The 57671-nt window shown below is 62.2% G+C and carries 44 protein-coding genes (2 of these 44 only partly in view); 23 read left to right on the top strand and 21 right to left on the bottom strand.

The genetic code is table 11. The features are described from left to right. On the top strand, nucleotides 1–1935 hold the 3' portion of the coding sequence (locus ACILSQ_RS08945) for a PSD1 and planctomycete cytochrome C domain-containing protein (protein WP_395743259.1). The gene continues 1140 nt to the left of window position 1, outside the view; the window shows 1935 of its 3075 coding nt (coding positions 1141–3075); the start codon falls outside the window, past its left edge; the stop codon is at nucleotides 1933–1935. Nucleotides 1936–2429: 494 nt separating this feature from the next. On the opposite strand, the gene ACILSQ_RS08940 is transcribed toward ACILSQ_RS08945, so the two are convergent. Next, a complete protein-coding gene (locus ACILSQ_RS08940; protein WP_395743258.1) occupies nucleotides 2430–2789 on the bottom strand; it encodes a cupin domain-containing protein in 360 nt (119 codons plus the stop codon). A 162-nt stretch (nucleotides 2790–2951) separates the two neighbouring features. Here ACILSQ_RS08940 and ACILSQ_RS08935 point away from each other — a divergent pair, with 162 nt between their 5' ends. Genes ACILSQ_RS08935 through ACILSQ_RS08925 form a run of 3 tightly spaced genes read left to right on the top strand, consistent with a single transcriptional unit; the run spans nucleotide 2952 to nucleotide 7866 of the window. Next, nucleotides 2952–5666: a hypothetical protein gene (locus ACILSQ_RS08935; RefSeq protein ID WP_395743257.1), complete on the top strand. Its 2715-nt coding sequence runs from the start codon at nucleotides 2952–2954 to the stop codon at nucleotides 5664–5666. Between the two features lie 24 nt (nucleotides 5667–5690). Next, nucleotides 5691–7373, top strand: a complete 1683-nt coding sequence (locus ACILSQ_RS08930; RefSeq protein ID WP_395743256.1) for a tetratricopeptide repeat protein — start codon at nucleotides 5691–5693, stop codon at nucleotides 7371–7373. A 43-nt stretch (nucleotides 7374–7416) separates the two neighbouring features. Next, a complete protein-coding gene (locus ACILSQ_RS08925; RefSeq protein WP_395743255.1) occupies nucleotides 7417–7866 on the top strand; it encodes a hypothetical protein in 450 nt (149 codons plus the stop codon). Between the two features lie 10 nt (nucleotides 7867–7876). Here ACILSQ_RS08925 and ACILSQ_RS08920 read toward each other — a convergent pair whose 3' ends face one another. The 6 genes from ACILSQ_RS08920 to ACILSQ_RS08895 all read right to left on the bottom strand — a co-directional run bounded on the left by ACILSQ_RS08920 (nucleotide 7877) and on the right by ACILSQ_RS08895 (nucleotide 15649). Next, nucleotides 7877–10030: a RecQ family ATP-dependent DNA helicase gene (locus ACILSQ_RS08920; RefSeq protein WP_395743254.1), complete on the bottom strand. Its 2154-nt coding sequence runs from the start codon at nucleotides 10028–10030 to the stop codon at nucleotides 7877–7879. A 587-nt stretch (nucleotides 10031–10617) separates the two neighbouring features. Next, complete coding sequence (locus tag ACILSQ_RS08915) at nucleotides 10618–11682, bottom strand: sugar phosphate isomerase/epimerase family protein (protein WP_395743253.1); 1065 nt, start codon at nucleotides 11680–11682, stop codon at nucleotides 10618–10620. Between the two features lie 381 nt (nucleotides 11683–12063). After that, entirely contained in the window at nucleotides 12064–12387 is a 324-nt protein-coding gene (locus tag ACILSQ_RS08910; RefSeq protein ID WP_395743252.1) for a hypothetical protein, read from the bottom strand. Nucleotides 12388–12402: 15 nt separating this feature from the next. Further along, nucleotides 12403–13377 carry a hypothetical protein gene (locus tag ACILSQ_RS08905; RefSeq protein ID WP_395743251.1) on the bottom strand — a complete coding sequence of 325 codons (975 nt, stop codon included), beginning with the start codon at nucleotides 13375–13377 and terminating at the stop codon, nucleotides 12403–12405. A 61-nt stretch (nucleotides 13378–13438) separates the two neighbouring features. After that, the gene (locus ACILSQ_RS08900; protein WP_395743250.1) at nucleotides 13439–14155 is read right to left on the bottom strand and encodes a glycosyltransferase family 2 protein; all 717 of its coding nucleotides are present in this window, start codon (nucleotides 14153–14155) and stop codon (nucleotides 13439–13441) included. 21 nt (nucleotides 14156–14176) lie between these two features. Next, nucleotides 14177–15649, bottom strand: coding sequence for a glycosyltransferase family 39 protein (locus ACILSQ_RS08895; RefSeq protein WP_395743249.1), 1473 nt, complete (start codon nucleotides 15647–15649; stop codon nucleotides 14177–14179). Between the two features lie 71 nt (nucleotides 15650–15720). Between ACILSQ_RS08895 and ACILSQ_RS08890 the strand changes: the two genes are divergently transcribed. The 4 genes from ACILSQ_RS08890 (at nucleotide 15721) to ACILSQ_RS08875 (ending at nucleotide 19672) form a co-directional block, all read left to right on the top strand. Continuing rightward, complete coding sequence (locus tag ACILSQ_RS08890; protein WP_395743248.1) at nucleotides 15721–16416, top strand: outer membrane lipoprotein-sorting protein; 696 nt, start codon at nucleotides 15721–15723, stop codon at nucleotides 16414–16416. Nucleotides 16417–16463: 47 nt separating this feature from the next. Continuing rightward, complete coding sequence (locus ACILSQ_RS08885) at nucleotides 16464–17156, top strand: outer membrane lipoprotein-sorting protein (RefSeq protein ID WP_395743247.1); 693 nt, start codon at nucleotides 16464–16466, stop codon at nucleotides 17154–17156. Nucleotides 17157–17164: 8 nt separating this feature from the next. Next, nucleotides 17165–18379 carry a class I SAM-dependent RNA methyltransferase gene (locus ACILSQ_RS08880; RefSeq protein WP_395743246.1) on the top strand — a complete coding sequence of 405 codons (1215 nt, stop codon included), beginning with the start codon at nucleotides 17165–17167 and terminating at the stop codon, nucleotides 18377–18379. Nucleotides 18380–18577: 198 nt separating this feature from the next. Next, nucleotides 18578–19672, top strand: a complete 1095-nt coding sequence (locus ACILSQ_RS08875; RefSeq protein WP_395743245.1) for an iron-containing alcohol dehydrogenase — start codon at nucleotides 18578–18580, stop codon at nucleotides 19670–19672. A 277-nt stretch (nucleotides 19673–19949) separates the two neighbouring features. Here ACILSQ_RS08875 and lysS read toward each other — a convergent pair whose 3' ends face one another. Continuing rightward, nucleotides 19950–21434: a lysine--tRNA ligase gene (gene lysS / locus ACILSQ_RS08870; protein ID WP_395743244.1), complete on the bottom strand. Its 1485-nt coding sequence runs from the start codon at nucleotides 21432–21434 to the stop codon at nucleotides 19950–19952. A gap of 116 nt (nucleotides 21435–21550) precedes the next feature. Between lysS and ACILSQ_RS08865 the strand changes: the two genes are divergently transcribed. Further along, nucleotides 21551–22396: a hypothetical protein gene (locus ACILSQ_RS08865; protein ID WP_395743243.1), complete on the top strand. Its 846-nt coding sequence runs from the start codon at nucleotides 21551–21553 to the stop codon at nucleotides 22394–22396. A gap of 478 nt (nucleotides 22397–22874) precedes the next feature. Here the strand turns inward: ACILSQ_RS08865 and ACILSQ_RS08860 are convergent, their stop codons facing one another. After that, entirely contained in the window at nucleotides 22875–23780 is a 906-nt protein-coding gene (locus tag ACILSQ_RS08860) for a PIG-L deacetylase family protein (RefSeq protein ID WP_395743242.1), read from the bottom strand. An 80-nt stretch (nucleotides 23781–23860) separates the two neighbouring features. Continuing rightward, nucleotides 23861–25333: an MFS transporter gene (locus ACILSQ_RS08855; RefSeq protein ID WP_395743241.1), complete on the bottom strand. Its 1473-nt coding sequence runs from the start codon at nucleotides 25331–25333 to the stop codon at nucleotides 23861–23863. A gap of 147 nt (nucleotides 25334–25480) precedes the next feature. Between ACILSQ_RS08855 and ACILSQ_RS08850 the strand changes: the two genes are divergently transcribed. Genes ACILSQ_RS08850 through ACILSQ_RS08835 form a run of 4 tightly spaced genes read left to right on the top strand, consistent with a single transcriptional unit; the run spans nucleotide 25481 to nucleotide 30164 of the window. Further along, entirely contained in the window at nucleotides 25481–25885 is a 405-nt protein-coding gene (locus ACILSQ_RS08850) for a BlaI/MecI/CopY family transcriptional regulator (RefSeq protein ID WP_395743240.1), read from the top strand. Continuing rightward, nucleotides 25882–28512, top strand: a complete 2631-nt coding sequence (locus ACILSQ_RS08845; RefSeq protein ID WP_395743239.1) for a M56 family metallopeptidase — start codon at nucleotides 25882–25884, stop codon at nucleotides 28510–28512. The genes ACILSQ_RS08850 and ACILSQ_RS08845 overlap by 4 nt, the downstream gene beginning before the upstream one ends. A gap of 46 nt (nucleotides 28513–28558) precedes the next feature. Continuing rightward, nucleotides 28559–29584, top strand: coding sequence for a methyltransferase (locus tag ACILSQ_RS08840; protein ID WP_395743238.1), 1026 nt, complete (start codon nucleotides 28559–28561; stop codon nucleotides 29582–29584). Nucleotides 29585–29636: 52 nt separating this feature from the next. Then, nucleotides 29637–30164, top strand: a complete 528-nt coding sequence (locus ACILSQ_RS08835) for a cation transporter (protein ID WP_395743237.1) — start codon at nucleotides 29637–29639, stop codon at nucleotides 30162–30164. Nucleotides 30165–30224: 60 nt separating this feature from the next. On the opposite strand, the gene ACILSQ_RS08830 is transcribed toward ACILSQ_RS08835, so the two are convergent. Beyond that, on the bottom strand, nucleotides 30225–30599 hold the full coding sequence (locus ACILSQ_RS08830; RefSeq protein WP_395743236.1) for a hypothetical protein: 375 nt from the start codon (nucleotides 30597–30599) through the stop codon (nucleotides 30225–30227). An 11-nt stretch (nucleotides 30600–30610) separates the two neighbouring features. Then, entirely contained in the window at nucleotides 30611–31441 is an 831-nt protein-coding gene (locus tag ACILSQ_RS08825; protein ID WP_395743235.1) for a class I fructose-bisphosphate aldolase, read from the bottom strand. Nucleotides 31442–31522: 81 nt separating this feature from the next. Here ACILSQ_RS08825 and ACILSQ_RS08820 point away from each other — a divergent pair, with 81 nt between their 5' ends. From ACILSQ_RS08820 to ACILSQ_RS08805, 4 genes are all read left to right on the top strand, one after another. Continuing rightward, nucleotides 31523–31660 (top strand): IS4 family transposase, encoded by a 138-nt coding sequence (locus ACILSQ_RS08820; RefSeq protein ID WP_395743587.1) that lies wholly within the window; start codon nucleotides 31523–31525, stop codon nucleotides 31658–31660. Between the two features lie 91 nt (nucleotides 31661–31751). After that, entirely contained in the window at nucleotides 31752–33014 is a 1263-nt protein-coding gene (locus ACILSQ_RS08815; RefSeq protein WP_395743234.1) for a serpin family protein, read from the top strand. 55 nt (nucleotides 33015–33069) lie between these two features. Continuing rightward, complete coding sequence (locus tag ACILSQ_RS08810; RefSeq protein ID WP_395743233.1) at nucleotides 33070–33612, top strand: Uma2 family endonuclease; 543 nt, start codon at nucleotides 33070–33072, stop codon at nucleotides 33610–33612. 218 nt (nucleotides 33613–33830) lie between these two features. Continuing rightward, on the top strand, nucleotides 33831–34625 hold the full coding sequence (locus ACILSQ_RS08805) for a hypothetical protein (protein ID WP_395743232.1): 795 nt from the start codon (nucleotides 33831–33833) through the stop codon (nucleotides 34623–34625). Between the two features lie 674 nt (nucleotides 34626–35299). On the opposite strand, the gene ACILSQ_RS08800 is transcribed toward ACILSQ_RS08805, so the two are convergent. Next, nucleotides 35300–36124, bottom strand: coding sequence for an alpha/beta hydrolase family protein (locus ACILSQ_RS08800; RefSeq protein ID WP_395743231.1), 825 nt, complete (start codon nucleotides 36122–36124; stop codon nucleotides 35300–35302). A gap of 86 nt (nucleotides 36125–36210) precedes the next feature. Between ACILSQ_RS08800 and ACILSQ_RS08795 the strand changes: the two genes are divergently transcribed. Then, nucleotides 36211–37929: a sulfatase-like hydrolase/transferase gene (locus ACILSQ_RS08795; RefSeq protein WP_395743230.1), complete on the top strand. Its 1719-nt coding sequence runs from the start codon at nucleotides 36211–36213 to the stop codon at nucleotides 37927–37929. A gap of 14 nt (nucleotides 37930–37943) precedes the next feature. Here the strand turns inward: ACILSQ_RS08795 and ACILSQ_RS08790 are convergent, their stop codons facing one another. After that, on the bottom strand, nucleotides 37944–38522 hold the full coding sequence (locus ACILSQ_RS08790) for a class I SAM-dependent methyltransferase (RefSeq protein ID WP_395743229.1): 579 nt from the start codon (nucleotides 38520–38522) through the stop codon (nucleotides 37944–37946). Between the two features lie 72 nt (nucleotides 38523–38594). Beyond that, complete coding sequence (locus ACILSQ_RS08785; protein ID WP_395743228.1) at nucleotides 38595–39509, bottom strand: tetratricopeptide repeat protein; 915 nt, start codon at nucleotides 39507–39509, stop codon at nucleotides 38595–38597. Nucleotides 39510–39682: 173 nt separating this feature from the next. Between ACILSQ_RS08785 and ACILSQ_RS08780 the strand changes: the two genes are divergently transcribed. After that, a complete protein-coding gene (locus ACILSQ_RS08780; RefSeq protein WP_395743227.1) occupies nucleotides 39683–40012 on the top strand; it encodes a hypothetical protein in 330 nt (109 codons plus the stop codon). Nucleotides 40013–40117: 105 nt separating this feature from the next. Then, nucleotides 40118–41737 (top strand): sodium:solute symporter, encoded by a 1620-nt coding sequence (locus ACILSQ_RS08775; RefSeq protein ID WP_395743226.1) that lies wholly within the window; start codon nucleotides 40118–40120, stop codon nucleotides 41735–41737. Between the two features lie 447 nt (nucleotides 41738–42184). Here ACILSQ_RS08775 and ilvC read toward each other — a convergent pair whose 3' ends face one another. Continuing rightward, complete coding sequence (ilvC, locus tag ACILSQ_RS08770; protein WP_395743225.1) at nucleotides 42185–43216, bottom strand: ketol-acid reductoisomerase; 1032 nt, start codon at nucleotides 43214–43216, stop codon at nucleotides 42185–42187. Between the two features lie 124 nt (nucleotides 43217–43340). On the opposite strand from ilvC, the gene ACILSQ_RS08765 reads away from it, so the two are divergent. Continuing rightward, a complete protein-coding gene (locus ACILSQ_RS08765) occupies nucleotides 43341–44243 on the top strand; it encodes an FKBP-type peptidyl-prolyl cis-trans isomerase (RefSeq protein WP_395743224.1) in 903 nt (300 codons plus the stop codon). Nucleotides 44244–44921: 678 nt separating this feature from the next. Here ACILSQ_RS08765 and ACILSQ_RS08760 read toward each other — a convergent pair. Next, entirely contained in the window at nucleotides 44922–46040 is a 1119-nt protein-coding gene (locus tag ACILSQ_RS08760; RefSeq protein WP_395743223.1) for a sialidase family protein, read from the bottom strand. A gap of 521 nt (nucleotides 46041–46561) precedes the next feature. Here ACILSQ_RS08760 and ACILSQ_RS08755 point away from each other — a divergent pair. Further along, on the top strand, nucleotides 46562–47680 hold the full coding sequence (locus ACILSQ_RS08755) for an acyltransferase family protein (protein WP_395743222.1): 1119 nt from the start codon (nucleotides 46562–46564) through the stop codon (nucleotides 47678–47680). A gap of 955 nt (nucleotides 47681–48635) precedes the next feature. Here ACILSQ_RS08755 and ACILSQ_RS08750 read toward each other — a convergent pair. The 4 genes from ACILSQ_RS08750 to secG all read right to left on the bottom strand — a co-directional run bounded on the left by ACILSQ_RS08750 (nucleotide 48636) and on the right by secG (nucleotide 56118). Further along, on the bottom strand, nucleotides 48636–48956 hold the full coding sequence (locus ACILSQ_RS08750; RefSeq protein ID WP_395743221.1) for a hypothetical protein: 321 nt from the start codon (nucleotides 48954–48956) through the stop codon (nucleotides 48636–48638). 591 nt (nucleotides 48957–49547) lie between these two features. Further along, nucleotides 49548–50057 (bottom strand): hypothetical protein, encoded by a 510-nt coding sequence (locus ACILSQ_RS08745; protein ID WP_395743220.1) that lies wholly within the window; start codon nucleotides 50055–50057, stop codon nucleotides 49548–49550. A 6-nt stretch (nucleotides 50058–50063) separates the two neighbouring features. After that, nucleotides 50064–55244 carry a PVC-type heme-binding CxxCH protein gene (locus ACILSQ_RS08740; protein ID WP_395743219.1) on the bottom strand — a complete coding sequence of 1727 codons (5181 nt, stop codon included), beginning with the start codon at nucleotides 55242–55244 and terminating at the stop codon, nucleotides 50064–50066. 154 nt (nucleotides 55245–55398) lie between these two features. After that, nucleotides 55399–56118, bottom strand: coding sequence for a preprotein translocase subunit SecG (gene secG / locus ACILSQ_RS08735; RefSeq protein ID WP_395743218.1), 720 nt, complete (start codon nucleotides 56116–56118; stop codon nucleotides 55399–55401). 168 nt (nucleotides 56119–56286) lie between these two features. On the opposite strand from secG, the gene ACILSQ_RS08730 reads away from it, so the two are divergent. Then, nucleotides 56287–57671: the 5' portion of a VIT domain-containing protein gene (locus ACILSQ_RS08730; protein ID WP_395743217.1), read on the top strand. It continues 757 nt past the right edge of the window; only the first 1385 of its 2142 coding nucleotides appear in the window; its start codon is at nucleotides 56287–56289; the stop codon falls past the right edge of the window.

The raw sequence follows: 57671 nt of genomic DNA, 5'->3' as shown, positions 1-57671 counted from the left end.
CAAAACATCGCCGCCGCTCAGTCTAAAATCCGCGCCGCCATCCAGACCCTGAACTACGTCGATCCTGCCACACAGACCCCGGCGCCGCCCGTGCAGACCAGCGAACTCGTCTGGTTTGAAGACGCCTTCCCCGTGAAGGCGGACTTCTCCGGCGAGCCTACACAAATCATCACCAAGGACAAAGGCCCCGTCTTCAGCGGCAGTGCCGCCCTCAAGCGCACAGCCACCGGCGTCGCGCAGGACTTCTTCGCCAATGGCACCAAGTATGACATCCCGCCAAACGGCAAGATCAGCGTGCAGTGCTACATCGATCCCGCCAACCCGCCCAAGGCCATCATGCTCCAGTTCCACACCGCCGGCTGGAATCACCGCGCTGTCTGGGGTCAGGAAGGCGCCATCCCCTTCGGCCAGGTGCGCACGCCTGAAAAAGTGCAGATGGGCGAACTGCCCAAGGCCGGCGAATGGGTGAAGCTCGAAGTCCCCGCGGAGCGCCTCGGCCTCAAGCCCGGCATCAAGGTCAGCGGCTACGCCTTCACGCAGTTCGGCGGCACCGTCTATTGGGACCGCCTGGCCATGACCTCACGCGTGGATCCCGCCAAAGATGCGCAGTGGTCCTGGAGCCAGTGGATCACCAAAAACCAGGGCAAGCGCGTGGCCGAACTGCCCAACGACCTCCAAACCCTCGTGCGTGGCAAGAAGCCCGCCGAGTGGCCCGAGAAGGACGCCAAGCGTCTCAAGGACTGGTGGTTCGAAAACGAGTACCAGGGTGCGCGCTCCCTCGTCGAAGGCGCCCGTGCCGAGAAGCTCGCCCTGGAGTCCAAAAGGAAGACGCTGGACGACGTCATCCCCGCCACCTTCATCATGGCTGACCTCCCTGAGAAACGCGAAAGCTTCGTCATGGACCGCGGCCAGTACGACAAGCCCAAGGACAAAGTCACCCGCAACACCCCCGCCATCTTTCCACCCCTCCCCCCGCAGGCCGACTACACGCGCCTCGATCTCGCCAAATGGCTCGTCAGCCCGCAGCATCCGCTCACCGCGCGCGTGCAGGTCAACCGCCTCTGGCAGCAGTTCTTCGGCATCGGTTTGGTAAAAACCAGCAACGACTTCGGTTCTCAAGGCGAACCTCCAAGCCACCCCGAACTCCTCGACTGGCTCGCCGTCACCTTCCGCGAAAACGGCTGGGACATGAAGGCCTTCGTCACCATGCTCGTCACCTCCCACACCTACCGGCAGAACGCGCAGTGCTCCGACCTGGTGATGCAGAAAGATCCGGAGAACCGCCTGCTGGCACGCGGCCCGCGCTTCCGCCTCGATGCCGAAGCCGTGCGCGATCAGGCCCTCTTCGTCTCCGGCCTGCTCAGTCCCAAAATCGGTGGCAAAGGCGTGAAGCCCTACCAGCCCGAGAACATCTGGGAGCCCGTCGGCTTCGGCGGCAGCAACACCCGCAACTACATCCAGGACCACGGCGAATCCCTCTACCGCCGCAGCCTCTACACCTTCTGGAAGCGCACCGCCCCGCCCCCCAACATGACCTCCTTTGATGCGCCCAACCGCGAGAGCTACTGTCTGCGCCGCGAGCGCAGCAACACCCCGCTGCAGGCGCTCACCCTCATGAACGACATCCAGTTCTTCGAGGCCGCGCGCAACTTCGCCCAGCACGTCATGCAGTCCCAAAGCGGCACCGACGCCCGCATCACCGCCCTCTTCCGCACCGCCGCCGGCCGCTACCCCAGCGCCCAGGAGGCCGAGATCATCCGCCAGTCCTTCGAGAAAGAACTCGCCTCCTACACCGCCAAACCCGAAGAGGCCAAAAAAGCCATCACCTACGGCGAATCCAAGCCCGACGAAAAACTCCCCCCCGCCGAACTCGCCGCCTGGACCATGATTGCCAATCTCGTCCTCAACCTCGACGAAGTCGTCACCAAGGGCTGACCAACGCTCGCAGAGAGCACGCCATCTTCCGCCCGGTCTCGCCACTTCAAAAATCAACAATCGATTGCTCATCAACGCGTTCTCCGAAGCTCGCAGAGCGAAGGATGAATCGTCAATCGCGCGCACCCACAGTGCTCTTGTCCCATAGCACAGCAGACCAATCCTTCGCCGCTCATTACCACGATCCGTTAAATACGGGTCCATTCTCCTCGCGCACCAGCCCCAACGGGGCGACGGATTTAGCCCAGGGCGCCGCGAGGAACGAGCAAGCCCTGGGTCACCCGCACACAACCCGGGGCAGCAAAGCCAGCGCTCCGTTACATCACGCCGGGTTCCAGCAGCGTTTGCAACGCGTCCCGCCACGCTTCTGCGCCGCAAGCATCCATCGCCCTCATCTCAGTTTTCTCTGCCTCCAAACAAATTCAGCCGCCCTTAACAGAGGGCCAGCCACTCGGACCGGTTTTCACCTGTCTATGGTATAACCCGGCCACCCCTCACTCAAACTCCGTCTCCCGGTCCGCCGAAGAAAAGCAGATCACCATCTCCGCATCCACGCCGTCCAGCGCCCGCGCATTGTGCCACTGCCCCGCAGGAATCGAGATCGTATCCCCCGCCTTCAGCACAAATTTCTGATCGCCCAGACTGTGCTCCAGCCTGCCTTTGAGCAGGTGCAAAATTTCATCGCAGTTCGGGTGCCGGTGCCGCGGGTTCGTCTGGTCTGCGGGAATGATCACATGCCCAAAGGTCATCGTGCCAGAGTTCCCCAGTTCCCGCGATGCCAGCCAGGTGAGTTTGCCCCAGGGCTGATCGATCAAAAGGCCTTCGGCAAACGTGCGTACGGGAGAGCTTTCCATGATACCTGTCATGATTCCCACGACACGCAGTTTGGCGACTGATTTTTGAGTTCTGTCAGCGAGGTAAGTTGTTTGTAAGCCAGCGCCTCGCGCATTGCTTCCAGCGGGTGAAACTCTATCGTGACAGTGTTCGCAGTTTTGAAAGCCAAACGCCCTCCTGTCATGCCCTCTGCATCACCCATTTCCCGGCCCCGGCACACGCGCTTCTCCTCCGGCCTGCTTTCAAAACTCGGCATCGTGAGCCTCTTCGGACTTCTGGGCCTCACAGGCATGGCGGCGGAGCTGCCCGCGTATCGCACTTTGTTTGTCGATCAATCCTTGCGGCCGGATCCCCGTTCCCTCGCCGCCTTCGACCTTTCCATTTTAAACCCCAAGGCGGAGCTCGACATGGAGCCCGGCCATGCGCAGGGAAATCATTACTACGCCCTGCTCGACATCGCCCACCTCCGCACCGGCTCCCGCGCCGCCATGCTCGGCGCCACCCGCCAGGTCTCCTCCAAACCTTCCGCCTCGGACCCGCAGGTTCGCATTGTTGATCCCACGCATCCCCAATGGGCCTCGTGGGTGATCGAAGCCCTCGCCGACCCCGCGGCAAAAAAAGGTTTCGATGGCTTCGTCCTCAGCCTCGGCGCTGAAAAAGCCGCCCCGGCTTCCAGCGCCGCCGTTCTCTCCCTCGCCGCCAGCCTGCGCCAGCGCTACCCGGACAAGCCTCTCCTTCTCGATCTCCGCCTGGGCCTCGGCGTCGAAGCCATTCACGTCGCCAGCGGTTTCCTCGCCCTCGGTGTTTACACCCGTGAGGGCAGAAACGGCGTGGTGGACTGGACTTCCATCGCTGAGGCGCAGCGCCTCACGCGCCTCATCCGCACGGTTCAGATGCAGGGCATGCGCGTCTTTGCCGTGGACTACGCCATGCCGGAAGACCGCACTGCCTGCCGCGAGGCCGCACAACGCCTCAGCAGCACGGGGGCCATCCCCTTCGTCACCACCCCGGCGCTCGATGGAGTGAATCTCGGCCCGCTGGAGGAGCTCTCCCGCCGTGTGCTCGTGCTCCATGGCTGGGATGAAAAACACGTAGGCCAGAAATCCTCCCCCACGGCCCAGACCGCCACCTCCCGCCTGCTGCGTCAGCCGCTGGAATGGCTGGGCTGCCAGCTCGAATTCCGCACGGCCAGCGGCGCGGACTTCCTGCCCGAAAACCATGATTTCGCCGCCGTCATTCTCGACTCCAGCCTCATCCTCAGCGCCGGGCAGCAGCGTGCACTGGCCTCCTGGCTCCCGTCTCTTCGCGCCCGCCACATTCCTCTGCTGCTCACCGGCATGCCCTGGACGGACGACCACGCCCGCTATCTGGCCATGCAGCATCTCGGTCTTGGCGGCGCGGCGCGGCCCGCGCCACGTCTCGTCCAGACGAACGTCGCCGCCATGGACTCCGCCCTCCTGCGCGCAAACACCAGGGTCGCCGCACGCTCGCTCGGCTTTCTCGATCTCGAGGCACCCGCGGACGCTCACATCGTGCTCGCCCTGCATGGTCAGGATGCCATGGGCTCCGCGCACCACTTTGACCAGGCCTTCCTCACCACCTGGGGCGGTGCTCTTCTGGACCCGGCCGCCGACTCCGCTGCCACTCAGCTCAATCTGCCCGCCTTTCTCGCCCGCTGGCTCGGCACGGAGCACGACTTCCCCGTGCCAGACACCACAACCCGCGAAGGCCGCCGCGTTTTCTACAGCCACATTGACAGCACCGGCTTCTCCGCTCCCTCCACCCTTCCCGGCTTCCCCCTGTGCTCTGAAGTCATGCGCGACCGCATCCTGAGCCGCACTGTACTGCCCGTCACCGTTTCCGTTTGCGAGGCCGACCTCCGCGCCTGGCTCCCGGGACAGCAGGCGCATGAAGCGGAGCGCCTGGAGCACATCGCCCGCAGCATTTTCGAAATGCCTCAGGTTCAGGCGGCTTCGAATTCCTTCTCACGTCCGTCTCACTGGACCGCCGGCGCCGACATCACCAGCAAGCTCAATGACCGCGCTCAGACCACCCGCCGCGACATGGAGCGCGAGATTGCCGGCTCCATGAGCTACATTCACCGCCAGTTGCTGCCCCTGGGCAAGGAGGTGAGTCTCATGCTCTGGCCGGAGAATGCCACACCCACCGCAGAGGCCCTGCGCTACTGCCGCTCCGTGAATGTGGAAAATCTCCCCGCCACATCCGCTGCTTCGCCCATGGCCGCTCCGGCAGCGGAGGCTTCCGCCCGCACAGAGCCTCTCGCCCTTCGCTGCAGCTTTGCAGAGGTCCGCACAGAGTCAGGCATCGCCTCCTTGGAAAAAAACTTCGCCGCCTGCACTGCGCAGCCCCTGCATGCCATGACTGCCGCCGCCTACGCCGCCAGCGTGCGCGATGCCCGCCACACCCGCGTGCTCCGTGTCGCCGCGGATCATTGGATCATCCTGAATGCCGGTGACTGCCGCACCCTCCGCCTGCCGGCCACCGCCGGCCTGCCTGACATGGCCCGCTGTCAGGGCGTCTCAGGCTACAATGTGCATCAGGGTCAGCTCTACATTCACACCATGGGCGTCGTGCGCACCGAACTCGTCCTCACCAAGGACAAGCCGGCGCAGCACATCCACCTCGCGGAGTGCAGCACCGGTGTGGAGTTCATGGAGCTCTCCTCGCGTCGCGCCACCTTCCAGGTTCGCGCTCTCCGCCCCGTGGACGTCGTGCTCGGCGGTTTCGAGCCCCGCGGCCAGTGCGCCTATCTCGAAAACGGCCGCCCTTACACCGTGAACGCAGATGCCCACGGCGTCGTGCGCCTCGAAGTCGCCTGCCGTTCCACCGTCTCCCTCCAGTCCCTGCCGCCCGCCACCCAGGCCGCCATGCGCTGATCCTCCTTTTTCTTCCCGCGCCTCATGTCTCGCAGTTCCCGCCAGGTTTTCCTGCTCGTCTTTTCCTACGCCACGCTCGCCGCGGCCTGGGGCTGGCGCCTGCATGCGAACGATGGCTCTCCCCACAAGACTTCGCTTCTCGACACCACCCGCACCGCCCTCGCCACCAGCCTCGCCCAGGCTCCGAAGCATCTGCAGCAGGCCGCCATCTTCCAGCTCGCGATGTTGCCAGACCCTGAGCTCCAGGCCCTCGACGTCTGGCAAAAGGCAGTGCCTGAGCAGCGCCTGCGCCAGCTCACCGTGCAGCAGGGCCCGCTTCACACGCCCTGTCCGTTGAACACCGCGCTTCTCTTTGTGGAGCTCACGCGCCCCGGTGCCCCGATGATCGATGACAGCCGCCTCCTCGTTTCCGCCGCAGGCGACCGCCTCGAAGAATCCCACAAGATCGAAGCACTCGAACTCCTCGCTTCCCAGGCCCTCAAAACTCAGGAGCTCAATCTCGCCGTCGAAATCCATGAACGCGCCTGCGAATTCCCCGCCGCCACCTGGCAGAACGTTCTGAATCTCACCGAGGCCGCCCGCACCGCCCGGCGTCCCGCCGCGGCCCTGCACGTCGTCAATAAATGGCTCGGCGCTTCACCACCGCGCCTTGATGCCGCTCAGCACGAAGCCGCGCTCGATCTCCAGACCACACTCCTCCTGGAAGGCGCCCGCCACGCCGAAGCCAGCCGCGTGGCCCTTGATGCACTGCGTGCCCTGAAACCCGCAGACCCCATTCCTGAACGCCTCATGCAGCGCGCCCTCCTCGCCACGCGCGCCGCAGGTGAATCCGCAGAGCTGCTTCCCTGGATCGAGCGCAGGCTGCGTTCCTGCGCAGATCACCAGCGCTCGTTGCACAGCCTCGCTTCAGAAAAGCCCGTCGAGCCCGCCTACCGCCGCTGGCTGGATGAAGGCGCCTGCATTGCCGATCTAAATCATCAGACCAGCATCGCCTGCGAGCTCTTCTTCCGTCTCGCGGCCATCGGCGAAACCCGCGTCCTCGCGCGTCTGCACGCTCTCGCCACACAGATTGGTCGTGGCAGGGAGCTCACCGATTTGCTCGCCCGCCTGCAGGATCGCCACTCCCCCGTCCAGCTCGCGCAGGCCCTGGCAGATGGAGACGCCCCCGCCGCCGCACGCCCTCTCCTCACCCCGCACCTCCAGGCATCTCCCGATGACCGCTCAGCCTGGTATTTGCTCACGCAGATCGACATCGCCCTGCGCGGATCCCCTTCCGCCCCCATGCTCTGGGAAGGCTTCCTCAAACGCTTCCCCGGCGACCTTCCTGCCTCGCAAAACCTCGTGCGTATGCAGATCGCCGCCGCCCAGTATCCCCAGGCCCTGCGCACCCTGCAGTCCATCCCCGCCGGACAGCTCGATGAATCCACGCTGCGCCAGATCGCCTCTCTCGCCCTCCAGCTTGATGACATTTCCGCCGCCCATCGTGCTCTGCAGCTCATCGTCGAATCTTCACCGCAGCCCTCCGTGCGCGATGTTCTCGCCCTCACCGGCATGACCTCTCAGCATCCTGACTCCGTCACCGCCGAAGCCACCCAATACAACGCCCTCGCCAAACTCCCTGCCGGCACCGCCTTTCACAAGACCCTCACCGCCACCCCCGGTTCAGGCGAAGCCGCCCCCTTCAGCACGGCTTCGCAGGCGAGGTGAAGACCGCAGTTGATTCACTCCGTGGCGGCATCACCTTCACCCCATGAATCTCCGCCACACCGCTCTGCTTCTTCTTTTCCTCTTCACCGCCGCCGGCTGCGACACCCTGCCGCGCGATGAGCACAGCCGCCGTCAGGTTTACGAACAACGTCTGCACAGCCTCGAATTCCCCGTCAGCCGCGCACGCCTCTACCGGACGCTCCATCCTGACTCCGCCGCTTCACCCACCGGCAGGACAGGCTCCGGCTTTCTCACCGGCAGCGAGTACTATCGCCTGGACGATGTCTTCGTCGTGGAAATGTCCGTCGTGTACAAGGCCGTCACCCGCATCGACGACTACCTCAACCCCGCACAGACCATCGGCGGCCAGGTCCGCTCCATCCTGGATGCCTCCCAGAGCATCGAAAACTTCATGGACCGCGGCACTCCCGAGCATCCCTCGGACATCATTCAAAAAGCCCGCATCGTGAGACGTCCCGCCATGCGCTACTGACCCTGCGCCCTCACCCGTGCTTCTTGATGATCTGAATAAAATCCGGCAGATACTCCTTCGCCTTCTTTTCCCCCACACCTCGGATCTTCAGCCCAGCCTCGATCGTCTTGGGCTTCAGCCTTGTCATGAACTCCAGCGTCTGATTGCTGAAGATAATGTAAGGCGGCACGCCCTCAGACTCCGCCAGCGTGCTGCGGTGGCGCTTCAGTTTTTCAAACAGTGCGTCGTCAAATCCCAGCTCGCGCGCGGCCAGTTCCTCGTTCATCGCCGTCTTGCCCTTCGGCTTCGCCGCCGGCGCATGCATGGAAGGCCAGCGCATCCGCACATTCAGGCCCTTCTTCATCACCTCCGCGCCGCGTGAGGTCAGCGTCACCTTCGGAAACTCTCCCGTGCTCGTTTCGATGAGCCCCAGCTTTTCGATCTCCGCGAACAGCGGATGCAGCGCCTGCGTGCCCACAGACTTGAGCAAACCATACGTCGTAAGCTGGTCATGCCCCGCGTCCACGATCTCCTTGGACTTGCTGCCCACCAGCATCTGAATGATGCGCCCTTTGCCAAAGCGCCCCTCCCACGTGCCGTCCGCATGCTTCGTGGACATGCGCGCGATGCCGCTCAGCGCCTGCCGCAGCATCGTCACCTCCTCCGCCGTCCCCTCGCGCGGCGGCTGCACGCCCTCCGCACGGCACACATCGCAGCTCCCGCAGGGCGTGCTTTCACTCTCACCAAAGTATCGCAGAATCTGCTCCTGCCGGCACGCCTTGTCATCGTAGCAGAGATCCACCATCGCCTTCAGCTTCGCGCGGTCCCTTCGGTCTTTCTCCCGCAGCGCCTCCACATCAAACTGCAGATCCCGCGTCAGCACATTCGGCTGCAGCAGCCTTGTCCCGCGGATGCGCTTCCCCGGAATGTCAAAACGCTCAATGTAGTCGTTCCGCACCAGCTGGCTCAGCGCGGAGCCGATCGCCATGCTGTTCTTGGCCCCCGTGCGCTCCGTGATCTCATCAATCGATGCCTGCACCTCGTGATTGGCGTCCGCCGCGTTCAGCAGCGTCTGGTACACACCGCGGATCACATCCACGCTCGGGTTGTTCCCGTCGATGAAAAATTCCTGCGTCTTGGTGTCCGCAAAATTAAAAAACAGATCGCACTGCGAAGGCTCCCCGTCACGCCCCGCACGCCCCGCTTCCTGATAATAAGCCTCCACGCTGCCCGGCACGTCAAAATGCACCACAAACCTTACGTCCGAGCGGTCAATCCCCATGCCAAACGCATTGGTCGCCACCGCCACATCCGCCTTCTTCGTGATGAACTTCGTCTGCCGCGACTCCCGCTCCTTGTCGTCCAGCCCGCCGTGGTACTCGATCACCTTCAGCTTCCACGACCGCAGTTCCTCCCCCACCTCCTCCACGCGCTTCCGTGTCGAGCAATAGACAATCCCCGTCTTGAACTGCGCGATGATTTTCTTCAGCCGCTCATACTTCTCCGCGTTCGATTTCGTCTGCGCGATGTTCAGGCTCAAATTCGGCCGCTCAAAACCACGGATCGTCACAAACGGATCCCGCAGCGCCAGCGTCTGCAAAATATCCCCGCGCACCTCCGGCGTCGCGGTGGCCGTCAGCGCCACCACCTGCGGCCGGTCCAGTTGCGCCAGCGCCTCGCCCAGCCGCATGTAGTCCGGCCGGAAATCATGCCCCCACTGCGAAAGGCAGTGCGCCTCATCCACCGCAAACAGCGCTATCTGCACCTGCCGCAGCGCATTCGTAAACGCCCGGCTGCGGAACCGCTCCGGCGCCACATACACCAGCTTGTACTCTCCCCGCCGCAGCGCCTGGATGCGCTCCTGCTGCTCCCCCAGCGAAAGCGAGCTGTTGATCAGCGTCGCGGGAATTCCCCGCCGTTCCAGTGCATCCACCTGGTCCTTCATCAGCGCGATCAGCGGGCTCACCACCACCGTGACTCCATCCATCACCATCGCCGGAAGCTGGTAGCACAGCGACTTCCCACCGCCCGTCGGCATGATCACCATCGTGTCACGCCCGCTCAGGATGCTCGCCATCACCGTTTCCTGCCCGTCCAGAAACTCACGGAACCCAAAATACTTCTGCAACGCCATCTTGGCGTCGTGAATCGGTGTGGAGGCGGCGGTTGGAAGAAGATCAGACACGGACGCCCCATCATGGATGCTGCCAGGATTGCCCGCAAGAACCCGCAAAAAATTAACAAAGATGCCAGTTTAGAATGGCACTCCGTCAAAGCACTCTGCGGTCATTCCTCCTTCTTAGCACCAAAGGTGCGGCCTATCGCAGCCCAGGGCAAGCGCGCGTCCTCCGTAGCTCGTAGAGCGAAGGAGGAAGCCTCAGCGAGCGCCGCCCTGGATTTGCCGAATGACACTCTGCCAAGACACCACTGCCTCCATTCCGCCTCTTCTTAGCACCAAAGGTGCGGCCTATCGCAGCCCAGGGCCAGCGCGCGTCCTCCGTAGCTCGTAGAGCGAAGGAGGAAGCCTCAGCGAGCGCCGCCCTGGGTTTGCCGAATGACACTCTGCCAAGACACCACTTCGTCCATTCCGCCTCCTTCTTAGCACCAAAGGTGCGGCCTATCGCAGCCCAGGGCAAAGCGAGCCTCAGCGAGCGCCGCCCTGGGTTTGCCACCAGTACTCCGGAAAGCAAACCCGGCACTCCGCCCCAGTCTGCCGGGCGCCAGCAGCGTCTTCATTTCCCTCCGCCACACGCCTGTCGCATGTCGCGCGCTTCAATGCTCGTCCTTCTTCTTCGCATCCTTCGCTTTCAGCGAAGGCGTGAAGCCATAATTCTCCCCCGCCTGCCGCAGGCATTTCACGATGTTCGTCTCCTCAAACTCCAGCGCCGCCTCCAGGTTCAGCCCGCTGGTCTTCGGCAGCTTCTCCGCCTTCCGCTCCCGCACCATCGTCAGCGTGCGCGCCAGTTCCGTGCCGCGCTTCTCCGGAAACGTCGCCCAGTAGCCCGGCTTCAGGCAGGGAATGTCCAGCGGATCACGCGTGATCATCTCCAGCAGGTAGTTCACCTCCGGATGGTACTTCTCAAACAGCGCAAACATGCGCGGCAGATCCAGAATCCCCTCCCCGAGCGGCACTTCGGAAAGCAGAAAGCCCGTCGCCGTCTCCTGCACCGCCATGTCCTTGATGTGCGTCGTCACCGCATAGGGCGCCAGCGTCTCCACCACCGTCATCGGGTCCTCCAGCAGCGCGATGCTGTTGCCCGTGTCCACACACGCCCCCATGTGCGGGCTGCTCAGCCGCCCCAGCATCTCCGCCAGCTCCGCCGCATGGAAGTCCTTGTGATTCTCGATCCCGATCTTCACCTTCTGCCGCCGTGCCACCGGCTCCGCGAGCTGCATGGATTTGAATGCCCCCTCCTTCCAGTGTTTGAACTCCTCCAGGCTGGAAAACAGCTCATAGCGCCGCCCGCCCGTCGCCGAGCGAAAAATCACCGCCCCCGCCTCCTTCGCGATCCTCACCTCCTGCTCAAAGCGCGCCACATCGTTCTCATTCTTCGGCAGCGTGATGCTGCCCTCCAGCTTCATGCTGTACGATTCGCACGTCGCCCTCACCTTCTGCGCAAACTCGCTCGTCCATCCTCCCACCAGCGTCTGCAGCGACCCCACCCCCAGATCCCGCACATGATCCAGCACATCCAGCGCATGCTCAAACGCCGGGTATTTGATGTCCGAGTACTTCCCCTGCCACCGCTTCCAATAAGAATGAATCACAATCCCCATCTTCTTGCCCCGCAACGCGGCCGATGAAGGCAGGGCGGCGGCAAAAGCAGTGGCAGACATGAGAAAAGCGCGGCGGGTCATGTGACAATCAGAGAACGTGCCCGAAGATGAAATCATTGCCACCACTTGCACAGCAATCTCTCTGCCTGATAAAAACACCCGTGTTTGAGGAACACCTGTATCAGCAAATCGATGTCGTCGAAAATTCATCAACATCGAGACTCGTGAAAGATACCAGCCACTTCCCGCTACAACCTTCTTCTTGCCTTTGAAGGCCAACGGCCTTCCGCATCACAGCGAAGGGTTGCCGAGCCCTGGCGAGGCTACCCTGGTACAGGCTCCATCCTTCCGGAAAGCAAATCCATCGCTTCATTCAAAGACCGCGTCCACCAGCAGCGTCTCCTCGCCGTCCCGCCACTTGAACAGCGCACTTCCGCCAGCTTACGGACCCGAGAATTCAGAAGCAATATCCTTCCCATAAGCCGCCAATGCGACGTCAAACCGTGCCGCCACATCACAGAATTCCCGCCCCCAGCCACAGCTAAGACTCACTTCTTGAATAGGACCTGTGGGACCATATAAACCAGCGAGATTCAGAAGATCAAAGCGCCGATTTGCTTCGATGTTTGCCATCAGTCGATCAAACTCGGACAACGCCTCTGTGGTGTCATCCCATCTTGACCAGGCAAAATCGTTGTCGGGACGCACCAGCAGTTCCCTCGTCTCTTTGAGAACGTTGAGCAGTTCCTCCTTGGCGTTGTGCATGGCCGTGTACCGCCCTCACCTCACCACCCCGCCCACCCACTCCGGCTGCCGCTTCGTCAGGCACTCTGAAAGCCACCGCACCAGGTCCGCCACGGAGTCATGCTTCTTCCGCAGCGTGTTCAGCGCCGCCCAGTCCAGCGTCGGCCGCGAGGTCGGCAGCGTGATCTTCTGAATGCGCAGCAGATTGTGCACCGCCTCAAACTCCGCCGCGCTCATGGCCCGCAGCTCCTTCGCGGAGGGCAGGTCGTCCAGCACCGTCAGCGGAATGCCCAGGCTGCTGATCCCCACGCCAAACTGATGCCCCAGGCTGCGCAGCGCATCCACCAGCGCCTCGTCATTCAGCCCTTCCGCGATCACGATCTCGCTCTGCAGCGTCCACCGTGTGGCGCTCAGCGCCTGGAAAAAGTCCGCGCTGAAAGTGTCCGGCGCCACGCTCAGCTTGAGCTGCACGCCCGAGAGCCCCACTTCCGGCCCGCCCAGGTGCCGGCGCAGATCCAGCATGGCGGCGTCAAAGCGCGGCGTGTCATCACTGCCCGCGTCGAGGTCCCAGTCCGCCACCACCAGATCAGGGATGTCCCACTCCCCCTCCATGCTCGGCGCGCCGCTGCTGTTTCGGTTCAGCAGGAAAGGATAGCGCGAGCGCTGCAGGCACAGCCGCTCATAGATCGCCACCACCCGCAGGTAGCGCGACCAGCACTGGTCGCTCTCGCCCAGCTCGCTGTCAAAGAGCCCCTGCCGCGTCACCCCGTTCCCGCCGCCCAGCGTCTTCTTCTGCCGCTGGTAGTACCCCTGCCCTTGGTCCACCTTCGCTATTGGCGAGGTCGGGTCATAGCTCAGAATCGAAAAATGATACCGCAGCGTCGCATCACTGTAGCCCTCCCCCAGCCGCAAACGCACCAGGCGGATGAGTTCGGTGCCCTTGATCGAGTCCGCAGGATCATGCGGAAGGATTTCGGGCAGCAGTTGTCGCAGTTGTTCGCGTAGGTTCATCCTGGGTGCTGTGTCACAGCATGGCTGCGAAGCGGTTGTTTCGTCAACAACAGAAAACGCCTCAGCCGCGCCGCTCCTCACGAATGACATAGCGGGTCCGCCGGCTGTTCAACCAGCGCACGCCAAACATGTCCATCGTCGCCCGCAGCGCGCGGTTGCCAAAGCCATACTTGCTCACGCCATGGATGCGCGGCCGGTGGTTCACCGGCATTTCCGTCACGCGCCAGCCCATGTTGCGGATCAGCGCCGGAATGAAGCGGTGCATGCCGTTGAAGAGCAGCAGCGCCTCGCGGCAGTCGCGCCGCATCACCTTCAGCGTGCAGCCGGTGTCGCGCACATGATCTCCCACAAAGCGCGACCGCACAAAATTCGCGATGCGGCTCTGCAGCCTCTTGAAGGTCGTGTCCTTCCGCTTGGCGCGGTAGCCGCACACCAGGTCATAGCCGCCGCCCTCATCCAGCTTGGCGATCATCGCCGGAATGTCCGCCGGATCATTCTGCAGATCCCCGTCCAGCGTCACAATCACATCCCCGGCTGCGGCGTTGATGCCCGCGTGCATGGCCGCGCTCTGCCCGCTGTTTTTCTCAAAGACGATCACCCGCACCCGCTCGCCGCGCCGCACCCGCGCCAGCGTCTGGTCCTTCGAGCCGTCATCCACCAGCACCAGTTCGTAATCACGGCCGCCCAGCACCTTGTCGATCTGCTGCTGCATCTCCACGACATTGTCCTCCTCATTATAAAGAGGCACGACGACGGAGATGGCGGGAGACGAGGGCATGGGCGGGTCGGAAAAAGAGCGTCAAAGGTCGGGCGTACGATAATCGTGGCAAGCGAAGATTTTCAGCCACCGCACCTCGTTCCCCGCATGCATCACCCTCGCCACAGTCAGGAGTTCCACGCGCTGAAACCTCTCTTTCAGCGCCTCCGGCACGGACGGCGCATCCCTGTCCTCCGTGACAAAAAGCGCGCTCCGTCCGGCGAAGGCGCGTAGATCACGCTCCGGCCACTGCACCGCCTCCGCCCCGCTCAGGTAATAATCCAGCTCCACGGCCAGCGCCCAGTCACTCGCCAGGACAAACCAGCCCCCCTCCCCGCCTGCCTGTTTCAGCACCGCCGAGACCACCCGGGCGCTCTCACGCCAGCCGCGCATCGTCCTGGAGGGGTCCCTGCTCAGGCTTCGTACACCGCTGCTCGCGGTGCCCCGGTCTGCTTCAAAAGGCCACCGCAGTCCCAGCGTCCGCGGCAGGTCCGTCTGCAGCAGAAAGGCGCTCTGCAGCGCCGCCAGTCCCAGCGCCACCGTGCGCAGGCTGATCTTTTGCTCGATCACCGCCACCCGCGCCACCACGCTCTGGTGTGCCAGCAGCAGCGCGGCAAAAAGCATCCACACCATGCCTCCCATCGCCGGCCAGCATTCACGCGGACCGTAAAAGAAATCGGCCACGGCCAGCGGCAGCAGCATGGCCACGGAAAGCCCGCGCCGCGACTTCACCACCGCGCCCGTGCACGCCGCGCGCACCGCCATCACAAAAAACACCAGCAGCAGCGGAGAGACGAGCAGGATCCAGCGCAGCAGATTCGGCAGCAGCCGCCACTCCGGCACCCACTGCCCACCGGCGAGAGACGGCCAGCCGTGCACGCCCTGCCAGACCATCCAGCACATCAGCACCGCCGACCATGCGACCAGCACCGCCCTGAAACCCGAATGACTCAGCAGATGTGGCAGCCTCCCCGGCAGTACCAAGACCAGCAGCACCGCCACCATCGCGGCGCAGGCGGGCGGCTGCGCCAGCGCCGCCGCTCCCACGCATGCCACCGCGGCATGCCAGTCCCTCCGGCCTGGGGCGGCCTGCCACTGCGCACGGCACACCCACAGCGCCGCCGCCGGCACCAGCACGCAGACAAAAATGGCCGGTGTCAGCGTCACAGCCGCCACGTTGAAGGCCGGCAGCACATTCACCGTCACCACCGCCCAGCCCGCGATCTGCTCGTCATGCAGCTCACGCGCCAGCCGCCAGATCAGCAGCGAGGCCCCCAGCGCCAGCAGCGGTGCCAGCAGCCTCACCCCGGTTTCATTCATCCCTCCCATCCACGTTCCCAGCCTCGCGCTCAGCGTCATCAGCGGCCCGATCTCAAAGAACCCTCCCCATTCCCCGTGTTTCACCCGGAAAACCGCCAGCGCCTCGTCCGGCGCGAGTTCCAGCGTCGGCAGCAGAGCCCAGCGCCAGAGCGTGAGCAGGCCCAGGGCGGCAAAGAGAAAGCGCTGGCGCTGCATGGTGGTTGGGCACATTGAATAGTGGTCGCCGCCCGCCTGTCAAAGTGTCGTCACCCATCCCCCTCATTCTTATGAAACGTCTCCTTCTGCTCCCCCTGCTGCTGGCGTCCGCTCTGCGGGCCGAAGATGCCCAGCCCAAAACCGCCGAGCAAATCATCCGCATCGTGCAGAACAGCTACGCCCTGCAAAACTACAAGATGAACGGCCAGCTCCGTGACGACGCCACCGGCCGCGTCGAGCCCCTGACCCTCACCATGCGCGACCGCGTCATGCGTTTCGTCTTCAAAAACCAGCCCCCTGAAATCGTCCATCTGGACATGAACACCTCCCCCGCCACCCTTTATCAGGTGCGTCCCGGCGGCTCCTCCGTCGTGCCAGACAGCCAGCACGGGAATAAAGTGCGCGGCATGGAGTTCAACTACGAGGACCTCTCCCTTGCCTTTCTCTACTGGCCGCGCCCCCAGCTCATGGGCGACGACCGCGTCAGCGGCCAGAAGTGCTGGCGCGTCCGCGTCATCAATCCCACCGGCGAAGGCCCCTATCATGCCGTGGACCTCTGGGTGCATCAGGGCAGTGGCGGCGCCGCCAAAATGCAGGCCTGGGACCGCAACAGCAAGATCGTGAAAAAATACCAGGTGACCAAGGTTCAGAAAGTCGAGGGCGCCACCACCCTGAAGGAGCTCCGCATTGAATCCATCAATCCCGCCAATGATTCCGTCATCGGCCGCACCTACATGACGCTGGAAGATCCGGTGAAGAACAACTGACGCGGCGCGCATCCACTCGCTGCGCCCCCTCCCGTACTTCCACCCCCATGAAGCTCTTCGTCACCGCCGCTCTGCTGGCATTGTCGTTCCTGGGCATCGCTGACGCGCAGACGAAATCGGCCGACGAAATTCTGGACCTCGTGCGCCAGAGCTACGCCGGGCAGAATCAAAAGCTTCAGGGAGAGCTTCGTGATGATGCCACCGGCCGCACCGAACCTCTGGAGCTCACCATGGGAAATCAGGCCATGGATTTCCGTTTCACCAATCCGCCCCCTGAGACCCTCCGTCTGGATCTCAGCACCACGCCCGCCAGGCTCTATCAGGTGCGCGGCGGTTCTCCCCGCCAGGTCCCGGCCGGCCAGATGGGCTCCAAGGTCCGCGGCATGGACTTCAACTATGCGGATCTCTCCCTCGCCTTCCTCTACTGGCCGCGTCCGCAGCTCATGGGCGAGGGCCGCGTCAGCGGGCAGAAATGCTGGATCGTGCGTGTCATGAATCCGGGCAGGGAAGGCCCCTACTATGCCGTGGACATCTGGGTCCATCAGGCCAGTGGAGCAGCCGCCAAAATGCAGGCCTATGACCGCGGCAGCAAGATCGTCAAACGCTACGAAGTCACCAAAATCCAGAAAGTGAATGGAGCGAATGCTCTCAAAGAACTCCGGGTCGAAACCCTCGACCCCGCCAGCGGCAAGATCACAGGCCGCACCTACATGAAGATGAACAAACCGGCGAAACCCTGACGCGACGCATGCAACAACCGCCGCGCAAATTCAATCCCCATCCCTTCGCCTACCACCAGGAGCTGGACGTCCGCATCGAAAGCCTCACCAACGAAGGCGCCGGTGTCGCCCGCGTCGATGGCTGGGTCGTCTTCGTCCCCTTCACCCTTGCTGGCGAACTCGTAAAGTGCCGCGTCTTCCGCAATCACAAGAACTACAGCGAGGCCGATTTCGTCAGTGTCATCGAGCCCTCCCCCATGCGCGTCACTCCCCAGTGCCCGCTCTTCGGCCAGTGCGGCGGCTGCCAGTACCAGCACCTCTCTTATGAGGAGCAGTTGATCTCCAAGCAGCGCCAGGTCGCCGATCTCCTCCGCCACATGGCGAAGATCGAGCACGCCGTCTCACCGGTGATCCCCTCGCCCGTGCAGTACGGCTACCGTTCCAAGATCACCCCGCACTTCCAGCGTCCGAAGGAGGGCGGCATCGGCGCCATCGGTTTCCTCCGCGCCCGCACCCGCAATGCCATGATCGATGTGGAGCACTGCCCCATCGCCATGCCGCAGCTCAATGCCCAGCTCGCCGCCGTGCGCGAGCACGCCCGTGCCAATGCCACCGCTTTTAAAAACGGCGCCACCCTCCTCATGCGTGCCGCCAGCAATGGCGTCCTCACCCGCAACGATGAAATTGCCGTCGAAGACGTGGACGGCGTCCGCTTCGAATTCCAGGCCGGCGACTTCTTCCAGAACAATCCCTTCATCCTGCCCAAGTTCGTCCGCCACGCCATCGACGAAGCCAAGGCCACTGGCGCCAGATATCTCGTGGATGCCTACTGCGGCAGCGGCCTCTTCGCCATCAGCGCCGCACGCGACTTCGAGCAGGTCATCGGCGTGGAAATTTCCGAAACCGCCGTCAAAAAAGCCGCCCACAACGCCGAGATCAACAGCCTCACCAACTGCCGCTTCATCGCCGCCGATGCCCAGCACGTCTTCCGCGACGTGCCCCATGCTGGAGCCGACACCGTCGTCATCATCGATCCCCCGCGCGCCGGTTGCAGCCCCGAGTTCCTGCATCAGCTCTTCGCCTTCAATCCCAAGGGCGTCGTTTACATCTCCTGCAATCCCGCCACCCAGATGCGCGACCTCGTCCTCTTCACCGAGGCCGGTTTCAAGCTCGGCACCGTGCAGCCCTTCGATCTCTTCCCTCAGACCAAGCACCTCGAATGCGTCATGACGCTGAGCCGTTGATCCCACCTCAGTTGTAGCTCGGAGCCGGAGCGAAGCGGAGACAGCCGAAGGCAATTCCGATACCGAGACCGCTCCGCAATAAATCCGAAACTCCGCACCACCGCCCGCGCTTAATTGTAGCTCGGTATTCCGATACCGAGACCGCTCCGCAATCACCCCAAATCCCCGCGCCACCACAACCCTCGCACACCCAGGCCCATGAACCGCTTCGAATTCGCCACCGCCCAGCGCATCATCTTCGGCCGCGGCACCTCCCGCGAGCTTCCCGACCTCTCCCGCAGCTTCGGCCAGCGCACCCTCCTCATCACCGGCAGCCGCCCGCAGCAGTGGACGGACCGCCTTCCTCACATCGCCATCCACTCCATTCGCGGAGAGCCCGCCACCCAGGACATCGAAAGTGGTGTCGCCCTCGCCAGACAACACAGCGCCGATGTCATCGTCGCCATCGGCGGCGGCAGCGTGGTGGATGCCGGCAAAGCCATCGCCGCCATGGCCACCCAGCCCGGCGATCTCATGCGCTACATCGAAGTCATCGGCGAAGGCAAGCCGCTGGACGCCGCTCCCCTGCCCTACATCGCCGTGCCCACCACCGCCGGCACCGGCGCTGAGGTCACGCGCAATGCCGTCATCGCCAGCACCGAACACCGCGTCAAAGCCAGCCTGCGCCACATCTCCATGCTCCCTCGCATCGCCTTGATCGATCCCGAGCTCGCCGCCGCTGTCCCGCCATCCGTCACCGCCGCCAGCGGCATGGATGCCCTCACCCAGTGCCTCGAAGCCTTCGTCTGCTCCCGCGCCCAGCCCATGACCGACGCCCTCTGCCTCGATGGCATCCAGCGCGCCATACGCTCCCTCGAACGCGCCTTCCAAAACGGCCACGATCTCGATGCCCGCGAAGACATGGCCCTCTGCGCCCTCAACAGCGGCATCGCCCTCGCCAACGCCGGCCTCGGCGCCGTCCACGGCTTCGCCGCACCCATCGGCGGCATGTTTCACGCCCCCCACGGCGCCGTCTGCGCCGCCCTCCTCGCCCCCGTCTGGGAAACCAACTCCCGCCGCGTGCCCGACCGCACCAAGTTCGCTCAAATCGACTCCATGCTCGGCGGCGATGCCACTTCCTATCTCCACGCCCTCACCACCCGCCTCCACATTCCCAAACTCAGCCACTGGGGCATCCAATCCACCGACCTCGAAGAAATCGCCCGCAAATCCGCCGCCGCCAGCAGCATGAAAGCAAACCCCGTTCCTCTCACCCACGAAGAACTCCTCACCATCCTCCACGCCGCTCTATAGCACTCCGCCCAGCCCCCCGGGCTTTCGGAAAACCCTGCGGGACGTGAAGATGATCGCAGGCTGGAATGAGTTCACTCCAGGCTTTAAGCGAGGTTTCTTGAGCTTCACTTTCTGCTTCTTCCTCCTTGTGAAGAGACTGGGGTGAAAGCGGGGATGGCCTTGTTCCGCAGGAACAAGGCTGCTTTGCTTCGCCCGCTCGGCATGGTGATGCCGGAAGGATGCGTGTTTTGTTGGAGGGAAGATTGGACGGATTAAAACCCAGTCCAATCAGGGAGTGTTAATCGCGGCGCTTCAACTGCGGGAAGAGGATGACGTCGCGGATGCTTTCGGCGCCGGTGAGCATCATGATGAGGCGGTCGATGCCGATGCCGATGCCGCCGGCGGGGGGCATGCCGTGCTCGAGGGCGAGGATGAACTCTTCATCGATCTTCTGCGTCTCTTCACCGGCCTGGTGCTCGAGGCGCTCGCGCTGGACGATGGGGTTGTTCAGCTCGGAGTAACCGGGGCTGATCTCCTGGCCGTTGATGATGAGCTCATACACATCGACGATGGAGTCGTCCGCGGCGTTTTGCTTGGCGAGGGGGACGAGCTCCTTCGGGCAGTGGGTGACGTAGAGAGGGTCAAACTGCTTCGCCTCGATGAGGCGCTCGAAGACATGCTGGGTGACTTCGTAGTCTTCGAAGTTGGCGCCGATTTCAACGCCGAGCTCCTGGGCGCGGGCTTTGCGCTGCTCGGGGGTGTATTCGTACCATTTGGGATCGACGCCTTTGAGGAGGTCGGTGTAGCGGGCGCGCTTCCAGGGGCGGGAGAGGTCGATGGACTTAGTGACGGTGCCTTCTTCGTCCTTGTGCTCGATCTTGAGGCCGCCGCAGTAGTTTTCGGCGAGGTGGCAGATCATGCCTTCGACGAGGTCGGCCATTTTTTCGAAGTCGGCGTAGGCCCAGTAGGCCTCGAGCATGGTGAACTCGGGATTGTGACGGCGGCTGAGGCCTTCGTTGCGGAAGTTGCGGTTGAGCTCGAAAATCTGCGTGAAGCCGGCGACGAGAAGGCGCTTCAAATAGAGCTCCGGCGCGATGCGCAGGAACATCTGCTGATTGAGGGCGTGGAAGAAGGTCTCGAAGGGCTTGGCTGCGGCGCCGCCGGGGACGTCCTGCATCATGGGGGTTTCGACTTCGAGGAAGCCGCGCTCCTGCATGTAGCTGCGGATGGCGGCGACCATCCTGCTGCGGGTGACGAAGATCTCGCGGCTGCGGTCGTTGGAAATGAGGTCGAGGTAGCGCTGGCGGTACTTGATCTCCTTGTCAGTGACGCCGTGCCATTTGTCCGGCAGGGGGCGGAGGGCCTTGGAGAGAGGGGTGAGCTTTTTGACGTGGATGGAATTTTCGCCGCGCTTGGTGACGAAGGTGAAGCCTTCCACGCCGACGAAGTCGCCGATGTCGATGAGCTGATTGAACTGGACGTAGGCCTCGTCGCCCACATCGCCCTTGCTGAGGTAGCACTGCATGCGGCCGGTGATGTCGCCGATGTCAAAGAAGGTGGCCTTGCCCATCTCGCGGCGGGAAAGCACGCGGCCTGCGACCTGCACCTGAAGCTCCGCGAACTGGGACTTCATCTGCTCTTTGAGAGCGCCGGGCTGATGGGTGGTGTCAAAGCGGCCGCCGAAGGGATCGATGCCGGTCTTCACGAGTCCGTCGAGTTTTTCGCGGCGGAATTGGAGAAGTTCGGACTCGGAATGTTCAGGGGCGGCGGGCGGCGGTTGCATGGTCGTACGGATGAGTGGGCCGTGTTCATAGCCCTTTCCGGACGCTTTGCCACTGCAAATGCCGCGCGTGGTTCGGAGTTTGCCAGACCCGGGGATGAATGCCAGAATCCGCCCCCATGAAACGCCTGCTTCCTGTCTTTCTCTGCTGCTGCGCCCTTGCCGGGTCTGCCCACGGCCAGCAGAAGGAGTGGCCTGAAGTGGAAAAGTTTGCCGCCTCGATGACCAACGTGCTGTGGGACCTGCGCGGGACGAATTCGCTGAAGCACCTGCGCTATGATGGAGACAAGCTCTTTCCGGTCACGGGGAACGGGATGAACCAGAACCCTTTCAAAGAGCATGCGTTTGTGGACGTGGGGGTGTTTCAGATCGTTTTCAGCGACACCCGGGCGGCGTGGTATTTTGTGAGCGATGACCTGAAGCTCATCACGCCGGTGAACATCAGCGAGATGGTGGAGTTCAAAGCGGAGAGCGGGACGGCAATCAAGCCGGTGAAGAATTTTCCGCAGGACATCCAGAACGTTGTCTGGGTGGGGCGAAACCAAGGCGCGGAACTGAAGATGCGCTGGAACGGGAAGGAGCTGGAGGTGGGGGCGAAGAAGGATGCGTGGATCGTGCAGAAGGTGGATGCGGTGGTGGCGAACCGCCGTGTGCTGGAGACCGGGGGTGAAAACAATGCCTTGTTCTGGCTGGCCTTTTCTGAAGATGGCTCCGAGGCGACGTGGCTGAAGATCGAGGATGTCTTCGGCGGGCATGTGCGCGGCAACGCTGGCAAGGCGGCCCTGGCTGCGGGAGCGACGGGGCTTTCGCCGCAGCAGAATGATCTGGCGAACCATGCCGAAGACCTGCTGAGGGCCGGGGACAAGATGCGTGGGGCGACGCTGGTGCGGGAGCTGGTGCGCAAGAATGCGGCGAACAAGGAGGCGCTGACGAAGCTGCAGGCGCGGTTTAAGGCGCTGAATTGAGAGTGGGGCGTTCAGTGGGAGTTCCAGACGCAAACCGAGTGCGTGCGCTTCTCGCATGCCTCCGGCATGCGGCCTTGACCGTGAGCGAGAGATCACAATGAGGTCCGGTGGTTGCCGCTCGCCAAGCCTCGCTTCACCGCCGGCCATTTTCCGTGCTCCCTCCGGGAGCGCAGAGTGACGGCACCTTTTTCCGCAGGCTGTGGTAGAGCGTTTTCCAAAACGGATTTCCGGTCAGCGGTGCTTGGAGACGTTCGCCGGAGGCTGGAGGACCAGCCTCCCCACCTCGCTGCACGCATGCGAGTACCCAGCGCAGGTAGGGCTGGCTGTCCTCAGCCAGCCGCCGTCGAAGCCCATGATCCGCGATCAAGAAACAGCCCGCTAAACGGAAATGAGTTTTGCGAACCGCTATGGAAGTCGAGCTGAAGGCGGAACGAGAGCCTGGGTGTGATGTGTCCTGCTCCTCCGGTTTGCGCGGACGCTACTTCTCTCCGTAGAAGGGGAAGAGCTGGCGGATCTCGGCGGGGCTGGGGCGGCGGCCGTATTCGCAGACTTCGAAGGTCTCGGCGTATTTCACGGCGCTGCCCTTTTCTTCGCCGTAGAGCTTGATGAGGAGGGCGCGGTATTTTTCGGCTTCGCTGCTCTGGCGTGCGCCCCAGCGGCGTTTGAGCCAGGCGCGGCGGGCTGTTTCATCGCTGGCGGGCGGGACTTCTTTTTCCACGTATTCGGCGGAGCCGCTGGCGCCGCCTTCGTAGGCCTGGGAGGTGAGCTCGTGGATGCCGTCGAGTTTTTGCTCAAAGGAGTCGTCCACACTGACGGCGATGTCCGGGGTGAAGGGGTAGGGCTTCTGGAAGCCGTCGCTGGAGTAGAGGAAGACGGGGTTCTTTTTCAACGGCGGCACATCCGGAACGATGAAGGGGACGGTGACCATGAAGGCGGCATCCTGCAGCAGCACGCCGACATAGCGGTGGTCCGGGTGGTAATCCCAGGGGCGGTGAGCGATGACGATGTCGGCCTTCCACTCGCGGATGACGCGGGTGATGAGCTTGCGATTTTCGAGCGAGGGCATGAGCTCGCCATCGTGGATGTCGAGGACCTGGGAGGTGACGCCGAGTTTTTTGGCGCAGGCGGCGACCTCAGCGGCGCGGCGCAGGGCGAGGGGGCCGCCGGCCTCTTTCCAGTGGCCGATGTCCCCATTGGTCACGGAGACGAGTTTGACATGATGGCCCTGGCGCGCCCATTTCACGGCGGTGCCTGCGGTTTTGTACTCGGCGTCATCGGGGTGCGCGCCGAAGACGATGATGCGGAGCTTGCCGTCGCCTTTGTCCTCCGCGTGAAGGGTGAAGGCGGAGAGGCAGAGGATGAGAGATAGGATAGAGCGAATCATGGCGGCAGGAGTACGCCGCCATGATTTAGAGTCGTTCAGAAGCTGAGCGAAGAACGCCGAGCTTCTTTGCCAGGATGGCTTTAAGATTCCTCCGATTTCGGCTCCGGCAGCAGCAGGCCGACCAGGAGTGCGACGACGGCGATGCCGAGGCCGACGTAACCGGCGGCCTTGGCGAGATGGACGGGCAGGATCTTGGTGGGATCGCCGGAAATCATGGGGGCGATGAGATTGGTGGTCACAAAGGCCATGCTGGTGCCGATCATGCGGCCGCCGACATTGGTGGCGAAGCTGCCGCCGGTGCCGCGCAGGTGCATGGGGAAGACCTTGGGGAGATATTCACCGAAGTAGCTGAACTGGGCGACGGTGACGAGGCCGCAGAGCGCGTAGGCCCACATGAAGGTGTGGCCGCCGACATGGAAGAAGTACAAGTAGGTCAGAGGCAGCAGGATGAGGGCAGGAAGCTGAAACACCTTCAGCAGGGCCACGCGGCTGAGGCCGATGACGAGCAACAGGGCCAGAAGGACCCGGCCGACAAGACCGCCCATTTCCTGATAGAACTGCACGTCGTTGCCCACCTCTTTGACTTTTTTGTCCAGGGGGGCCATGTCTTTTTTGATGTCTGCCAGCGCGGTCTTGGCCGCGGCTTCCTCAGGTGAACCGGGGGCGGCCTTCTTGGCGGCGACGGCCTGCTCGGCGGCCTTTTTCCGCAGCGGAGCCATCTTCTTGCTGGTGTCTGAAAGCTCTGGCAGGCCGGGGGCGATGCGCAGGGGGGTGAGCTGCAGGGCGCCAAATGCGATGCCGTAGGCGCAGGCGGAAAGAACGGCGGTGACGAGCGTGACACGACGAAGCTCCGGGGCGAAAAGGGCGCCGAAGCTCGCGCGCTTCAGGGTGCCCGCGGCCTTTTTGTCCTTCCATGCCTTGGACTCAGGCACGAAGGGCAGCATCAAGGCGATGGGGATGGCGGGAAGGATGCCCGTCATGAGAAGGTAGCGCCAGGAAGAAATTTCTGGCAGGCCGAGGGAGGGCAGATCTTTGAGATGGGCCACGATCCACACATTGATGACGGTGACGAGGATGCCGCCGAGAGAGGCGAAGGCCTGGGTGATGCCCAGCCACTTTTCCTTTTGATGCTTGTCTTCAAAGACCTCCGCGAGCCAGGTGATGGCCGCGACGAACTCCACGCAGACGCCGATGAAGGTGAGGCTGCGGAAGGTGACAAACATGCCGAGCGAGGTGGAGTAGGCGGCGCAGAAGGGGGAGGCTGAGTAGATGAAGATGCTGGCGGCCATGACGAACTTGCGGCCCAGCTTGTCTGTGAGCCAGCCGCCGATGAGGCCGAAGAAACCGCCGCAGAGAGCGCTGATCCACAGCAGGCGTCCGGTCCACGCGGTCACGTCCGGATGGGTCATGTCGATGCCGAGCAGTTCCGCAATGGCGGGCGGAGCCGTGAGCGGAGTCATCAGCAGCTCATAGGTGTCAAACAGGAAGCCGATGCTGGCGATGATGATGATGAGCCAGTGAGTGGTGGTGAATTTGGGTGCGGGAGTGGACATGGCGGGGCGATGCTGTCAGGAGATGGGAGGCAAGTCAACGGGCGGCGTGGGCGGAATTCATCAAGCGGATGCTCATTGGCGGAAAGTCCTACATGTGTCGTATTTCAGGCTCGACAAATCCGACAAATGTCGTCAAACTCGCCGAATATGGCTAAAAAATCACTCCCATCACTTTCCGCGGCGGAGCAGGCGCTGATGGACATCCTCTGGAAGAAACATCCGGCGAGCGTGCTGGAGCTGCTGGAGGCCGTGAACCAGGGGCGGAGCGAGCCGGTGACGCGCAACACGCTGCAGACGCAGCTCACGCGGCTGGAGGCAAAGGGGTGGATCACCCGTGATGACTCGAGCCGCAGCCATGCCTATGAGCCGGCGGTGGCGGAGCAGCGGGGGAGGACCAGCGTGCTGGCGGATCTGAAGCAGCGCTTCTTTGGCGGGAGCAATCTGGCGCTGGTGCGCTGCCTGGTGGAGAGCGGCGACATCTCCGAGGAGGAGCTGGCGGAGTTGAGGAAACTCGTGCGCCACAGCAGCGGGAAGAAAGGAGAGGAGTCATGAATGCGGAGACGATCGCGTGTTTAAACTACGTCGTGCACAGTCTGGTGATCGGTTCGGCGGCGTGGCTGCTGGTGCGGTTTGTGATCCGTGATGCGCTGCGGCGCTGCATTCTGGCGAACCTGGCGGTGCTGATGTGTCTCTACACGCCTTTCAACGTCGGGATGCAGGACTTGATGCCGAAGCCGAAGGAGGAGGCGCCGGTGTGGACGCCGATCCGCGAGACGCTCAAGGCGGACTGGCGTGTGAGCGTGGCGCCGGTGAGTGCGCCAGAGGTGAAGGTGGTGAGTCAGGAGAGGCGGTGGGATGTGAATGATGGGATGAGGGGGCTGCGGTGGTTTTCGTGGAGTGTGACGGCGCTGCTGCTGCTGAGGCTGCTGGTGCAAAGCGTGCGCGTGCAGCGCTGGGCGTGGGGGCTGCGCGAGCCGACGCCGGCGGAGATGGACCTGCTGCCGCAAGATGCGCGCCTTGGACGGCTGCGTGTGTTTGAGACCGAGGGCACGCCGTGTGTGGCAGGGTGGTTTTTTCCGGTGATCGCGGTTCCGGCGGGTGCGTTTCAAAAGCTGACGCCGTGGCAGTGGGGCTGGGTGCTGCGGCATGAGGCGGAGCATCTGCGCCTGCATGATACGGTGGCGGTGATCCTGCAGAACATCGTGCGCGCCTGCCTCTGGTGGAACCCCTTTGTGCATGCGCTGGTGGAGGACTATGCCCAGGCGCGTGAGGAGATGTGTGATGATGCTGCGGTGGGTGAGCAGCGCGAGCACACGGCGTATGCTGACTTTCTGCTGGAGTGCGCGGCGAGGCCGGGGCCGCAGCAGGCGTGTGTGATGCCGATCGCGTATTCGCAGCCGGCACGGCGGCTGAAGGCGCGGCTGGTGGCGCTGATGGAGGCACGTGGCGTGCGAAAGAAAGTGGGGGCGCTGTTTGTGCTGGCGCTGGTGGCTTTTGCAGTGCTGGCGCCGGTGGTCGCGGCATCGTTTGGAGTGGCTACTGCGGAGGCGCAGGAGCCTGTGAAGACCAAGGTGGATCGTGGTCCAATGTACACACGGGCGTACAAGGTGGCGCCGGATTTTTTGAGCATGGGTGAGCCGCAGTCGGATCCCTTTGCGGGAGGCACGGGGGCCACAACGGCTGTCATCCGAAAGTCCGCCCGTGAACTTTTGGAGGATCGGGGCATTCCTTTTCCGGGAGGGGCCAGTGCCATCTACAATCCAGCGACCTCACAACTGATCGTGCGGCATTACAGGCAGGCACTCGATCAAATCGAAGCCATCGTTGACCGGCTGAGCAAGCGGACGCCTCTGGTGCACTTTCAGTGCAAACTGATTCAGGCTGACGGTTACTTTGAGACGCACGGAGGCATTTTAAAGCCTGATGAAGCCAAAGAACTGTGGCGGCAGGTGTCGCAGAAAAAGGGCATCGAACTGGCAACCATGCCAAGCACTACCGGGAAACTGGGAGCGGAGGCCATCGCTGAAGCCGTGCAGGAGGTGTTTCCGGAAAAGATAACGGACGCTAATATCAACCATGCCCTCAAACTCATCGGGCCGAGCATCAAGCTCACCGCCAGCCTGGCGGTGAATGGCAAAGCGCTGGTCGTGGCGAAAGTGGATCTGGGAGTTGATCTGGATGGAGCCTATCCGTGGCTGCCGCAAAAGGGCGACAAGCCGGATTGGAACCGTGTGGAAACCTACACATCATCCGCCAAGGCGGAACTGGCGAGCGGTGAGACGCTCGTGATGCATCTCCGGACCTCGAAAAAATATGTCACTGTGCTCATGACGGCCGAAGCGCTGAATCCGACCGGCCAGAAGGCGATCAATTTTGAATCGACCGCGACGGTGTTGCCATCCAGCACGGGGATCGACCTGCCCGACAAAGCTGCGAATGAATGGAGCCAGCGTGTTTACCGCGTTCCGCAGGGCTTTCCAAATGACAAGCCGCCGATGGAGGTGCTCCAAACAGCAGGCATTTCATTTGAAAAGAATGCCTCAGCAGTGCTGAGAGATGGCAAGCTCACCGTGCGCAATACCAAGCCGAATCTGGAGCTTATCGAGGTGTGGCTTGGGCAGCTCCACGAGGCTGCGGTGAATAAGCGTGTGGTCGTCAATGTGAAGGCGGTCGAGATGAAGGGGAATCTTTTGGAGCTGATGAAAGAGTGGGTGCCGCCCTTGCCTGATGCTCCAAAGCCAGCCGTGGTCACGGACCCGACGCTGCTGCTCCCTGCGGCGTCGCCACCAGCGGGAGAGATTTTGCGACAGTCCACTATAGCGGGGATCTTATCAGATTCTCAGTTTCAGACAGTGATGAAGAAGCTCGCCGTCACCCATATGAAGCTCGAAATTTTGAGACTGGATGACATATCGAAGAAGTACAAGCTGCCGGACACGATGGGTGGTCTGGAAGCAACGGTGGAATCAAAGATTGGTGGAGATGGAAACACGATTGAACTCATCATCACGGTTGAAAGTGTGAACAGATCCATCTCCACCGGGGTGAGCATATGGGACGGGCAGACAGTCATCATGGGCGCGCAGCCCTCGGATCATTTGACAAGGTGTCTGTTCATTACCGCGCATATGGTGTCAGACCTTCCCGCGCAGGTGGTGAAAGAAGAGGAGAAAAAGTGAAATCAGGTTTTGCCGCCGATGTGCGCCGCCTTCATCATGCGGCACCATGATGCACGACCTCACCTCCGCCCCGACCACTGATCCGACCAGCATTTATCGTTATCGCGACTGCCTGTATGCGGCTGACATGGTCACGGCGGCGCTGAGCGTGGATTTTTTCACCTGGCTGTCGGGGAATCCGTCATCGCTGGAGGGGATCTGCGGGCACTTTGGATTCACGGAGAGGCCGTGCGACACGATGATGACGCTGTTTGCGGCGAACGGCTGGGTGAAGAATGAAGGCGGGGCGTTTCACACGACGGAGGTGGTGCGGGAGTTTTTGTGCGCCGGAACGGTGTGGGAGGTGAGGCCGTATTTTGCCTCGCTGCATGACCGGCCGATCGCGCGGGATTTTCTGGAGGTGCTGAAGACGGACAAGCCGGCGGGCTGGAGCGGCGACAAGGCGGCCTTTGACTGGCACAAGGCAATGGAGCAGGAGGACTTTGCGCGGAAGTTCACCGCGGCGATGGACTGCCGCGGTGTGTATCTCTCGCAGGCGCTGGCGAAGAAGCTGGACCTCACCGGGCGGACGTGCCTGCTGGATATCGGCGCGGGGTCAGGGATCTATGCGTGCGCGATCACGGCGCAGCACCCGCATATGAAGGCGGTGGCGTTTGACCAGGCGCCGGTGGACCGCATCGCGGGGAAGCTGATTGAGGAACGTGGATGCGCGGAGCGTGTGAGCGTGGCGACGGGGAACATGTTTGAGGGCATGCCCTCGGGCTGTGATGTGCATCTGTTTTCGAACGTGCTGCACGACTGGGGCGTGCCGGAGGTGAAGAAGCTGCTGGCCGCCTCGCATGCGGCGCTGCCGAAGGGCGGGCTGCTCATCATTCATGATGCCATCATCAATGCGGACAAAACGGGGCCCCTGCATGTGGCGGAGTATTCATGCCTGCTGATGCACTCCACGCAGGGGAAATGCTACAGCACGGGCGAGTATGCAACCTTGCTGGATGAAGCGGGTTTCACACCGGCCGGGTATCATGACACGCAAATCGCGCGCGGATTCATGACCGCGATTCGTCGTTAAAAATTAAATTGTGCAAAGAAACTGATTTGTCGTATCGTCTGATTGTTCGCTTATGAAATTCATCACTCTGCTTTCCATCCTCGCTCTCACCGCGTCTGTTCGTGCTGAGACCACCATCACCATGACCGGCGTGCACAACTGCTGCGGCAGTTGCGCCAAGGGCATCATCAAGGCCGGCTCCATCGGCGAAGGTGTCACCATCGACGTTCCTGAAAAGAGCAGCACGGTGACGATCACCTCGAAGAAGAAGGGTGACGCGATGAAGGCCGCCGAGGCGATCATCGCCGGAGGATACTACGGCAAGATCGAAGGCGACGAATCCGCCTCCAAAAAATCCGCCAGCAAGCCTGCGGCTGCCGCCAAGCCTGAGGCCAAGATGACGAAGGCCACCGTTTCCGGCGTGCACCTCTGCTGCAAGAAGTGCGAAACCGCGGCAGCCAATGCCGTGAAGACGGTTCCAGGCATCACCAAGAGCGACATCGTCGCGAAGGCCACATCATTCACTGTCGAGGGCGAGTTCACCAAGTCTGAACTGGCTGCCGCCCTCAATGCCGCCGGCTTTGCCGGTGACATCAAATAACTACCGCAACCAACAACGAGCGGGGCCGGGGTTTGCGAAAGCGGCCCCGGCTTTCTTTTTTTATTCGCCTCGGTCCATGCTTTTGACGGGCCAATAGTACCCGCCAACCAGCCGAATTTTGTTCACTGCCACGTAGGTCAAGGATGAGAGAAAGAGGGCAGTCAGTGCAACGGCGGGAATTCCGCTGATGAGCCCTGAACAAAGTACGACGGCTCCCAGCAACGGCTTCAACCGCCAAAAGCGCAGCGCAGCTGCGAGGCTGACGATCACGGATGCCCCTAGTGCCCCGAGACTCATCGATATGCGCGTGGCAACCGGGCGTTCCAGGTCCGGATATTTGTCGTGGATCCAAATGCTGGCAAGGTAGGAGCAGGCCACACCAAGCGTGAACAAGAGCACAAACTCTCCAAAAAATGCCTTCCAGCGCGAGCTCATGAGGTTTGGTGCTACACCATCGCCAGCGCGGCTTCGACGCTCGCGCCTTCGTGCACCATGGCCATCAGAGCACGGGTGATGCCTTTGGGGTTGGGGTGCTGGATGACGTTGCGGCCATAGACGATGCCGGACGCGCCTTGTTCGAGGAGGCCCTGGGTGCGCTCGAGGATTTCGCGGTCGCTCACACGGCCGCCGCCGCGGACGAGGACGGGGATGCCGGAGGCGGCTTCGATGACTTTATGGTACTGGCTGACGTCGTTGGTGGGGTCGGCCTTGATGATGTCGGCGCCGAGTTCGACAGCCTGGCGCACGAGATTGGTGATGGTGGGTTCGTCGCCATTGACCATGTAACCGCCGGCGATTTCGTTCGGCTGGAACACGAGGGGCTCCACCATCATGGGCATGCCGTAGTAGTCGGCCTGGGGCTTGAGTTTGAGGATGTTTTCGATGCACTCGGCATGCACTTCGGGGGCGCCGGGGATCTGGAAGAGGTTCACGCAGACGCAGGCGGCGTCATGGCGCACGGCCTGGAGCATGCAGTCTTCGATCATGAGGCTGAAGCGGCGGTTTTCCGGAAGGGTCTTGCCGTAGATGTTTGCCACGTCGGTGCGGAGCACGAGGCTGGGCTTTTCGCGGCCGGGGATTTCCTGCAGGTGGCGGGCCATGCCGAGGGTGAGCTGGATGGCGTCCGGCGCGGCCTCGACGAGGGTCTTCACCACCTTGCGCATGTCTTCGATGCCGTTGATGAAGCCGGCCTGATTGAAGAAGCCATGATCGATGGCGACGTCGAAGCAGCGGTTGGACTTGGCGTTGAAGAGGCGTTTGAGGCGGAAGGATTTCATGGTGGCGCATAGTGAAGCGACATCGGGCGAGGTCAACTGGGGGCGGTGGTGCGCGTGGTATGCGTCTGAGCGGTCAAAAGCATCGCACGTCTCGGCGGCCACCTCGGCCGTAAAGGCCACGGCCACCCCGGGGCGCAGGTGCCATGGCAAGGCCTGAACAAACTCAACACCATCACTGATGTCTGGCGCAGGCTTCGCACTCAAGCACCTTGTGGGTAAAGCTCAGGCTTCAGCACCGCTTTTCGCGCCGCCCCACGCCCCTTCATAAAAATTCACGTGCCGTCGCCCGCGAAAGCGCGCACTCTCCAGCATGAGAAGAGCCCGCCTCCTCCTTTTCCTGCTGGCAGTCTCCGTCCCATCACTCTGGTCGGCCACCCCGGAATCCGCCGCCCATGCAGTGAATGCGTTCGGTCTCGACCTCCACCGCCAGATGCCGAAGGAGGGCAACCTCTGCCTCTCCCCCTACTCCATCCAGTCCGCCCTGGCCATGACCTACCTCGGCGCCAGCGGAATGACCGCGGACGAAATGGCCCGCGTGCTTCACTTCCCGAAGAATCAGCAGGCCTTGGGCGAATCTTTCGCCGCCCTCAGACAGGCCCTGCTCGAAGCCGAAGAAGCTTCTGTAAAACGTGTGGCGGAGGCAAAGAAATACGGCGGCCCCTCGGAACCTCTGACCCTGCGTGTGGCCAGCCGACTCTTCGGACAAAACACCTATGAGTTTCGCAAACCGTTTCTCGCAGAGGTAAAAACCGCTTTTGGCGCCCCTTTGCAGCCCATGAATTTTCGCAAAAACCCTGCAGCAGCGACGCACGAGATCAATGCCTGGGTCGCAAAGCAGACCCAAAACAAAATCCGCGATCTGATCGGCGATCCTCTGAGCGCCGACACACGCCTCGCGCTGGTAAACGCCCTCTACTTCAAAGCCCCTTGGTCCTCTGAGTCCGCGGAAGCCGACACCATGCCGAAGCCGTTTTTTGTGAATGGCGGCAGGCAGGCCGTGGACGTGCCCACCATGCAGTCAGACCTGAACATGCGTTACTACAATGGCCGTGGCTTTCAGGCAGTCACTCGGTCGTATGCAGGACACCAGCTCCATTTTTTACTCATCATTCCCGACAGCATCGGCGGCATCTCGGGTGTGGAGGCAAAACTGACGCCCGAAGTGCTTCTTGCATGTTCCAAGGCCGAATATCGGGAGGTCATTCTGCACCTGCCCAAATTCAAACTCACTCCGCCTACCATTCAGCTTGGCGACGTCTTGAAAAAGCTGGGCATGACCACCGCCTTTGATGACCCCCGTGGCAGCGCAGACTTCGACGCCATGGCCCCCAGGAAGCCAGAAGACTACCTCTACATTTCCAAGGTGTTTCACAAGACCTTCCTGGAGCTCAACGAAAAAGGCACCGAAGCTGCCGCCGCCACCGCCGTGGTGATGATGCCTGGAGCAATCGCCATAGCGCCAGAACGCCCCAAACCCATCGTCCTCAAAGCCGACCGCCCCTTCCTCTTCGCCATCCAGCACGCAGAATCCGGCGCCTGTCTCTTCCTCGGCCGTGTCACCGACCCGCGCTGATCTCTTCCCGCAGTTGAAGCGGAGGGCATATTGTGGCATGGCCTAATCGCGAAACATGAATGCTCTGCAACAAATCCCAGGCATCAAAAGCCAGACGGCCTTCAATTTGAAGCGCTGGGATGAGATTGGACGTGACCCGCTGGTGAGAAACTGGCCCGGCAAAGTAGAGACTGACCGCTACGGGCGGCCCATCATAATGGGCTACGCTGAATTCTCCCATGGAGGTATGCAGGTTGATCTTGCTACATTGCTTCGGGAGCATGCCCCCGCTGGCAAAGTGACCGTCGAATGTCCCATCTCGACCAGCGAAGGCGTGAAAGTCGCGGACGTCTGCTGGGTGTCAAAAAAGCGTCTTCTGCAGATAGGCGGCCATACGGCACTCAAGGGTGCTCCGGAAATCTGCGTCGAAGTCATTTCCCCTTCGAACAAGCGGGGAGAGATCGAAGAAAAACGCCGTCTCTACTTTGCAGCAGGAGCAAAAGAAGTATGGGTCTGCGACAAACGCGGTCGTCTCCTGTTCTTCGTCAAAGCCGCTCCTGAAGTGGACGCTGACAAATCATTGCTCTGCCCCGCGATGCCGAAGACGCTGGGCTCCTAAATTCACCTTCTTCCCGCCATTGAGCGGAAGAAATAAATTCATCCGGCCTCAAGCTATCCCCCCGCTGACAAACCGCGCCCGCGTCCCCGGATTCAGGCGCTTCAGCGCAGCTTTCGCCACACCCACCAGAACCAACCTCTCCAAAATCACCTTCCCCACGTCCCCACCCCCGATAAAAACATCTAGCCACCACACTTAAGATCTGTTAAATATCAGGCATGCGAAACTTCCTTCTCCTCCTTCTCGTTTCGACCGCCTCCTCACTCTGCTCAGCCGCCCCGCAGCCTCCGCAGTTCCCGTCATCACTCCCGCATTCGAAGAATGATCAAGAACCCCTTCCTGAAGGAGCCACGGCCGCGATGCAGGCGCTCAAACATTTCATGGAGGCCGCCACTTTGGATGAGCGTCTGCGCCACACACTGCACGCAGACATCCTGAAGCCGCGCATGGAGCAGTACTACAAACAGCCCTCCGAAAAACCCGTGATCGTGGACAGCGTGGATTTCGTGAGACTCGACCTGGATACCGATCTCGGCACCGGCCGTCACTGCATCCTGTCCATGGAAAGCAAAGCCTGGAAATTCCCGGTGCCCGTGATGCTGACAGAGCAGCCGGATGGCTTCAAGCTGGACTGGCCGGCTTTCGTGGAGTTCAAAGACCGGCAGTTGGAGAAATTCTTCCAGAACTACCAGAAAGAGCCCATGCGCTTCCATGTGGGAATCCAGCGCAACCACTTCTTTGGGCACGGCGTGCCCGACGTCTCCCACAAGGACTCCTTCTGCCTCAGCCCCGCACCTCCCGACTCTTTTCAAGGCAGTGCGTTCCTGCCGAAAGACACCGACTTCGCAGCGGAGCTGAAAACGCGCCTGCCGTGGGAAACCCATGTATGGGCCGTCGTGGAGCTGGAATGGAAAAAGCAGGGGGCGCAGCAATGGGTGGAGCTCAAAAGCGTGCCGCAGATGCACTGGTACTCGCTGCCAGAAGCCTCTCGTCCAGCCCCGCCTCAGCAGTAGCCTCTCCCATTCCGTTCAAATCCAGTCGGGTGGCCCGTCTTCGTTGGGAGGCTCCCCTTTCCATCAGGGCGGCATGGATGGCGCAAGCCAGACAGAATGCATCTTCTGCTTTCGCCTCACCTTTGCACCTTCGCGCTCCACGCGGCCTGAAGAGCAGCAGCACTCAGCCTTTTGGGGGCCCTAACCCGCATTTCTCATACCACTGGCAATCTGCGAACAGCGTGTTGCACGCGTGGATGTAGCTCGGAGCCGGAACGAAGTGGAGACAGCCGAAGGCAATTCCGATACCGAGTCGCGCCCTTCGCGGTATCGGGTTACCGCGCTGCATCGCCGCCTGTCAATGTTGGGAGTGCGAGAAGTGCAGCCTAATTCCCCCGAATAAATCTCCTGTTTTCGCTTTGCCCGTACACCTTCGCGCCCACGCGGCCTGACGGGCAGCAGCACTCAACCTTTTGAGGGCGCCAATTCCCCTGACACCTTCGTGCACCACGCGGCCTGAAGGGCCGCCGGACTCAGCCCAGGGCGCCGCGCAGCAAGCCCTGGGCAGCGCATGAAAGACACCCTTCCACCAAAAGTCGCGCTCTGAAGGAGCGCGGGAAAGGCGCCTTCAATTCCTCACCCGCCGCTCGTCGCACGAAATGTCCTGGCGCTGCAACGGCGCGGGTTAAAAAACCTCACTTCTTCCCCGCCTTCCCCGCATCCAGATACTCAATCGCCTTCTTCAGCCACTCCGCCTTCGGCGGCTGATGCCCCTGCCCCGGCACATTGATCATCTCCACGGCTTTAAAGCCCTCCTTCTTAAATCCGTTTTCAAACACCGCGCTCGTGTTCTTCAAATTGAAATCCTTCTCCCCCGTCACCAGCACATACCGGCAGTCGTTCTTCGCGATCCCCAGAATCTCGTCATGCGGAATGTACCGCGCTTCAAACACCTCCGTCTTGTCCGGCGTGACGATGTCCGTGTAAAAATTCACCCCCATGAACGCGATCGTTCCGGTGAACATCTCCGCATACGTCACCCCCAGCATGCTCGCCACGCGCCCGCCGCCGGAAAATCCCGAGACATACACGCGCTGGTCGTCGATGTCGTAGAGCTGCCGCATGTTGTCGTTCGCATCCACCGCCATGCGCATGCGGGCAAACACATCGCGCTTGTTGCCGGAGTTGTGCGCCCCCACAAAGATCAGCTTCTTCTCCGCCAGCACCGCCTCCCATTCAGGAGAAAGAGACGGCGCATCACTCGGGCTCACCCAGATGAAGAGCCCATGCGGATCTCCCTTCTTGTACTTCTTCGGCACGATGATGTCGAACTTCTCCATGCCGATGCTGAAGGGCGGCGGGGTCTCCGCCGCATGCATCCGCATCTTGAGCTGCTCATTGTCGGATACCTGCGGCGACTCCTTGAACGTGATGGGCGAACGCACCCCCGGCTTGATGGCGTCATCAGCCGCAAAACCAAGGGCGGCCAGGAAGGGAAGGATCAGGAGGGAGCGGAGCATGGCACCTCCGATCAAAGCGGCTGCCCCTGCCCCTGTCGATGCTGAAATCATGCAATCTCACACCTCTTCCTCACGTTGACCGGCGGATGAAGCACCTGCTCTGCCTGCTCTTCCTTGCCACGGCCCTCCCTGCCGCCGAACGCACCCCGAACGTCATCTTCATCCTCGCCGATGACCTTGGCTACACCGACGTCGCCTGCTTCGGCTCCAAATACTACGAGACGCCCAACATCGACAAGCTCGCCTCCCAGGGCATGAAGCTCACCCGCCATCACCACTGCCAGAACTGCCAGCCCACCCGCGCCGCACTCATGAGCGGCCAGTACGCCCCCCGCACCGGCGTTTACACCGTCGGCGGCATCGGCCGCTTTGAGTGGGAGTCCCGCCCCCTCCGCCCCGTGGACAATGTCACCGAGCTCCCTCTGGAAAAAGTCACCATCGCCCAGACCATGAAGAAAGCCGGCTACGCCACCGGCATGTTTGGCAAATGGCACCTCGGCGAAGACGCGGCGCACCACCCCGCCGCACGCGGCTTTGACGAAGCCATCGTCTCCATGGGCAGACACTTCGGTTTCAAGACCAATCCCAAGGTCGAGCACCCCAAGGACGAATACCTCGCCGACTTCCTCACCGACAAAGCCGTCGATTTCATCCAGCGCCACAAGGAGGCCCCCTTCTTCCTCTACCTGCCCCACTTCGGCGTGCACTCACCCCACGAGGCCAAGGAAAACCTCATCGCTCGCTTCAAGGACAAAGCCCCCGTCGGCGGTCACCACAGCCCCGTCTATGCCGCCATGATCGCCAGCGTGGACGAAAGCGTCGGCCGCGTCATGGCCGCCCTCGATGAACTCAAGCTCGCAGACAACACCGTCCTCATCTTCAGCAGCGACAACGGCGGCGTGGGTGGCTACGCCCGCGAAGGCCTCAAAAAAGGCGGCGACATCACCGACAACGCCCCGCTCCGCAGCGGCAAAGGCAGCCTCTACGAAGGCGGCACCCGCGTCCCCTTCATCGTCCGCTGGCCCGGCGTCACCCAGCCCGGCTCCAGCAGCGACGTCCCCACCATCCATGTGGACCTCTACCCCACCTTCGCCGAAATCGGCAAGGCCGCCGCACCCGCCGGCTATCCCCTCGATGGCGAAAGCCTCGTCCCCGTCTTCCGCGATGCCTCCGCCAGCCTGAAGCGCGACGCCATCTACCAGCACTTCCCCGGCTACCTCGGCGCCGGAGAAAACACCTGGCGCACCACCCCCGTCGGCCTCATCGAGCAGGGCGACTGGAAGCTCATGGAGTTCTTCGAAGACAACCGCCTCGAGTTGTACAATCTCAAAGACGACATCGGCGAGCAGAAAAACCTCGCCACCGCGCAGCCCGAAAAGACCAAAGACCTCCACGCCAAAATGCTCGCCTGGCGCGAATCCATCAAAGCCCCCATGCCCGCCAAAAACATGCCTTCATCCGCTGCGGTCAAGCTGAAGGGAGACGAAGTCAAAACGGACGATCAATCAGGCATCATCACGGCTCTCGGCAATGCCAGCGCCCGCTTTGGTTCCTTTTCCATCAAAGCCTCGCAGATTCGCCATGATACCAAGGCCCAAAAACTGACCATGGTCGCTCCGTTTGAAATCATCCATGAAAACAAGAAAGTCAGCAGCACAGATCCTGCGGCTGTCTCTGTGCTTGATCTGAAGGAGGAAAAAATAACCACCACTGGCCTTCATACGAACGAAATCATCGAACTCGCCCCAAAGAAGCAAGGAAAAGGCAAGGGCAAAAAGAAACAGCAGGCGGACAAGGCGGAATAAAACCGCCTCTTCACTCACGCCTTGCGCGCCAGATACACAAACGCCGGCGGCACATTCCCCCACACCACACGGCTGGTCTCCACCCCGTGCGTCATCTCATGCAGCAGCGCGCGAAACTGCCTCCCTCCCGGCAGCTTGTGAAAGCCCCAGTACGCAAACGTCGCAAAGCACCCGCCCGGCGCCAGATGCGGCAGCACATTGCCCAAGATCGCCTCCTGCAGCCCGCGCGGAAACGCCGTCCACGGCAGCCCGCTCACAATCGTGTCAAATTTCTCCCCCTCCGGCAGCACCTGCGAAAAATCAAACTCCTGCGCCCCCGCGCACTCAAAGCGCATCTTCGGAAACCGCGGCCTCAGTTGCTGCACAAACGTCTCGATCAGCTCGATCCCCACATACTCCGAATCATGCGGCATCGTCTCCGCAATCGCCGCCGTAAACGCCCCCGTCCCCGGGCCCAGTTCCAGAATGCGCTTCGCACGCCACACTCCCGCCGCCTCCATCATGCGCTCCGCCAGGGCCATGCTCGAAGGCGCCACCGCTCCGATGGTCTTCCAGTTGTGGCGCAGTTCTTTGACGAAGGTGACGGCGGACATTCGGCGCGGATGTTAACGAGCACCCGCCGTCTTGCGAGTGCTTTTGCAGCATACTGATCTGCCAGGTTCAGATTATTTCGGGATTTCCGCCGCCATCCTCACCCGGCACTCCTCCGCCGAATGCGTGTACGGATGCCCCGCCCCCAGTGTCTTCTTAAATCCCGCCCGCGCCCTCTCCATCATCCCCAGCGCCTCCTGAAATTTCGACTGCGCCTCCAGGCACAAGGCCAGGTTGAAACAGCTCATATACACATCCGCATGCTTCGCGCCCAGCACCTTCTCCCGCAGCGCCAGCACCCTGCGGTGCTCCTGCTCCGCCTCCGCATGCCGTCCCTCCTCTTGTAGCACCGCCGCCAGATTGTTCCGGCTGGCCAGCGTCTTCGGGTGCTGCGCCCCCAGCAGCTTCTCCCGCAGCGCCAGCACCGCCCGGTGCTCCTTCTCCGCCTCCGCATGCCGCCCCTCATCATTCAGCGCCGTCGCCAGATTGTTGCGGCTGTCCAGCGTGTCCAGATTCTCCGCCCCCAGCAGGCGCTGTCGCACCTCCAGCACCGCACGGTACTCCCGCACCGCTTCCGCATGCTTCCCCTGCTCCTGCAGCGTGGCCGCCAGATTGTTCCGGCTCAGCAGCGTGTCCGGGTGCTCCTTGCCTAGCACCTGCTGCCGGATCCCCAGCACCGCGCGGTTTTCCTTCTCCGCCTCCGCATACTTGCCCTCCTCCGCCAGCGTCGCCGCCAGGTCGCTCCGGCTGATCAGCGTGTCCGGATGTTCCTTCCCAAACATCTCCCCGCACGTCGCCACGATCACCCGCAGCTCCGCCTCTGCCTCCCCCAGCCGCCTCTGCTTGGACAGCGCCGCCGCGTTTTGATAATGCTGATGCAGCGCCAGCAGCCGGCTCGTCTCATGTGCCCTGGGCTCCTTCACCGGCTGCGCCCCCGCGCCACACCACGGCAGCAGCAGGATGGGCAGGCATAGGCGCATTTTATGCATGGGAGTGCTGGAATAATGCGGACGCCTCACTGCTGAGGCAAGCCTAAAACGCCTTCCCCGCCCGCCGCGCTGCTTCGTCACATACGCGTGGAAAGCCCATAAAGTTTGAACGGCATTCATGCGTCCGCATCCAAGCCCTCCGCTTGTTCATTGAAATCAAGACCACACCCACCATGAAAAACTGTCTTAAAGCCCTCGGCTCCTCCGCTCTCTGCCTTTCCACCGCATTGCTCCTCTCCCAGTGTGCCTCCCGCGCACCTCAGACCGCCGAGACCGTCCGCGCCGCCACGCCCGGTCCCACTCAGACCGGACAGGTCTCCATCAAAGCTTACGGCGACACCACCGTCGCCACCCGCAAGCTCATCCACCATCCCCTCACCAACAAGGACATCGGCAAAGTTTACGAGGAAATCACCATCGTTTCCCCTCGCGGCACCTCCGTCGAGGAACGCGTCATCGTCCGCGCTTATCCAAAGCTCGAGACCAACGTCGTCTCCAAATAACCCGTCACCTCCGGCGCATGTCCTCGTCCCCTGCGGTCTCACCTCCGCAGGCTGCGTGCTTGACGTGTGTGGTGCTTTGCAGCGAAACTTCGCTCCACACACGCCATGCCTTATCTTCTCGATGCCATCGTCATCCTCGGTTACTTCGCCCTGATCATCGGCATCGGCCTCTCCCAGCGCAGCAAAAGCGGCAGCGTGGAAGGCTTCACCCTCGGCGACCGCCAGATCGCCTGGTGGGCCGTCCTCGCCTCCATCCTCGCCGCGGAGATCAGCGCCGGCACCTTCTTCGGCGCCCCCGGTGAAGGCTACGCCCTGCGCAATTTCACCTACATCCAGCTCATCGTCGGCTACCTCCTCGCGCGCGTGGTCGTCAGCGCCGTCTTCATTCCCGCCTACTACCGGCACAATGTCGTCAGCATCTACGAGTTCCTCGGCACGCGCTTCGGCCCCCGCACCCGCCGCCTCACTTCCGTCGTCTTCCTCATCACCCGCACCCTCGCCAGCGGCACCCGCCTCTGGGTGCCCAGCATGCTCCTCGTCCTCGTCTGGCACCTGCAGTATCCCAATGAGACCCTGCACCCCATGCACGAGTTCTTCCTCACCGGCGGCGCCCTCGTCTTCGTCACCCTCGCCACCGCGCTCTACACCTCCATCGGCGGCATCCGCGCCGTCATCTGGACGGACGTCATCCAGATCATCGTCCTCATCTGCGCCCTCAGCTTCTCACTGATCTACCTCCTCGGCCACATCCCCGGCGGCTGGGCCGGCGCCACGAAACTCCTCACCGGCGAAAAAGACCTCCTCGTCTGGGACTGGGGTTTCAAAGCAGGAGCTGGTATCTGGGGCAACGTCAAAGGCATCCTCGAGCAGGAGTACACCGTCTGGGCCGCCTTCCTCGGCTCCACCTTCGTCACCCTCGCCACTCACGGCACAGACCAGGACATGGTCCAGCGCATGCTCACCGCCAAAAACAAAAAGCAGAGCGCCATGGCCACCATTCTCTCCGGCCTCGCGGATATCCCCATCACCCTCGTCGTCCTCGCCATCGGCATCCTCCTCTGGGTGTACTACCAGCAGCATCCCGACCCCGCCCTCCCGCGCAGCGACACCGGCATCGTCTCCGCAAACAAAGTCTTCCCCCACTTCATCCTCACCGTCATGCCCGGCGGCGTTCGCGGCCTCGTCCTCGCCGGCGTCCTCGCCACCGCCATGGGCTCCCTCAGCACCGCATTAAACGCCCTCGCCACCAGCTACGTGCGGGATTTCCACTTCCGCTGGTTCGGCGAGCCCGCCACAGATGCCGGCCGCGTGCGCGTCCTCCGTTTCGGCACCGTCCTCTTCGCCGTCCTCCTCATCTCCGTCGCCCTCGGCACCGCCTGGGTCACCGCGCACAATCCCACCCTCCGCATCCTCCCCATCATCCTCGGCATCTTCGGCTACACCTACGGCTCCCTCCTCGGCGTCTTCATGGTCGGCCTCTTCACCCGCTCCCGCGGCAATGATTTCGGCAATGCGCTCGCCATGCTCGCTGGCTTCATCGTCGTCGCCTACCTCAGTGGCCTCGACATCGATATCCTCAAACTCTTCAACCCCGACACCACCTGGAAGCACGCCGACTGGGTCCCCGTCATCGAGTTCCCCTGGCGCATCATGTTCGGCACCATCGTCACCTTCTCCATCGCCATCCTCTTCCCCTCTCGCCCCCCACAGGACCATCAAGCCTGACCCATCGCCCCTTCAATCTTCCTCCACCTCTTCCTCCTCCTCTTCCTCCTCCTCTTCCTCCTCCTCTTCCTCCCTCAATCGTCCTCGTCCTCGTCCTCGTCCTCGTCCTCGATCCTCCCGCCCCGCAAACTCCCAGCCCTCCGCTCGCCCCTCCCTCTTCGCTCGTAGTTCGGGCTTCAGCCCGTTCCGGAAACCATCCTCGCTCCCTCCGCTCAGAGTCGTTTCAAAGCGCCCAACGCCAGTCTCCTCTCCCCGCCCAAGATATCTTGGGCTCTGAGCCCCTTCGGGGAGAGGCCGGGTGAGGGGCTTAATCAAGGCTCCTTGAGCTGATTCAGCCCCTCAAGCCCAGGAGATGCCCACAAAAAAGCGCGGACCGTCTCCGATCCGCGCTCTGCACTTGTCTTGACTCTTTGACTCATCTTGACGGCTCAGCCGTCTTGACTCGTCTTACGAGTAGCTCGCCTGCTGGCCCTTGATGTCGCGCTTCTTGATCCACGGCATCAGGCTGCGCAGGCGCGCCCCGGTCTTCTCGATCGGGTGCTTCTCGCCGTCCTTCAGCAGCTTGTTGAATTTCTTGTAGCCGCCCGCCTTCGTCTCGCGCACCCACTCCTTGGCAAACTTGCCCGTCTGGATGTCCTTCAGCGCTTCCTTCATCCGCTTCTTCACCGACTTGTCGATGATCTTCGGTCCCACCTTCACGTCGCCCCACTTGGCCGTTTCGGAGATGGAGAAACGCATGCCCGCGATGCCGGACTCGTTCATCAGGTCCACAATGAGCTTCAGCTCATGCAGGCACTCGAAGTAGGCCATCTCAGGGGAGTAGCCCGCTTCCACCAGCACTTCAAAGCCTGCCTGCACCAGCGCGCTCGTACCGCCGCACAGCACCGTCTGCTCGCCGAAGAGGTCCGTTTCGGTCTCTTCCTTGAAGGTCGTTTCGATCACACCGCCGCGCGTGCCGCCGATGCCGTGCGCCCAGGCCAGCGCGATCTTCTTCGCCTGCTTGTCCGCGTTCTGATAGATGGCGATCAGTGCCGGCACGCCTTTGCCTTCCGTGTACTGACGGCGCACGATGTGGCCGGGGCCTTTCGGCGCCACCATGATCACGTTCACGTCCGCAGGAACCGTGATCGTCTTGAAGTGAATCGCGAAGCCATGGCTGAAGAGCAGCGTCTTGCCCTTCGTCAGGTGCGGCTTGATGTCCGCGTTGAAGACATCCGGGATCTTGGTGTCCGGCACGGCCACGAAGATGACGTCGGCCTTCTTCACAGCTTCGGCGGTGTCATAGACCTTCAGGCCCTTTTCTTCAGCCACCGCGCGGCTCTTGCTGCCAGGGTAGAGGCCGATGATCACGTTCACGCCGCTCTCTTTGAGGTTCAGGGCATGGGCATGGCCTTGGGAGCCAAAGCCGATCACGGCGCAGGTCTTGCCTTTGAGCGGTGCAAGGCTGGCGTCTTTTTCAGTATAGATTTTCGCGGGCATATGATTTCTGGTTAGAGGGGCGGCGATACTGCTTCAAGGGGGGGGCGGGGTCAAACGGCTTTTTCCCTCCCCGCCAAGGCTGCCATTGACCACCCCCCGCCACTGGGTAGTCTCCGCGCCTCATATGAAACCCACCACCGCCCTGCTTTGCGCCGCCTTCACGGCCGCGTCCCTCGTCCACGCCCAGGAAGTCAAGCCCGCACAGCCGGCCGCCGCTGCCGACGCCGCCGCCCCCGCCGCCACTCCGGCCGCCCCTGCCCTGCCCATGGATAAAATCAGCTACTTCATCGGCAAAAACGTCGGTGCCTCCATCCTGAGACAGCAGGAGAAGGTGGACATGAAGGAATTCGCCGCCGGCGTCAAAGAGGCCCTCACCGCCAAGAAAAGCTCCAGCTTCACCATGGGCTCCGGCCTCGGCCAGCAGTTCGTCAGCGAAGGCATCCCGATCGATATCGACAAGCTCATCGCCGGCATCACCTTCACCGTCGAGCACAGCTCTGAAAAACCCGCCTACACCGAGGAGGAGCTCACCACCGCCATGGCCTCCTTCGAGATCTTCATGAAGGCCAAGGCCGAGGCAAACATGACCCCCGAGCAGCGCGCCGAAGCCGCTGCCGTTAAGAAAAAAATCGCCGAAAACAAGGAGGCAGGCGTGAAATTCCTCGCTGAAAACGCCAAGCGCAAAGGCGTCACCACCACCAAGAGCGGCCTCCAGTATGAGATCATCAAGGAAGGCACCGGACCCAAGCCCGCCATCACCGACGTTGTGAAGGTGCACTACCACGGCACCCTCGTGGACGGCAAAGTTTTCGACAGCTCCGTGGAGCGCGGTGAGCCCGCCACCTTCCCCCTCCAGGGCGTCATCAGAGGCTGGACCGAAGCCCTCCAGCTCATGCCCGTCGGCTCCAAATGGCGCATCTTCGTCCCCGCAGACCTCGCCTACGGCGACGAAGGCCGCGGCGAAGATATCGGTCCCGGCGTCCCCCTCATCTTCGACGTCGAGCTCCTCGGCATCGTGAAGCAATAACTCCCGCCATTCCCTCCCCTCGGGGCAGGTCTTCGGACCTGCCCCTTTTTCATGCCCCCAAATCCACCTGCCCTCCCATCCTTCCCCATGCACCACACCCTCTCCCAAACAGCCTCCCCCCGTTCCACTCAGTCTCTGACATTTTTCTACCCCTAATTTTTCTACCTCAACTCCGTCACACCGCCCCTCTCTGCGTCCTCCAAATCTTCACCTGCCCTCCGTCGTGTCCTCCGTAGCTCGTAGAGCGAAGGAGGAAGCTCTAGCGAAGGATCGGCGGTGCAAATCTCCGGCCATTCCCTTGCTACTTCATTCCTTTGCCAAAAACAGCGTCCTCCAATCCCCCACAATTCCCCCTCCGCCATCCGTATCATCCGCGGTTCCACCTCCGGCCCCTCATCGCATCATCGCCCTGGCGCCTCCACCACCTGCAAAATCACCATCCTCACACCACCGGTGCAGTCATCCTTCCTTCTAAATTGTTCCGTACTCATTCCACCACATCATACCACGACTCATTAAAAACATCTCTCCAGGGAAAACTGAACAAACCCACCCCGCGGAAAATGCAAAATCCCAGAGCCTTGATTCAGAAGGTATTCTCTGCGGTCTTCTAATCTCTTGGCCTGCCTCCATAGCTTTAGCGAAGAGGGGCGGTGTTTAATTCAGGCTGCCTCCCCCTCACGGCGCCGCATGCCTCACCCGCAGATGCGCCAGGTAAATGTTCGCCGGATTCTTCCCCACCCCCTTCGGCTGCGGATGCTCATGCGAGGAATAATAACACAGCAGCACCTCCTCATTCCCCACCCCGTCCGCAAAGCTCTGGTACGCCCCGTCCCCGCCGCTCGGCATCACCCACGGCTTCTCCACCCCGTTCGCCGTCACCGTCCACACCTTGCACACACTCGGAAAGCCCACCGTCTCCTTCTCCGGCAGCGCCCGCGCCGCCAGCAGCATCCCGCCGCCCTTGGTCCGGTGCAGCGCCGGGCCGCCGAAATTCCACGCATCCGTTTGAAATGCCTTCCACGGCCCCAGCGGCGCCCGGCCCATCACCACCACGCCCGGGTTGCTGTTGCGGATCGCGCTCACCAGCGTGCCGTCCGGCGTCCACCCCACATCCGCCTCATGCCCCCAGCCCGACCCTCCCGCCTGGCTCATCCCGCTCGTCGGCCCCTCGCCATACGTGTGCATGCCCTTGAACTTCACCCCGTCCTCAGACCGGAACAAGATCAGCCCAAACGAGCCCCGGCTGTCCTTCCCGTGAATACCACAACGTGCCAGACTATAAAAGGCTCCATCCGGACCTTGGCGGATCCGAAACAACCACCGCCGCTGCGAAGTAAACGTCAGCCGGCTGTCAGCCTTCGGCTGCACAAACTCCGTCTCCAGCTCCCGCGGCTCGCTCCACGTCACACCATCCGCCGACTGCGAAAAAAAATCCTCCTTCGAGTGAAACACCACCTGCACCTTCCCCCGGTTGTCAAACACCAGCGGATCACGGCAGTCATCCTCCCTCGTGAACTCCGCCACCTTCTCCCACGCCTTCAGATCCTTCGCCGCCGCGCGGATCACCACGATCTTCGCCCTCGGCGAATCATGCGCCTCCCCGCTGCGAAACGTCACATAATAAAAATCCCCCACCCGCGCGATCCCCGGAAACCCATTGTGCTTCCCATCCGCCCACACCGTCTGCACCCACACACTCTGCACCTGCGCCCTCGGAAACGCCGCAATCTCCTGCGCCCGCAGTGAAGAACCCATCACCAGCACCAACAGCAAAACAGCAGACAACGTCTTCATCTCCCAAGAACGCCGCCACACTCCCCATGTTTCACCCTCGTCCCACGAACGCACCAGCGTCCTCCACGAGCGCGCCAGCGTCCCCGGACTGCGGCGCTTCAGCGCCGCTCTCGCCACCCCCACGCCTTCTCCACCTCCCCCCCCCTCTACAGCCCTCTCGTCCTCTCCCCTCAATCGTCCTCGTCCTCGTCCTCGTCCTCGTCCTCCTACTCGAACTCGTCCTCGACCCACCCGCCCCGCAACACACCTCACCCCGCACCACATAGCCGCCCCCATGCCCCTCGCCACCCAAGCCCCCCACATCTCCAGCCAATTTACAATTCTCAGTTTTCAGTTCCCACTTTACAATCCGCCTCACCCACGACGCAAAATCAGCTCCCACCCTGACCGCGCCCTAGCATCCACCATCCACCATCCACCATCCACCATCCACCATCCACCATCCACCATCCAGCATCCAGCATCCAGCATCCAGCATCCAGCATCTAGCATCTAGCATCTAGCATCTAGCATCCAGCACCATGCCTGAGTCCCCGCATTCCCTCTCCGCACCACGCCTCCTCTCCCTCGACGCCCTCCGCGGCTTCGACATGTGCTGGATCCTCGGCCTCTCCTCCCTCCTCACCAAGCTCCTCACCCGCGCCTTTCCCACCTCCTCGCTAGTTCCAGACATCACACTCCAGTTCACCCACGCCGCCTGGGCCGGCTTCCGCTTCTACGATCTCATCTTCCCCCTCTTTCTCTTTCTCGCCGGCGTCTCCCTCGCCATCGCCCTCCCACGCCGCGTCGCGCGTTCCGGACGTGGTTCGGCAGTGCGCCACCTCCTCGCCCGCGCCGCCATCCTCATCCTCCTCGGCATCATCTACTCCGGCGGCCTCAAAAACGGTTGGGATCAAATCCGCTGGCTCGGCGTCCTCCAGCGCATCGGCATCGCCTCCGCCGCCGCCGGCATCTTCTCCCTCTGGCTCGGCACCCGCGCCCTCACCCTCACCACCGCCGCCCTCCTCATCGGCTACTTCCTCCTCCTGCGCTTCGTCCCCGTCCCCGTCCCCGGCCCCGGCATCGGCATCAGCGCCGGAAACTTCGACGAAGGCATGAACCTCACCAACCACCTCGACAGCCTCTGGCTCCCCGGCCGCAAATACGATGGCGACCACGATCCCGAAGGCATCCTCAGCACCCTTCCCGCCATCGCCACCGCACTCCTCGGCCTCCTCACCGGAAAGTGGCTCACCAGCACCGCAGCTCCCTCACGCAAAGCCGGCGCCCTCATCATCGCCGGCCTCCTCATGCTCGCCCTCGGCTGGGCCTGGCATCCCTTCTTCCCCGTCATCAAAAAAATCTGGTCCTCCAGCTTCGTGCTCGTCGCCGCCGGATGGAGCGCCATCCTCCTCGGCTCCTTTTACTTCATTGTCGATGTCCTCCACTGGCGCCGCGGCCTCGCCCCCTTCCTCTGGGTCGGCGCCAACCCCATCGCCCTCTACCTCGCCTCCGGCCTCGGCTTCTTCCGCTCCCTCAGCGAGCGCCTCCTCTTCACCACCCCGCCCCCCTACGACTGGCTCCCCGCCGCCATGACCTTCGCCCTCATGCTCGCCACCGCCCAGTGGCTCCACAAAAAGCAGATCTTCCTCAAGGTCTGATCGAAGCAGATTCGCCACATCAACCACGCCGAAGCAGCCGCCCCATTTGGAGTGCGGTCGCGCAGTGAGGCACGAACGCAGCTACCGCTTTCGACGTGCCAGCCTGCCCTCTCATTCCACAAAACACCCAAAGGCGGGAGCGGAAAATGGTTTCGCCAGCACGACGGTCAACGCAGATCCAAAGCCCACCGAGATTCCCTCCACAATCATATCTCCGCGTTCATCTCCCGGCGAATGAACCTGCAGTCCAAATCTCCGCCTCAGAAATCTTTTACCGCCCAATCTTTTACCAGCTCTCCTTGGCAGCCTGATTGTCTCCCAGCCTGGCTTCTCGCCACCACTGCGAAAAATGGCGCCCCCCTGCGGCCAGCTAACAATCCCCATCCCCACCAGCCTTCACTCACTCCGCTTGATTCGGTCAGGCTCCCGGCAGGGAGCAGAGAGATGAGCCGGTGGTGAAACGAGGCTTTGCGAGCGAGAACCACCGGACCTCGAAAAATACACGTCACCTATCAGAGTCGCATGCCGAAGGTATGCGAGAAGCCCTCATCCACCCAGCATTCACAAGTAGCTTTCGCAAAACACTCGCATATGACATTCCGCAAAAGAGCGGGTGCAAACATAAGCTGGAGGTAAAAGCGATGAACATTCATGACATGCTGGCAGCATTCAAAGAATCAATGAAAGCCGCCTGACCAGGCCGCATCCACTTTTCCCTCCTGTTTACCAAGTTGTTGAGCCGCCAGAGAAAGAGCCAAGTTCGAAAATACCGACCTTGCAGCCTGGTCACTACCGGAAGATCACCCCATATCTCAGAGCTCGCTTCGAATACGCTGGCTCCTGGAAAAATGCTGACGGTGGTAATGAGTGGCTGGGGCTAAGGCAAATGGAGACTGCCCTGCGGGACCCAGACATCTTGGAACAAATCCGCGCAAGTCCTGAGATATGGACCGATTCACCCCTCGTTCAGATACCCCCATCCAGAATATCCTTGTTCGGTTTGTATCCCGAACAGCATGAGGAAATTGATCTGATTTGGCCGCTCGACGCTGATGACGACAGCGAGCCCGAAATCCTCTCGTAGGCGGGAAATGATGAATGCCAGTTTCCCAACTTTGCCGAATATCTGAAGTGTCTGATCGACGGTGAATCGTAACATGGGTGTTGTTATCTTTCGCCACTCCGCTCCCGCCACACACCAGCCCTGAAAGGGCTGCGTATTATAGCCCAGGGTCAGCCGAGCCTCAGCGAGGCGACCCTGGGTTTTGGCAGCCACTCCGGGAGGCGAACCCATCATCTGCTTCACGCGCCCCGTCTTCCAGAAGCATCTCCCGGCTATTTCGCCGCGGGAGAACTTGTGCCTCCGCCACACATCACGCCCCGGCTCCAGCCTCACCATTCGTGTCAGCCTGTTGGGCAAGCCTCAATAAAACACACCCCTCCGGAAAAGCACGATAGGCACTCCTGTCGACCAGCTCTCCCGCAAACCCCACAGCCCCCGGCCACCACAGGATCATACCACTCCCTGGTACCCAAGCCTCCCTCCCCGCCTCCGAAAGCCCGTAGGGCTGGCACAACCGTAGCCGGCGGTGCCAGCCCCCGGTCACCTGCCCCATTCCCCCTCACACCCCGGGGAACCGCATAGCGGTGACACAAACCTCCTGATCATCCGCACCTCCCATCACCACCCTGCCCTGTGGCCCCGCCCCCATCACCTCCGGCAATTTAAAATTTTCAGTTCTCAGTTCTCAGTTTCCAACCTCAGTCCTTCGAAGCCTTGGCGAAGAAGGATCCCCAGCACCCCGTCCCTCGAGGTGCTCCGCGCATCAACCACCCTCCGCTTCCACACTCCCCTGCTTCCCGCCCGTCAGGAGCGTCTGCGCGGGCTTTCTGGACCACGCCAGTTTTCGCGCATGGTCAAAAGGCAGGCTGAGACCACGAAGAACACTGCCCAGATGGCACTGTAGGACACAAAGCCACGCGGCGAGACCGGGGTAATCCAAGTCTTCCATTCTAAGGGCATGCTTTTCGGGCCTTGGAAGCCCGGCTCATGGGATTTCAAAATGAGGTCTTGGTAGATGACATGACCGATAACTAGGGCGGCAAACAAGGCGGTTCCGGTGAACAAACGCTTCAGTCTGGCAGGAAGCAGCACTCGCAACGTCTGCCAATCCTCAAGCCAGACCACGCCAGTTCCGTTAATCTCATGCAAGGCTCGGACAGCCGCGACAAATGGGATGAACACAACGAGATGCAGCGCATAAAAACCGACCCAGATGCCATGGTCGGGTCTGAACACGGCTGACAGGCAGACAGCAATCGAGCAGGCATAACCCGCCCACGCGAACATTTTGCAAAATCGCCTCCAAGGTGACATGGCGGATCAATTTTTGCCGCTCGCCCACTTCACCGCATTCGTCAAAATCTGCTGAAACGGCTTCAGATCATGCACCCGCGCATCATGCCCCAGCGCGATCCCCACGATCTTCGCCTTCGGATGCTCCGTGATCCACACGCTCGGATGCCCCGCCTTATACTTCTCGCTCGGGCTCGTCTCCGCCAAAACGGTGATCTTCGCCGTCCCCTCCGGAATCTTCTCCGGCTCCGCGTTCACATAGTACAGCTCGTCCTCCACCGTGAAGCTAGCAGGCACGCCCGCCATGATGGCGTGCTCCGCCTTCACCGCCTTCACATCAAACGGATGAATCTTGTCATGCCCCCGCGCCCCGCCGCCCACGATCTGCGCGTTCAACTCCGGCCATCCGCCAAAGCCATACCACGTCCCGGGATGCAGCATGATGATCCCCTTCCCCGCCGCCGCGAAATCCATCAGCGCCTTGCGATACGCCGCCGTGTCAAAAAACTTCCGGTTCACACTGATCACCGCCACATCCGCGATCGCCAGTTGCTCTGTCGCCTGATCCCGGTCCTCCGTGTAATGCACGGAGAAACCCGCCCCCTTCAGCGTCGCCACATCTGTCTCGCCAAAGAACTTCGCAAAGTTGTGCGAAGACCCGCCGCCAATGACGAGCACCTTCGTCTTCCCGGCCTCCCAGTTCACCGGCGTCGCAGCCGCCAGCGGCCCGTCGCCCTTGCCCCCTTCCTTGGGCCCCGTTTCAGCGCCCGAGAATCGCGCATTTCCTTCCCAGGCCCTGGGGCGCTTCCACGGCAGCTTGCCAGGCTCATTGTCCGCCGCAGCCGCACCGGCAGCTTCCGCCTTCACCGGCTTCGGCCCTTCCCCCGTGATGTCCGCCGTGATCGCAGCCACCACCGCCGTCACGCCGTTGTCCAGGCTCTCCAGCACCAGCTTCGTGATCGGCGCCGCATTCGCAATCGGCAGCGTGATACGCCGCAGTTGGCCCTTGTTCACCACACCCTCCACAAACGCGCTGCCAGGCACCTCGATCTCACGGTTGTAGTCCGCAAAGGCCTCGCCGTTCTTCAGCTCAAACACCTCCGGCGCTCCCGCGCTGTGGTTCACCGTCACCTTCATCGCCACCCGGTCATCCTTCGTCGCCGGGTATCCCCAGCCCGCGATGCCGCTGAGCAGATGAATCTGCTTCGCCGCCGTGTGCATCGCGATCTCCACCTTCTGCGGGTTCTGACTCGCCGCGTTGCCATTGCCGCCGCCTTTCAGCACGATCAGATTGGCTCCCGTCGCCGACTTCGCCGGGTCCATAATGAACCACGGCACCTGGTCCGCCGTCACATTGCCAAACTTCGAAAAATGCACCGTGTCGTTCGTGGCCTCCTCACGCGCAAACAACCCGCGCCGTGAGTCCGCCGTATACGCCTCGCGCAGATCCACCACCCGGAACTTCTGCTCCCCGCCGCAGATGAAGGCCAGGATGTCACGAATGTTCTCCGCACCCAAAGCCTCAAGGCCTTCAGGCATCAAACTCCGCCGCGTGTTTTCCCGCGTGGCGATGTCCGCCTTCTTGATCTCAAAATCACCGCCCTGATTCCGCAGCGTCAGGCTCGCCTGGTTCTCGCTCGCGATCACACCCGCAAAAGTCTCCCCCTTCTTCGTCGTCACATTCCACGCCCAGAAGCTCGGGTCCACCTCACGGTTCGGGTCGATCACATGCACCAGCAGCTCCGCCGGCCCATGCGCCCCCATCCCCACCAGCGGCGGCGCCACATCCTTGCCAATGTCTCCCAGCCGGTGGCACACCGCGCACGCCGCCGTGAAAAGCATCTTCCCCTTCTCCACATTGCCCGGCTGCTCCACCACCGGCGTAAACTGCGCGATCGTCTCATTCTTCGCCTTCGCATTCGGATTCAGCTTGTCGATCATCGCATTCGCCCGCGCCGCCACCTGCTTGTTCGGATGCGTCCTCAGCCGCGAAACATTCCCCGGCCCGATCTCCTTCGGATCCATCTTCCCCTTCTCAATTTCACTCAGCAGCGCCAGCGCCGCCTCCGGCCGCTTCAAAATCGCATCAAACGCCTTCGTTCGTAGTTCGGGCTTCAGCCCGTTCAGGCCCGCCACCAGATCACCAGCATTCCCCCCCTCATCCACGGCCGCAATGATCGCCGCCTGCAGGGCGGCGGGCGTCTCGGCATTGGCAAGAACCTTCACCGCCTGCTCGCCAGCCTCACCACCGATACCGACAAGCGCTTTCGCCGCGCCCACGCGGTCAGAAATCGCCGCCGCCTTGTCCTCCAGCTTGGCCGAAAGGCTGGCAACCTGTGCTTTCACTTCACCAGCCAGCGCCCCCGCCTTGTCCCACTTCACCACCAGCGGCAGCGCCGCAGCCGCCAGCGCAGGCTGTGCAAGAAGCTTCTTCAAAGCCGTCGTCAGCTCTGGCGTGAGCGCCGGTGTCACATTCGACTGCTGCGCGATGCCCTGGAGAATGATGATTTTCAGCGCGTCAGCCTTGGCATCCGCGCACGCGATGACCAGTTTCTCCGGCGACTTGGCAGACGGAATCAACGCATGGACCAGCGCCTCCGCTTTGCCTGGTGCCGCAAGCACCTTGATGATGACCTCGTCAGCATGATCAGCCGCGGCCGCAATCGCTGCTGAACGCATCCAATCATTCTCTGCCTGAGCGAAGCGCTCCACGATCAAAGCCCTGCCCGCCTCATACCGGCTCACCGCGGAGAGCGCCTTGAACCATTCCTCGGGCGTTTCGGGCTGGGCGTCACGCAGGCTTTTGGTGATGTGCGTGACATACTCGGCTTCGGTCGCCGGTGTTACCGGGGTGCCATCAATCGTTGGCGTACGCTCCGCCCAGTAATTGGCTGTCGCAAAATGAGCGTGCAGCCAGTTGCTCTGCCGGAAGTCTGCTTTGCCTTGTTCAGACCGTTCCTCTTCGGAGGCATAAAAGTCCTTGGCTTTCTGGACATCCCACAGCTTGTCGAAGCCAAAATTTTCACGCAGCAGCCTCCACGCCTGCTGCGCCGTCGGCCCGTTGTCATTGTGCAAAATCGCTCCCACGAGCCCCTTGGCCTCCTTCTTGTCGAGCTGCGCCACCTCCAGCTTCTTCGCCTTCTTGTGCTGCACCTTCCAGATGCGGCCAAAGTAGTGGTCGCGGTCAGGCCTCACCGCCGCATTCGCCGGGCCATGAAGCGGCCCGCGCGTGTCATTGTGAATCACCGCCTGATTATAAAAATCCACCACATACAGCGCCCCGTCCGGCCCCACCCGCGTCTCGATCGGCCGGAACCACAGGTCCTTGCTGCGCATGAACTCCGTCTCCTCGCGCCCCGCCTCCTTGTGCGCCTTGTACGTCACGCCATCCTTCTCCACAAACTCATGATGCACGATGTTCAGCGTCGGCTCGGTGGTAAAATAGCTATAGTCCCACTTCTTCGGCCACGCGCCGCCTTCATAGATCGCACAGCCCGCCGCTGCGGTGAACTCGCCTACCAGATCAATCTGCACATACGCCTGCTCCGGCCACGACATCGCCGGATAGGTCTTCTGATGCGTCACCATCCCGTTCCAGCTCGTCGTCCCCGGAACCTTCCCCTTCGCCAGCACATACTCCGGCAGTACCACATGGAAAAACACCGTGCCGCTCGTCGGCTGCGTGAAAAACACCTGCCCGTCCCACGTGATGTCCAGCCCCCACGTGTTGCCCCCGCGCGAAGAATACTGCTCAAACGCGCTGCCATCCGGCCTGAACCTCACCACCCCGCTGCCATCCGTCCCAAAGTCCTTCTTCCCGTCTGGCGAGACCACATGCCCTGAGCTGTACCCGTGCGTGGCATACACCCACCCGTCCAGTCCCCAGCGCAGGTTGTTGATCACCGCATGCGTGTCCCCGGTTCCGAGCCCCGTGTAAAGCACCGTGCGCTTGTCCGCCACCTCATCACCATCCGTGTCCTCAAGATACCAGATGTCCGGCGCGGCGCACGCAATCACCCCTTTCTTATAAAAACAGAAGCTCGTGACCAGCTCCAGCTTGTCCGCAAACACATGCTTCTTGTCCATCACCCCGTCACCATTCGTGTCCGTGAGAATGGAAATCCGGTCCGTCGGATCACGGTCGTACTTTTTCGTCCATGAGCCGCTGTCCTTCCACTTCTCCACATTCAGCTCACGCCTCCCATTCGGATACTCCGGCGTTTCGCACACCCACAGCCGCCCCTTCTCGTCCCAGTCCACATTCATGACCTTGTTGATCAGCGGCTCGCTGGCCACCAGCGAAAGATCAAACTCCGGATGCACCTCGATCTTCTCCGCCGCCTTCTCCGGCCGCGTCGGCCCGCCCTCCACATACCTCAAATTGTCCCCCAGCTCCTCCGGCCTGCACAGCTCATCCACATTCTCCCTCTTCCCCGCCCACGCGATCCCCCTCAGCAGCAGCGCCCGGAAATTCGGCCGGCTGAAGTTCGCATAGTAGTGCCCCGGAATGCACACAAACGACCGGTAGTTGTCCTTCTCATAAGTCCAGATCTGCGGCTGGATGTCATAAATGCTCACCTCCTTGCCCCCCTTGGTGATTTCCGCCGCCCGTTTCGCCGCCTTTTCATTCCGCGCCCCCGCCGCTTTCGGGGTGTAAGCCCCCGCCAAAATCCGGCACTCCGGCAGTACGTCCATGTCGTAGTAAATTTCGTCATCCATTGCGAAATTCGACACATTCAAAGTGATCGGATTCTCATGGTCCGTGAAGTACAAATGCATCGGCCCCTCCCGCCATTTCGTCTGCCCATGGTGCCACGACCCCCCAATGATGCCCTTGAACCAGTCATGATCCTTCGACACCGACGCCGCATGGATCGTCACAATGCCGCCCCCACGCTGGAGAAACTCCATCAGATCCTTCCTCTCCTGCCCGATCTTGATGTCCCCCCCGCTGTCCAGATGCAGGATGAGGACATCCGTTGCATCCAGCTGCTCCTTGGTCGGAAAAGCATCGCCACCCGTCGCCTTCGCCCCACGCTCATTCAGCAGCGGCACCCAGTCCCGCAGAAAAGAAGGATGATCATGCGCCCCCGGCCCATGCGACTTCGGCCCCGACCGGATGAAAACCCGTAGCGGCTCCGCCGCGCCAGTGGGATGCACGATGAGGCAGGACGACGCAAGCGCGAGCAGGAGGAGGAAGCGTTTCATGGTTGGAACAATGGTAGGCAGAACCAACGCATGATGGGAAGTCCGTTTTCGCACGGCACACTATCAGAAATGCACATGCTCCGCCCCCTTCCCAAAACGAAGGGCACGACTCTCGTCGTGCCCTTCGTGATGAGATTTAAAACTGACGAACCGCTTACTTCGGCTGGTTCGCTGGCGCAGGTGCCGGAGCAGCAGGAGCCTGCGTTGCCGCAGGGGCCGGCGCCGGAGGAGTGGTGGCAGGCGCAGACGCCGGAGCGGGGGTGGTGACCGGTGCTGGGGTCGCAGCGGGAGCTGGCGCCGGAGCGGGAGCTGGCGCCGGAGCGGGCTTCGCAGGAGCAGGTGCCGGGGTGGTGGCAGGTGCCGGAGCCGGTTTCGCCGCAGGGGCGGGTGTCGTGGCAGGAGCAGGGGTGGTCGCAGGAGCCGGCTTCGCCGTATTGGCAGCAGGAGCGGTCGTCTTGGCGGCTTCGCCTGCCTTGGCCTGGTCCTTTGCCTTCACGGACTCCTGAAGCTTTTCCGTCATCTTCGCCTTGGCCTGTTCTTCGGGCGAAAGCGCGGGGGCAGCCGCCGCAGCAGCAGCAGGGACCGCAGGCTCAGCCTTGGGTTCGCCAAAGATCGGCTTGCTCTTGCTGCCGGTCTGGTGGCGGCTCACCAGCACCGCCAGCAAAATGGTGATGCCAAAGAGAGCGATGGCCAGATAGACCGTAAACTTCTGCAGCACGTTCGTGGTTTGCGCACCCCAGACCTGGCTGGCGGCGGCATCGCCGAAGGAGGCGCCGAGACCTTCCTGACGTGGGCGCTGCATGAGCACGACGAGAATGAGCAGAAGGCAGACGATGACTTCGACTGCGGTGAGAATTCCAATGAAGATGTCCATAAGAGGGGGCGCGAATATGGGGGGACTTCCCCGCTTGGCAAGGGGGAGTTCGAGTTTGCAGTCCCCCTTCCAGATACGGTTTCTATGGCCGCTCAGGGCGTTTTTCATCCCCCGGCCCTTTTACCGGGCGTTTACAGACACCCCCTGCCACCAGGAACACCGTGGTGCATGAAGACGCTCCTTTGTGCCCTGGTTCTCGCCGCACCCCTGATGGCGCAGGAATCCCGCCCCCAGGTCTGGATTTCCCCCAGCTCCCGCACCATTCACGCCCAGCCGGTGCAGGTGACCCAGGTGGAGGCCCGCATCGACATCGCGGATCAAATCGCCACCACCACCCTCGACATCTCCCTGCGCAACCCGACAGGCCGTCCGCAGGAGTCCGAGCTGCTGGTACCCGTGCCAGGCGGGGCGGTGCTGAAGGCCTTCGCATTTGAGGGCGGCAGCGCGGAGGGCACGGCCAGGCTGCTGCCACGAGAGGAAGCACGACGCATTTACGACAGCATCGTGGCCCAGACGCGCGATCCGGCCCTGCTGGAGTTTGTTGGCGATGCCGTGGTCAAATCCAGTGTCTTTCCAGTGCCGGCCAATGGCACCCAGAAAGTCCGCGTGACTTATGAGCAGCTTCTGGAGGCCGACGGCGCCCGGCTGGACTACGTGCTGCCGCGCTCGGAAGCAGTGGAATACGCGGTGCCGTGGCGCCTCTCCATGCGTCTCAAATCCACTGCACGCATCGCCTCGCTTTATTCGCCCAGCCATGAAATCGCGGTCAAACAGCCTGGCGACCACGAAGCGAGCCTCTCCTGCGAAACCAAGGACCCGGGGGCCTTCCGCGTGTCTCTGCTGCGGGAGACGAAGGATGAGATGACCGCCTCGCTGCTGGCCTACCCCGACCCCAAAACAGGCGGCGGCTATTTCCTCCTCATGATTGCCCCCCCAAGGCCCAGGGCGGATGCCAGGCCGATGCTGAGGGAGGTGACGCTGGTGATCGACCGCAGCGGCAGCATGGCAGGGCCGAAGCTTGACCAGGTGAAGGCGGCGGCCTTGCAGGTGATCGAGGGGCTGGACGAAGGCGAGGGATTCAACCTCATCGTCTATAATGAAGCGGTCGAAATGTTTGCCGCAGAACCGGTGATCAAAACTGCAAAGACCACGAGGCAGGGGCGCGAGTACATCAACGCGCTGCGCGTGAGCGGCGGGACGAACATCCATGACTCGGTGGTGGAGGCGCTGCGGCAGAAGCCGCTGGAGGGGATGCTGCCAATCGTCCTGTTTCTGACGGACGGGCTGCCGACGATCGGCCAGACCTCGGAGAAGGCGATCCGCGAGGCGGTGGCGAAGGGAAATCCCCACCAGCGGCGGGTCTTCACCTTTGGCGTGGGCGTGGATGTGAACACGCCGCTGCTCGCACGCATCGCCCGCGAGACACGGGCCAGCGCGGAGTTTGTGCTGCCGAGGGAGGATGTGGAGGTGAAGGTGGCACGGGTGTTTGACCGCCTGCGCGGCCCGCTTCTCACCAAGCCCACCGTGAGGGTGGACGAGCCAAATCGTGTGAA

This window comes from Prosthecobacter sp., assembly GCF_044227185.1.
Classification (GTDB): domain Bacteria; phylum Verrucomicrobiota; class Verrucomicrobiia; order Verrucomicrobiales; family Verrucomicrobiaceae; genus Prosthecobacter.
This window is presented reverse-complemented; position numbering and strand designations above follow the sequence as displayed.

Bases quoted from the DNA above. Each gene is read 5' to 3' on its own strand.
- ACILSQ_RS08940 (WP_395743258.1), bottom strand. From the start codon at position 2,789: ATGGAAAGCTCTCCCGTACGCACGTTTGCCGAAGGCCTTTTGATCGAT.
- ACILSQ_RS08935 (WP_395743257.1), top strand. From the start codon at position 2,952: ATGCCCTCTGCATCACCCATTTCCCGGCCCCGGCACACGCGCTTCTCC.
- ACILSQ_RS08930 (WP_395743256.1), top strand. From the start codon at position 5,691: ATGTCTCGCAGTTCCCGCCAGGTTTTCCTGCTCGTCTTTTCCTACGCC.
- ACILSQ_RS08925 (WP_395743255.1), top strand. From the start codon at position 7,417: ATGAATCTCCGCCACACCGCTCTGCTTCTTCTTTTCCTCTTCACCGCC.
- ACILSQ_RS08915 (WP_395743253.1), bottom strand. From the start codon at position 11,682: ATGTCTGCCACTGCTTTTGCCGCCGCCCTGCCTTCATCGGCCGCGTTG.
- ACILSQ_RS08910 (WP_395743252.1), bottom strand. From the start codon at position 12,387: ATGCACAACGCCAAGGAGGAACTGCTCAACGTTCTCAAAGAGACGAGG.
- ACILSQ_RS08905 (WP_395743251.1), bottom strand. From the start codon at position 13,377: ATGAACCTACGCGAACAACTGCGACAACTGCTGCCCGAAATCCTTCCG.
- ACILSQ_RS08900 (WP_395743250.1), bottom strand. From the start codon at position 14,155: ATGCCCTCGTCTCCCGCCATCTCCGTCGTCGTGCCTCTTTATAATGAG.
- ACILSQ_RS08895 (WP_395743249.1), bottom strand. From the start codon at position 15,649: ATGCAGCGCCAGCGCTTTCTCTTTGCCGCCCTGGGCCTGCTCACGCTC.
- ACILSQ_RS08890 (WP_395743248.1), top strand. From the start codon at position 15,721: ATGAAACGTCTCCTTCTGCTCCCCCTGCTGCTGGCGTCCGCTCTGCGG.
- ACILSQ_RS08885 (WP_395743247.1), top strand. From the start codon at position 16,464: ATGAAGCTCTTCGTCACCGCCGCTCTGCTGGCATTGTCGTTCCTGGGC.
- ACILSQ_RS08880 (WP_395743246.1), top strand. From the start codon at position 17,165: ATGCAACAACCGCCGCGCAAATTCAATCCCCATCCCTTCGCCTACCAC.
- ACILSQ_RS08875 (WP_395743245.1), top strand. From the start codon at position 18,578: ATGAACCGCTTCGAATTCGCCACCGCCCAGCGCATCATCTTCGGCCGC.
- lysS (WP_395743244.1), bottom strand. From the start codon at position 21,434: ATGCAACCGCCGCCCGCCGCCCCTGAACATTCCGAGTCCGAACTTCTC.
- ACILSQ_RS08865 (WP_395743243.1), top strand. From the start codon at position 21,551: ATGAAACGCCTGCTTCCTGTCTTTCTCTGCTGCTGCGCCCTTGCCGGG.
- ACILSQ_RS08860 (WP_395743242.1), bottom strand. From the start codon at position 23,780: ATGATTCGCTCTATCCTATCTCTCATCCTCTGCCTCTCCGCCTTCACC.
- ACILSQ_RS08855 (WP_395743241.1), bottom strand. From the start codon at position 25,333: ATGTCCACTCCCGCACCCAAATTCACCACCACTCACTGGCTCATCATC.
- ACILSQ_RS08850 (WP_395743240.1), top strand. From the start codon at position 25,481: ATGGCTAAAAAATCACTCCCATCACTTTCCGCGGCGGAGCAGGCGCTG.
- ACILSQ_RS08845 (WP_395743239.1), top strand. From the start codon at position 25,882: ATGAATGCGGAGACGATCGCGTGTTTAAACTACGTCGTGCACAGTCTG.
- ACILSQ_RS08840 (WP_395743238.1), top strand. From the start codon at position 28,559: ATGATGCACGACCTCACCTCCGCCCCGACCACTGATCCGACCAGCATT.
- ACILSQ_RS08835 (WP_395743237.1), top strand. From the start codon at position 29,637: ATGAAATTCATCACTCTGCTTTCCATCCTCGCTCTCACCGCGTCTGTT.
- ACILSQ_RS08830 (WP_395743236.1), bottom strand. From the start codon at position 30,599: ATGAGCTCGCGCTGGAAGGCATTTTTTGGAGAGTTTGTGCTCTTGTTC.
- ACILSQ_RS08825 (WP_395743235.1), bottom strand. From the start codon at position 31,441: ATGAAATCCTTCCGCCTCAAACGCCTCTTCAACGCCAAGTCCAACCGC.
- ACILSQ_RS08815 (WP_395743234.1), top strand. From the start codon at position 31,752: ATGAGAAGAGCCCGCCTCCTCCTTTTCCTGCTGGCAGTCTCCGTCCCA.
- ACILSQ_RS08810 (WP_395743233.1), top strand. From the start codon at position 33,070: ATGAATGCTCTGCAACAAATCCCAGGCATCAAAAGCCAGACGGCCTTC.
- ACILSQ_RS08805 (WP_395743232.1), top strand. From the start codon at position 33,831: ATGCGAAACTTCCTTCTCCTCCTTCTCGTTTCGACCGCCTCCTCACTC.
- ACILSQ_RS08800 (WP_395743231.1), bottom strand. From the start codon at position 36,124: ATGCTCCGCTCCCTCCTGATCCTTCCCTTCCTGGCCGCCCTTGGTTTT.
- ACILSQ_RS08795 (WP_395743230.1), top strand. From the start codon at position 36,211: ATGAAGCACCTGCTCTGCCTGCTCTTCCTTGCCACGGCCCTCCCTGCC.
- ACILSQ_RS08790 (WP_395743229.1), bottom strand. From the start codon at position 38,522: ATGTCCGCCGTCACCTTCGTCAAAGAACTGCGCCACAACTGGAAGACC.
- ACILSQ_RS08785 (WP_395743228.1), bottom strand. From the start codon at position 39,509: ATGCATAAAATGCGCCTATGCCTGCCCATCCTGCTGCTGCCGTGGTGT.
- ACILSQ_RS08780 (WP_395743227.1), top strand. From the start codon at position 39,683: ATGAAAAACTGTCTTAAAGCCCTCGGCTCCTCCGCTCTCTGCCTTTCC.
- ACILSQ_RS08775 (WP_395743226.1), top strand. From the start codon at position 40,118: ATGCCTTATCTTCTCGATGCCATCGTCATCCTCGGTTACTTCGCCCTG.
- ilvC (WP_395743225.1), bottom strand. From the start codon at position 43,216: ATGCCCGCGAAAATCTATACTGAAAAAGACGCCAGCCTTGCACCGCTC.
- ACILSQ_RS08765 (WP_395743224.1), top strand. From the start codon at position 43,341: ATGAAACCCACCACCGCCCTGCTTTGCGCCGCCTTCACGGCCGCGTCC.
- ACILSQ_RS08760 (WP_395743223.1), bottom strand. From the start codon at position 46,040: ATGAAGACGTTGTCTGCTGTTTTGCTGTTGGTGCTGGTGATGGGTTCT.
- ACILSQ_RS08755 (WP_395743222.1), top strand. From the start codon at position 46,562: ATGCCTGAGTCCCCGCATTCCCTCTCCGCACCACGCCTCCTCTCCCTC.
- ACILSQ_RS08745 (WP_395743220.1), bottom strand. From the start codon at position 50,057: ATGTCACCTTGGAGGCGATTTTGCAAAATGTTCGCGTGGGCGGGTTAT.
- ACILSQ_RS08740 (WP_395743219.1), bottom strand. From the start codon at position 55,244: ATGAAACGCTTCCTCCTCCTGCTCGCGCTTGCGTCGTCCTGCCTCATC.
- secG (WP_395743218.1), bottom strand. From the start codon at position 56,118: ATGGACATCTTCATTGGAATTCTCACCGCAGTCGAAGTCATCGTCTGC.